Here is a 42696-nt window from a genome sequence, read left to right as displayed (position 1 = left end):
AGCACGCCGCCAGCGTTCGTCCTGAGCCAGGATCAAACTCTCCAAACAATGCTTGAAAAGTAATCCCCAGCAGACACCCCCCGGCTAAGGAAGGATGCCGTCAAAGGAATCCGTCACCGACACCGAAATGCCGCTATGACGGGGTCATGCATGATTCATGCACTGGCTTTTAGCACACTGTTGAGTTCTCAAGAAACGGACGCGACCACCATCACCCGAAACCCTTTAACAGGTCCCGCACTCCGGGGCGTTTCACCGTTTGTTTTTCTTTTGTCCTGCTGGTCTTAATTCTTCCCGACCGGCTCTTCCGTGTCAAATCCGCCCCACCGGGACCCAATTTGACCCGAAACCCGCCAACCGACAGGAATTCGACCACCCCGTTTCCGGGGCAACCCCTCTAACTTACCCGAACCCCCAGCCCGACGCAAAACCACCGAACCAAGAAGATCGAAAAGCACGAGAAGCCACCGGCAACAAGCCCGCACACGCAAGACAACCACCGAAGTGATCGAAGAGAAGTGCGCCGAACCGCGCCGACACCAGAAGATTACCAGGGTCCGGCACCGCCATGACCCGATTGGAGAACAACGCCGCCTCAGTGCGGGCTATTCCCGTGAGGCCGTCCCGGCTCCAGGCGTCTGGCCGTCGGACACACCAGCCCGTGTCCGGTGTTCCCGCAGGTCACGGACCGAAGCCCGCTCAGTCTCCGGTACGCGGCAAAACGGGAGGGCGAGCGGGGACAACCAGATCCGTCTCTCAGGCATCTACTTAGCGCCGCGGCGATCAGCCGGCACGGCGCAGACGATCGGGGAGGAACGACGTGAGGGACGACAGCCGCGCATGGCCGGCGTCCCCGCGCTCCGCGACGGCTCCATATGGCCGTCGTTGTCCCACGCAACCGAACGTCAAGCCGCTCGCAATCGCCCCGCGCTACGAAGACGATGCGGAAGTCCCCTTACGGCGCCAACCCGGCCGCCCGGACTTCCGTCGCTGGAGGTGGCCATCATCATGCGGTCGGAGTTCGACGACATCCGCGCCCACATCACCGCCGAGCCGCCGCGGCCGAGCGAGTTGCTCGAGCTCGCGCACTCACTGCTCGACGACCTGGAGCAGCTGCGAACCCGCGAGGCGATCCTGCGCTCGCACTACCTCGCTCTGCTGACCGCCGCTCGCGCCACCATGGCCGCGGACGCCGCCGGGCACCCGGCACCGCTCACCTTCCTGCAACACGAGCTGGCCGAGCACGGGCAGCTTCCCGACGGTGAGCAGGCGCAGCGGATCCTGTCGGACGCCGTGGCCGCGCAGTCCATGCTGGCCCACCTCGACGAGCCCGCGGGACCCCGGCGGACCCGTGTCGCCCGCGCCCCCCTGTGCGGCGGAGTCAGCCGCAGTCTGCGGGGCTGAGCGGCTCAGCCCGCGGGGATGAGCTCGTGCACGAAGACGACGTTGGGGTAGGCCGGGTTGTCGGTGTACCCCTGGACGTTACCGAGGTAGGCCCGCTGGTAGTTGGACACCCACGGCACCGCCACCACGGCCTCCTCATCGATGAGCCTCTTCTGGAGTTCGACGTACGCCCTCTCCGCGGTGGGACGGTCGTTCGTCAGCAGTGACGGCAGCCGATCGATCTTCGAGTCGACGTCCTTGTCCTTGAGGTAGGTGAGGTTGAAGGACACCGGCTCCGCGCTGTGGAAGACGTTGAGGAACCACGAGTACGCGTCGGCGTAGTCGGGCCACCAGTACATGACGAGGATGTCCTGACGCTTGGCCAGGTCGGCGGACTTGCCCTGGTCCCACTGCTGGGTCCACTGCATCGCCTTCGCGTCGAGCTGCACGTTCAGCTCGGCGAGCGCGCTCCTGAGCTTGCGTACGAGTAGTTCCTCGTCGTCGTCCCCCTGCGCGTACGTCAGTGTCAGGCGCAGGGGCCTGCCGCCCGGACCGTACCCCGCCTCGTTCAGCAGCGCGGTGGCTCCGGTCAGGTCCTGCTTCGGGGTGAGACCGGTCTCGTGCCCGAGCAGGCCCTCGGGCACGAGACCGGAGGCGGGCGCCCCGGCTCCCTTGAGCGCGGTGATCAGGCCGTCGTAGTCGATGGCCTTCTGCACCGCCTTGCGCAGCCGTACGTCCGCCAGCGGGCCCGAGGCGGTGTTGAACAGCACGAGCATGTTCTGGAAGGACGGCACCTGGAGGGTGCGCACGCCCGCGGTCATGCGGGCCCGCCGGAACAGCGCGGGGTTCAGCCGTTGCACGAAGCTCGCCTCGCCGCGCAGCAGCAGCTGGTAGGCCCTGTCGAGGTTGGGCGTCACGCGGAACTCGATGTTCCGGTAGTGCGGGCCCTCCCATCCGCCCCAGTAGCGGTCGAAGGCGCGCAGCACCAGTTCCTTCTCACGGCCCTTCTTCCAGCTCGCCACCGTGTACGGTCCCGAGCCCGCGTCCCGGCCGGCCTGGAACCACTTCTTGAGGTCGCCCGTGCCCGCCGCCTTAGTGTCGTAGATGTACGCGGCGTAGTCGGCGGAGGCGATCAGGTCGAGCGGTGCGGCGTACTTGAGGCGGAACTCCACGGTGAGCGGATCCTTGACCGTGATCTGCTGGACCGAGTCCCAGACGTAGGCCGCGCCGGCGCCCATCCGCTTGGTGCGCTCGATGGACGCCTTGACGGCGGAGCCGTCCACCGGCCGTCCAGTGTGGAAGACCATGCCGGAACGCAGGGTGAACGTCCAGACCTTGCCGTCGGACGAGGCCTGCCAGCGCTCGGCCAGGCGTGGCGCGGCTCTGCGCGTCCGGGGGTTGTACATCGTCAGCGAGTCGTAGATGTTCTGCATCGACATGATCTCGTTGGAATACGAGCTCGCGGGGTCCCAGTCGGTGACGATGTTGAGATTCGACAGGTAGACGAAGGTGGAGTCCTTCGCCGAGGGAAGGTTCGCGGCCGACGTCGACGGAACCTCACCCCCGCCGCAGCCCGCGAGGGCCAGCACGGCCATCACTCCCAGCACGAGTAAACGGCGCATGCGTGCGGGTCCTTTCCGTGTCTACCATGATCGACGCTACTGCAAGATCACGATCAGACACGATATTTCCGGCTAATCGATCACAGGCCCCTCATGCGACCCACCTCGCTGCTACTCTCTATTCCTGTCGCAAAAAGGTTTTATGTGAGGCTTGTCCCTCACTGGGCGAGGTGCCATGAGTCCGCGCAGGCGTGACCGGCCGATCAGGTCCCGGCTCATCGGCCTGCTGCTCGTACCGCTCTTCTCGCTGATCGCCCTGTGGGCGGTCACCGCGGGCGTCGCGATCGGCGACAGCCTGAGCCTGCGCACCTACAACACGCTGTGGTCCACGCTCCGGCGGCCCGCCGACTCCCTCATCGTCGACATGCAGGCCGAACGCCTGACCACGGCCCGATACCTCGCCTCGCAGCGGACGGACGACCGCGACATCATGGTCCTGCAGCGCCAGCGGACCGACAGGACCAGAGACAAGCTCCGCACGCTGGCCCTTTCCGCCGACTCCCGCTCGGCCACCACTCCGGCCATGCGTACGCAGGTCGACGAGATGCTGGCGGGACTCGGCCGGATCGACGAGATCCGGGCGGAGATCGACGAGGGGCTCTCCGAGCGCCTGCGTGCCATCGAGACCTACAACCTGGTCAGCGACTCGATCTACCGCATGCACTACAGCCTGGCGCTGATCGACGACATCCCGATCTACCAGCAGTCCCGCGTGGTGATCTCGCTCGGGTACGCCAAGGAGTTGCTGACCCGGGAGCAGGCGCTGGAGGCCGCCGCCGGCGCGTCCGGCCTCACCGACGAGGAACGCAAGCTGTTCACCCAGCTCGTGGGCAACCGCCGGTTCCTCATCGACCAGGCGCTGCCCGAGCTGGACGCCGGCCTGCGGCAGCTCCACGTCAACCTGATCACCACTCCGCTCTACCAGCGCCTGCGGCTGCAGGAAGAGCAGATCATCGAGGCCCCCAGGCTCTCGGCCCGTACGCAGCGGGTGTGGCAGTCGACCTCCGACGACCTGGCGGAGTCGTTCCAGAAGGCGCAGACCGAGGCGGCGGCGCTGCTCGCCGAGCGCGCGGCGCCGATCGCCGACTCGATCCTGCGCCGGGCCGTGCTGGTCGGGGGCTTCGGTCTCCTCGCGGTCGTCGCCTCGATCCTGATCTCACTGCGCGTCGGCGGACGCCTGGCCCGCGAGCTGGCCGACCTGCGGGAGGCCGCGCTCGACCTCGCGAACAAGCGGCTGCCGGGCGTGCTGGTCAAGCTCAAGAGGGGCGACGACGTCGACCTGGCCACCGAGGCGCCCCCGCTGCAGACCGAGGGCGGAACCGCCGAGATCCAGGACGTGGGCCGCGCCTTCTCGACCGTGCAGGAGACCGCGGTGGAGGCCGCCATCGGGCAGGCCCGCCTGCAGCGGGGGGTCAGCCAGGTCTTCCTCAACCTGGCGCGGCGCAGCCAGACGCTGCTGCACCGGCAGCGGACCCAGTTGCACGGCATGCAGCGCCACGCGACCGACCCGGACATGCTGGAGGAGCTGTTCCGGCTCGACCACCTCACGACCCGCATGCGCCGCCACGCCGAGGGCCTGATCATCCTGTCGGGCAACGCCCCCGGCCGTGCCTGGCGCAAGCCCATCCCGATGTACGACGTCGTACGCGGGGCCGCGGCCGAGGTGGAGGACTACGCGCGGGTGAACGTGCTGCCGATGGAGGACCACGGGCTCGACGGCGCCGCGGTGGCCGACGTCATCCACCTCATCGCCGAACTGATCGAGAACGCCACGGTCTTCTCGCCGCCGCACACCACGGTGTCGGTGCGCGGCGAGATCGTCGGCATGGGGTTCGCGGTCGAGATCGAGGACCGCGGGCTCGGTATGACCAACGAGCGGCTCGCCGAGCTGAACGAGCGTCTGGCCAACCCGCCGGAGTTCGACCTCGCGGACACCGACCGCATGGGGCTGTTCGTCGTCGCGCGCCTGGCCACACGGCGGGACATCCGCGTGACCCTGCGGCCCTCGCCCTACGGAGGAACGACCGCCATCGTGCTGATCCCATCCGTGCTCATGGTTGGCCCAAAGGATCCCGATCTCGCCCGTCTCGCCGCGGGAGAGGTCACCCCGGAGGACATCATCCTCGCCTCGCTGCAACGGGGACCGCAGGAGAACGAGAACACCGGCGAGGAGGACCGAAAGTGACGGAACGCATGCACGACCAGTGGTTGGACGAGGAGGCCGGGCCGGTCGTGCCGGCCTACGCGCTGACCCGCGGACGCGTGCGGCCATCCAGCCAGGACATCGACCTCGTCGCCATCGTCACCGCGACCGGTGGGCCCACGCCGGTGAGCCTCGGTCCCGAGCAGTGGATGATCCTCAGCCTGTGCGCCCGCCCGGCGTCGCTGGCGGACATCGCCGCGGCGATCGACCTGCCGCTCGGCGTCGTACGGGTGCTGGTGGGCGACCTCCACGAGCAGGGTCTCCTGCAGGTGCGCCCACCGGCCAACGTCGCGCGCTTCCCCACCCCCGGCATCCTGACCGAGGTGATCAGCGGCCTTCGCGCGCTGTGACCCTCCTTCGCCTACCGGCGACGGATCACAGCGCGTGCGGGTAGTGCCGTGCGGCGTGCTCGGGCGTGATGTAGCCCTCCCGCAGGTCGGCGCGCACGGCCTCGGGGTCGCGCTCGGCGGCCGGGCCGTACCCGCCTCCCGAGCCGGTGCGCAGGTGCACGACCGCGCCCTTGGGCAGGAAGATCCGCGTCTTCAGCGAGAAGTCCTCGGCGTGCCCGTCGGGATACTCCACCGTGAGCCGGTTGGGCCGTCCGGACAGGCCGCCCTCCAGTCCCCAGGGCTCCAGCGCGGTCCGGGCCAGGCCCGCGGTGAGGTACTGGTCCTCCAGGATGCGGAAGGACAGGTCGAGCCCCAGGCCGCCGCGGTGGCGGCCGGGGCCGCCGGAGTCCTCGGCCAGGGCGAGCCGCTCGATCCTCCAGGGGTTGCGCGCCTCCCACACCTCCGCGGGAGTGAAGCGGGTGGCCGACTCCGAGATGTACATGAGCGCGCTCGCGCCGTCGGCCGACGGTGAGGCGCCCTGGCCCACGGGATGCGGCGCGCCGTCCGCCCACGGCTCTCCGGTCGCCTCGCGGTTGCCCCACCACACCAGGGCGTTGATGTCCCCGCCGCTGGCGGCCGGCACCGATTCCGGCACGGCCTCGGCCAGCGCCCTGATGATCAGCTCGATGGCGTGGTCGGAGGGGATGCCGTACATGAAACAGGGCGCGGGCCGTACCGGGTGGAACAGCGAACCGAGCCGGGTGACCAGCTCCAGCGGGCGGAAGTGGCCCTCGTTGGGCTGCTCGCCGGCTCCGGCGAGGAAGGCCACCGCGATCCGGACGGCCGCCACGGTGGACGGCAGCGGGCAGTTGACAGGCCCGCCGACCTGGTCGGGGCAGCCGGTCAGGTCGACGGTCACCGACGACCCGTCCACGACGACCCGGACGCCGAACGGGATCGGCGTGCCGTTCACGCCGTCGGAGTCGATGACGCTGGAGGCCTCGTAGACGCCGTCGGGCAGGCGCTCGAACCAGCCGCGCACCAGCGCCTCACCGTGGGCGTACATGCGGGCGACGCAGCGGCGGAAGGTGTCCAGGCCGTGCCGACGCACCAGCGCGCCGAGGGCCTCCGCCCCGGTCCGCGCCCCGGCCACCATCGCGTTGATGTCCCCGATGACCATCTCCGGCATCCGGCTGTTGGCCAGGATCATCCGGTAGACGTCGCTGACCAGCCGCCCGGCGTCGTACAGCTTGACCCCGGGGAAGATCGTGCCCTCCTGGTGGACGTCGACCGTGTCCGTGCAGTAGGGGTCCTTGCCGCCGATGTCGAGCCAGTGGGCCTTGATCACCGAGTACGCGACCAGCGTGTCGTCGTGGAAGATCGGCACCACCATCGCCGCGTCCTGGGGGTGGGAGCCGGTGCCGTACGGATCGTTGTAGAGGATGACGTCGCCGGGGCTGAGGGTGGCGGGGCCGCCGACGCCCTCGACGGCCTCCCGCACGCAGAAGCCGAGGGTGCCCATGAACGCCGGCAGCGTCGGGGCCTGCGCCAGCATGCACATGTCGGCGTCGTAGAAGGCGACGGCGAAGTCCAGCGCCTCGTAGATGATCGGTGAGAACGCGGTGCGGATCAGCGACTGCTTCATCTGGTCGGCGGCCGCGTTGAGGCCCTGCCGGATGATCTCAGTGGTGACGGGGTCGGCGCCGTCGCCCAGCCCGGGGTGGACCTCCGCGTATCGGGTGCGGACGATGGTCATGCGCGGTCCTTCCGTGTGATCATGAGACAGCCGCTCTCGTGCGCGTCCACCGCGAATCCGGCGTCCACGTAGGTGGTCGCGGTCGGCTCCACCACCAGCAGCGGGCCCTCGGTCACGCCGTCCAGGTCCTCCCGCCGCACGACCGGGGCCTGGGTCCAGGCGCCCCGGCGGAACGACCACAGCCGCGTCGTCCCCCGCCCGCCCAAACCGGACGGCGGGGCCGGCACCATCGGGCGGTCCGCGTCGAGGACCACCCTGGCGGTCGCCCGTACGGTGACGATCTCAAGGGGGTCGGGCAGGGTGTGGCCGAAGGCCCGGTGGTAGGCCTCGGAGAACCGGGCGGACACGGCCGCCAGGTCGTCCTCCCCGAGCCGCACCGGGATGGTCAGCGTGTGCTCCTGCCCCCGGTGGCGCAGGTCGAGGTCCACCTCGCGTACGGCCCCCGGCTGCGCGAGCCGTTCGAACAGCGTCCGCGTCACCTGGTCGACCAGTGGCAGCGCCTCGTCGTCCAGAGGACGCACCATCGTGCGGGCGGCCGACCGCACGATGTCGGCCTGCACCAGGCCGACGGCGGAGAAGTTGCCCGCGTTGGGCGGCACGACCACGGTGTCCACGTCGAGCTCGTCGGCGAGCAGGCAGCCGAACACCGGCCCGGCGCCGCCGAAGGCGACCACGGCCGTGCCGCGCGGGTCCACGCCCCGCTCCACCGTCACGCCGCGCACGGCCTGGGCCATGTGCGCGGCGGCGATCCTGACCACGCCCACCGCGACCGCGTCCACGCCGTCGATGCCGGTCGGGCCCGCGAGCGGCGCCAGCGCGCGGGACGCCGCGTCCTCGGACAGTTCGATGCCGCCGGAGATGTGGCCGCGGGGGATCATGCCGAGGTGCAGGGCGGCGTCGGTCACCGTGGGCTCGGTCCCGCCGCGCTGGTAGCAGGCGGGCCCGGGGTCGGCGCCCGCGCTGCGCGGGCCGACGCGCAGCAGGCCGCCCGCGTCGGCGTACGCCACGGAGCCGCCGCCCGCGCCCACCGACCGCACGTCCACCCAGGGACTCTGCAGCGGCAGGCCGACGACCTCGCCCTGGTAGAGCAGCGGCAGCCGCCCGTCCTCGATGAGCGCGGTGTCGAAGCTGGTGCCGCCGACGTCGGCGGCGACGGCCGTGCCGATGCCGAGGGAGGGGCCGAGCGAGGCGGCCAGGCGGGCGGTGGCGGCGGCCCCGGCCACCGGGCCGGACAGGATCGTCTCGAACGGCCGGGCCGCGGCCTCGGCCAGCGCCAGCGCGCCACCGCCGGACCGGGTCACGAGCAGCTCGCCGGCGAAACCCCTCGCCCGCAGCTCGCGGTCGAGGTTGTGCAGGTAGGGGCCCATGCGGTGGCGGACGAAGGCGTCCACGACCGTGGTGCAGGTGCGCTCGTACTCCCGGTACTCCCCCGAGACCTCGTGCGACAGCGAGACCGGCCCGGCGAACCCGGCCTGCCTGAGCAGCTCGGCCGCCCGTGCCTCGTGTGCGGGGTTGGCGTAGGAGTTGACGAGCACGATCGCGACGGCGTCCACGCCCTCGGCCGCGAACGCCTCGGCGGCCCGCCGCACGTCCTCCGGCTCCAGGGCACATGCGACCGAGCCGTCTGCGGCCACCCGCTCGGTCACCTCCAGGCGCAGCCGCCGGGGCACGAGCGGTGGCGGCGGGGTCCAGAACAGGTCGTAGGGGTCGTCGCGGTCGCCCCGGCGGATCTCCAGCACGTCGCGGAACCCGGCCGTGGTGATCAGGCCGACGGTCGCGCCCCGCCTTTCGAGCAGCGCGTTCAGCCCCACCGTGGTGCCGTGCACGAAGTGGCGGCAGCGGGCGAGCAGATCCGCCGGCACCGCCGCGTCGACCGCGGCGAGGACCCCGCGTTCCGGCGCGGACGGCGTGGTGGGCTGTTTGGCGACCCTGATCTCGCCGGTCGCGGCGTCGTGCAGGACGAGGTCGGTGAAGGTCCCACCGACGTCCACTCCGATGACCGTTGTCATGCCTGGCAACGTAGATGCGACCGCGCACCGCGTCGATGTGTCCTCACGACGACGAGATCGTCGTTGTTGTCTCCGGGAGACAGTCGTGGTCGAGCACCACGTGACAGGCGAGCTGGAGCGCGAAGCGGGTCTGCGGGTCGGACAGGTCGGCGTCGAGCGCCTCGGCGATGCGCCTGATCCGGTGGGCGACCGCGTTGGGATGCAGGCTGAGCAGCTCGGCCGCCCTGGTGCGAGAGCCCCAGCTGTCCAGGTAGGCCTTCAACGTGGGCACCGCCTGGGCGCTGAGCACCCCGAGGTGTTCCAGCGGGGCGAGCATGTCGCGGGCGGCCACCAGAGCGCTGTCGCTGCCGCTCAGCTCCGCGAGGAGCGCGTGGACCCCGAGCCGGTCGAACCGCACGACCTCCCCGGCCGCGGCGCGTGCGGCGGCCGCCCGCGCCTGCGACGCCGTACGGCGCAGCCCGTCCGGCCCCGCCTGGCAGGTGCCGACCCCTGCCCCCGCGATCGGCGGCCACGACGCTGCCGGTCCCGATGCCGACGGACCCGATGCCGACGGACCCGATGCCGACGGACCCGACGCTGACGGACGCGGTGCCCGCGGCACGTGGGGCACACCGGTGCCGTCGAGCGTCGTCCGCTCGTCGGCGGTGAGGAGCACGAGCACGCCGTCCTGCCACCGGGTGACCAGCGGCGGCGCCGACAGCTCGGCCGCATAGCCGAGCCCCTCGTCGTGAAGCCGCCCGTCGTGATGCCCGTCGTCGCGATGCCCGTCGTCGTGAAGCCGCTCGTCGCGAAGTCCCAGTCCGCTGGGCAGTGCGGCGGCGGTCCCGCGCGCCTCGCGGAGCACCGGATCCGCCGCCCCGGGGGCCGCCCCGCCGCCGGGGTCGCGCAGGAAGACCGCCACGTGCCAGCCGTCCACCGGCACGCCCTCGTGCCGGGCACGGCGGGCGGCGGTCCGGGTGTCCTTGGCGCCGAGCAGGGCCAGCAGCGCGCGCTCGCGCGCCGCCTCCGCCTCCCGCGCGGCCGCCCGCACCCGGCCGAGCGTGGTCGCGACGACCTGGGCCACGATCGCCGCCGCCGGGTCCTCGCCCTCCCAGCACACGTAGCCGTCCGGCCGGCCCCCGACCCGGATCACGGTCGCGTTGGCCGCCGGGTCGGCGAGGTCGGCGACCACGTACGCGACCCCGACAGAGGCGGACGCCGCGCGCAGGATGTCGTCCTCGCCCGCGCCCTCCATCGCTCCGAGGCCGTCGATCGCCTCACGCGTACGGCGCAGCAGCAGCCCGGGATCGGCGCGCACGGCCGCGCTGAGGCCGAGCACGGTGTCCGACAGCGAGTGATCGGAGGCCCCGGCGAGCAGCGCGACCCGCTCCCGTCTGGCCAGCTCCACCGTCTCCGGCGTGGTGCCCGAGGGGCCGGGCAGCACGATCCCGGCCAGGCCGCCGCGTCCGGCCAGCCGCAGCGCGTCGAGCACGTCGCACGACCGCATGGCGTGGCGGGACAGGATCGCCAGCGCGCCCGGGGCCGCCGTGGCCAGTTCGCGCATCTCGTCGACGAGGACGACGCTGCCGACCTCCCGTGCGTCCCAGGGCCCGGCGACGAGCGTCAGCCTGCGGCCCGTGGGCGTCCTGAGCAGGTCACTGACGCGGCGCATCGGGGGTCTCACCTCCGTGGGGGACGCGCGGAGCCGAGGAGGCCGGGGTGTGCAGCACCTCCTCCGCGCGGTGACATGCCACTTTACGCCCCTCGACCTCGCGCGCCTGCGGCGTCGCCTCCCGGCAGCGGTCCACCGCGAGAGGGCAGCGCAGCCGGAACGGGCACCCCGTCGCCGCCGCGGCCGCCTCGGTCCGCCCGGCGGCGCGCGGCGGCTCGCCGCCGAGGCGCGGCACCGCGTCGCGCAGCGCCCGGGTGTACGGGTGGGCCGGCCGGGTGAGCAGTTCCCTGGTCGGGCCGGACTCGACGACCCGCCCGGCGAACAGCACCGACGACGTACGGCACAGCCGGCCCACGACGCCGAGGTTGTGCGTGATGAGCAGGTAGCCGAGCCCGTGTTCGGCGGCCAGCCTCTCCAGCAGGTCGAGGATCCTGGCCTGCACGGTGACGTCGAGCGCGCTGGTGGGCTCGTCGAGCACCAGCAGCCGGGGCTCCACGGCCAGGGCGCGGGCGATGGCCACCCGCTGCCGCTGGCCGCCGGACATCTCGTGCGGCCTGCGGGCGGCGAGCGCGGGGTCGAGCCCCACGTCGGCGAGGAGCGCGGCGACCCGGTCCCGCCGCTCGGCCCCGGACATGCGGTGGTGGGTGGTCAGGGCCTCGGTGATCGACGCCCCGGCCGTCATGCGGGGGTCGAGCGCCTCGCTGCCGTCCTGGAAGACCGGCTGCACGGCCCGGCGGAACTCGGCCCGGCCGGCCCTGCCGAGCCGGGCCAGGTCGCCGGCGCCGTACCGGACGACGCCGGAGCGCGGGCGCATGAGGCCGAGCAGGGCGCGGGCGAGCGTGGTCTTGCCCGAGCCGCTCTCCCCGATCAGGCCCACCCCTCCCTCGTCCACGGCGAGCGTCACGTCGTGGACCACCGCCGTCGCGCCGTACGCGAGGGTGACCCCCTCGGCGGCGAGCAGAGTCATGGGCCCTCCCCCTCGTGGAGATCAGCAGGTTCGGGTGGTGCGGGCACCGCTTCCGGCAGTTCGGGCACGGCGGCGATCAGTTCGCGGGTGTAGGGATCGCTCGGCCGGGCGAACACCTCGGCGGCGGAGCCGCTCTCCACCACGGCGCCGTCGCGCATCACCACGACCCGGTCGGCGATCGTGGAGACCAGCGCGAGGTCGTGGGAGACCAGCAGCACGGCGAGGCCGCGCTCGTCACGCAGCCGGCGCAGCACCGCGACCACCTCGGCCTGCACGGTCACGTCCAGCGCGCTGGTCGGCTCGTCGGCCAGCACGACCTGCGCGCCGAGCGCGAGGGCCAGCGCGATGGCGAACCGCTGGGCCTGGCCGCCGGACACCTGGTGGGGGTAGCGGCGCAGGATCTCGGGGTCGAGCAGCACCGCGCGGACCCCCTCCTCCGCCCGCTCCCGCGCGTCCGCGCCCTTGACGCCGTGCCGGGCGAGCGCGCGGCTCATGAGCGTGCCCAGGCGCATGGTGGGGTTGAGCGCGGCCTGCGGGCTCTGCATCACCAGGGCGGCCCGCGAGCCGCGGATCTCCCGCAGCCGCGCCGGGCTCGCCGTGAGCACGTCCACGTCGCCGACCATGATCCGGCCGCGGACGTCCGCGCCGTGGACGAGGCCGAGCGTGCTGAGCAGCGTGGTCGTCTTGCCCGACCCGCTCTCGCCGACGAGCGCCACGCACTCCCCCGCGGCCACGTCGAGCTCGGGAACCGACGCGATCACCCGGTCGCCGATCCTCACGACGAGGTCTCTCACGCTGATCAAATTCATCGCGACAGCCTCGCCCTCAGCCCCTCGCCGAGCACGTTGAACGAGAACGCGGTGACCAGGATGGCGAGGCCGGGGAAGGTCACCACCCACCAGTCGGTGGTGAACAGCGACTGGCCCTGCTGGACCATCAGCCCCCACTCCGAGGTCGGCTCGTGGGCGCCGAGCCCGAGGTACGACAGCGCGGCCGCGGTGAGGATGACCCCGCCGCCGTCCAGCGACAGCTGGACCAGCACCGGCGTGAGCGAGTTCGGCAGCACGTGCCGCAGCACGATGAGCGGGGCGGGCACGCCCAGGCAGCGCGCGGAGTCGACGAAGCCCCGGGTGGCCACGGACGCGGCGACCGACGCCGTGAGCCGGGCGTACCACGGCCACCACGTCACCGCGATCGCCACGATCACGGTGGTCACGCTCGGCTGCAGCACCACGGCGAGCGCCAGCGACAGCAGCAGCGCGGGGAAGGCGAGGAAGATGTCGGTCACCCGCATGATCACGTCGCGTGCCCAGCCGCCGGCGTATCCGGCGACCACTCCCAGCACGACGCCGGCGACGCCGCTGACGGCCAGCACCGCGACGGCGATCAGCAGCGAGGTGCGGGCGCCGAACAGGACCCGGCTGAACACGTCGCGGCCGACCTGGTCGGTGCCGAACCAGTGGGCGCCGCTCGGCGGCAGCAGCGCCTCCAGGGGGTGCGTGGCCGAACCGCCGTCCCCCGGGTAGGGGGCGATCCACGGCGCGAGCAGCGCCGCCAGCACGACGACGCCCAGCAGCACGGCCCCAGCCACCGCGAGGCGGTCCACCCCGGCCAGGCGCCGCAGCGGCGTACGGCGGAGCGTGGTCAGGGCCGGAGCGGTCATCGGGCCCTCACCCTCGGGTCGACCACGCCCTGGAGGAGGTCCACGGCGAGGTTGGCGACGACGTACAGCACGGCGACCAGCAGCGTGACCCCGGCGATGGCCGGGGTGTCGAGCGAGCGGATCGAGTCGGCGGCGTACCGTCCGAGGCCCGGCCAGTTGAACACTGCCTCCACGAGGAAGCCGTTCACGATCGAGTACGCGAAGACGAGCGCGATCAGCGACAGCACCGGGTTCAGCGCGGGCCGCAGGGCGAACCGGGTGAGCACCGCGGTCTCGCCGAAGCCGAGCGCGCGCTCCAGCCGGGCGTGGTCGCGCGCCGACTCGTCGATGAGGGCGGCCCTGGTCATCTGGGCCACCACCCCGGCCGGGTACGCCGCGATCACCAGGGCGGGGAGCACCAGGTGCGCCAGCGTGCTCGTGAGGATCGGCCAGTTGCCGGTGATCAGCGCGTCCACGGCCGTGATGTTGGTGAAGAGGTGCAGGGGGCTGGTCCGGTCGAGCGACGCGTCGTACTCCCCGGCGACGGGCAGCCAGCCGAGCCCGCTGGCGAAGACCGTCTGCAGGGCCAGCGCCAGCCAGAACACCGGCACCGACACGGCCAGCATCGACGACAGCCGCACCGACAGGTCGGGCAGGCGGCCCTTGTAGCGGGCGGCGGCGATCCCCAGCGGGATGCCCACGACCAGGGCGATGATCAGCGCCGCGCCCACGAGTTCCAGGGAGGCCGGGAACGCCTGCAGGAGGTCGTCGCGCACGGGCTGCCGGGTGTGCAGGCTGGTCCCCCAGTCACCGCCGAGCAGGTCGCGCACGTAGTTCCACAACTGCACCGGCAGCGGGTCGTCCAGGCCGAACCGCTGCCGGGCCTGGGCGAGCTCGGCCGCCGTCGCCTTCGGCCCGGCGTAGGCCACGGCCGGGTCACCCGGCACCAGGCGCATGATGGCGAACGTGAGGACGATCACGCCCGCCACGACCAGGACGGCCTGGCCGAGGCGGCGGATCAGGTACCTCGGCATGATCAGGCGCCGGGCTTCAGGTCGTAGACGAACACCACGTTGGGGTAGGCCGGGTTGTCCACGTACCCCTGGATCGACTTGGCGTAGGCCCGCTGGTAGTTCTGCACGTACGGCACGGCCACCGCCGCCTGCTCATTGATGATCGTGTTCTGGAGGTCGGCGTACGCCTTCTCCGCCGCCGCCTTGTCGGTCGCGGTGAGCGCGGGCAGCTCGTCGATCTCCTTGTCGATCGCCGCGTCCTTCAGGTAGGAGAGGTTGAACTGCACGTCCTTCTCACCGTGGAAGACGTTGATGAACCAGGAGTAGGCGTCGGCGTAGTCGGGGAACCAGTACATAACGAAGATGTCCTGGCGCTTCGACGGGTCCTTCGCCTTGCCCTGGTCCCACTGCGTGGTCCACTGCAGCGGCTTGGCCGACAGCTTCACGTTCAGCTTGTCGAGCGCCGAGGAGAGCAGCGTGACCAGCAGTTCCTGGTCGGCGTCGCCCTGGGCGTAGGTCAGCGTCAGGTCGAGCTGCTTGCCGCCGGGGCCGTACCCGGCCTCCTTGAGCAGCGCCTCGGCGCCCGCGAGGTCCTGCTTGGGCGTGCTGCCGGGGATGTTGCCGAGCAGGCCCTCGGGGACCAGGCCGCTGGCGGCCACGCCCGCACCCTTCATCGCCGCCACGAGGCCGTCGTAGTCGATCGCCTTCTGCAGGGCCTGCCGGAGCTTCACGTCCTCAAGCGGGCCGGCGGCCGTGTTGAACAGCACGAGCAGGTTCTGGAACGACGGCGTCTGCGAGGTCTGCACCGTGTCCGTGCTCCCCGCCTGGGCGAACAGCTGCGCGTTGAGCCGCTGGACGAACGACACCTCGCCGCGCTGCAGCAACTGCCAGGCGGTGGTCAGCTCGGGCGTGACCCGGTAGGCGATCTTCTTGTAGTGCTGGCCGTCCCAGCCGCCCCAGTAGCCGTCGAACGCCTTGAGCGTGAGCTCGGTCTCCTTGCCCTTCTGCCAGCTGTCGATCGTGTACGGGCCGGAACCCGCGTCGTGGCCCTCGCCGAACCACTTCTTCAGATCGCCGGAGGCAGCCGTGGTGTCGTAGACGTACGACGCGTAGCCGGCCGAGGCGATCAGGTCGAGCGGCGCGGGGTACTTGAGCGTGAACTCGAGCGTCGTGGCGTCCTTGGCCTCGATCTTCTTGACCGCGCCCCAGATGTACGCCGCGCCCTGCCCCTCCTTCATCGTGCGCTCGATCGCCGCCTTGGCCGCCGCGGCGTCCACCGGCTTGCCGGTGTGGAACTTCGCGCCCTCGCGCAGTTTGAACGTCCACTGCTTGCCGTCGGACGAGGAGGTCCACGAGGCGGCCAGCCGCGGCTCGGCCTTCTTGGCCTGCGGGTTGTACCGGGTCAGCGACTCGTAGATGTTCTCCATCGCGATGTTCTCGTTGGAATACGAGCTCGCGGGGTCCCAGTCGGTGACGACGTCCAGGTTGGGGACGTACACGAACGTGTTGTCGGCCGTGCCTCCGGCCGAGCCCGCCGAGGAGCCGGGCTGCGGACCGGAGTCGGCGGCGCCGCGGACCTGCCCGCCCGAGCAGGCCGCGGCGGTGACGGTCACGGCGGCCACGGCCCCCGCGGCGAGAAGACGCTTGTGCCAGCGCATGTGAGGGAGTTCCTTTCCTATCCGGCCTGCCGGGCGAGGGGGCCGGCGGCCTTGACGTGCAGGCGCACCGCGGGCTCAGGAAGGTAGCTGAGAGGGATCTCGCTGAGCTCGACGATCTGAACGGTTGCGGGGTCGGCCCCGGCGGCGACGGCCCGTGCGGCCGCCTCCTCCTTGGCGTTGTCGATCAATCTAGCCCTGGAGCTCCCGCTTCCAGAAGCAGGCACGATCGTTTCGAGCCTGCCGCTGGCGAGGGCGATGGCCGCGCCCACGGCATTGGCCACCTCGGCGTGCGCCGGGCGGATCACCTCACGGGCCCCCGGCACCTGATCGGCCAGCAGGAACGCGCCGCCGCCGACCGCCACGAGCGGCCGGTCGGCGCGCCCGAGCGCGACCCGGTCCACCGCGTCCGCGACGGCCTCGTCGGCCGCCCGCACGGCCCGGGCCAGCCGCTCGTGCCACTCCTCGGGGACCGGACGGGTGCCCACCGTTCCCCGCCCGGCCGCCACCGCGGCGTCGGTCATGGTGGGGGTGGAGCCACCGAAGACGAGTGCCTCCGTGCCGATCCGGTAGCCCACCGAACGCGGCTCCGCCCCGATGATCGTGCCGCCGCCGAGCGCGATGGACAGGATGTCGGGCATCCGGAAGTTGGTCACGACCCCGCCGATCTCGACCGCCGCGGCCGACTCCCGGGGGAAGCCGCCGACGAGCACGCCGAGGTCGGTCGAGGTGCCGCCGACGTCGGCCACGATCGCGTCCGTGACGCCCGACAGGTACGCCGCGCCGCGCAGCGAGTTGGCCGGACCCGAGCCGATGGTCAGCACCGGGTAGCGCGCCGCGTAGTCGACGGCCATCAGCGTGCCGTCGTTCTGCGCGAAGTAGGTCTCGACCTCCAGGCCCCGCGCGTCGAGGGCCTCGCGCAGCGCGACGGTGACGTCGCGGGCCACGCCGTACAGGGCGGCGTTGAGCACGGTCGCGTTCTCGCGCTCCAGCAGGCCGAGCGAGCCGATCTCGTGGCTGAGACTCACGGGCACGTCGCCGATCTCAGCGCGGATGATCTCGGCGACCCGGTTCTCCTGATCGGCGCTCGCCGGGCTGAACACCCCGGCGACGGCGATCGCGTCGGCGGGCGTGGTCGCGACGAACTTCCTGACCGCGTCCACGTCGAGAGGCGCGATCTCGCGCCCGTCGACGAAATGCCCGCCCCGCACGATCGCGGTTCCCGCCGCGACGGTGTCGCGCAGGTCGTCGGGCCACTCGCTGAGCGGCGGCACGGAGGTGGTCGCCGGGGCGCCGAGCCGCAGCACGGCCACCCTGCCGAGAGCGCGTCGCTCCAGGATGGCGTTGGTGGCGTGGGTGGTGCCGAGCATCACCCGCTTCACCAGCTTTTCCAGGCCCGGCTCGGGCAGCCCGGCGAGGACCGCGTCGAGCACCGCACGCAGGCCCCCGGTCACGTCGGGGCTGGTGGGCCGCTTGGCTGTGGCGAGGACCCGGTCGTCGTCGTCCAGCACCACCGCGTCGGTGTTGGTCCCGCCCACGTCGATGCCGACCCGAAGCGTCCCACTCATGCGATCTTCTCCACCGGCAGGTAGTCCATGTCGTAGCCGAACGCCCGCGGGCCCGCCGTCTCCAGGCCCTTCGGCGTGCGCCACAGGGGGTCGCAGGGCCAGGCGAGCACGGTCACCCGCTGGCCGTACCGCAGCCCCTCGGTCGGGATCGCCGTCGCCGTCTGGCTGTCGACCACGGTGATCAGGTCGGGCACCATGGCCCTGACGCGCCCGTCCTCGACGGCGACGAGGTTCTCGTTCTGGATCTCCAGGGTCAGCGTCCTGTCCCGGTCGTCGCCGGTGCCCTCGACCGTCGCCGTGCCCCGGACGAACCCGCCGGTGGTCCTGCGCTCCAGGTCGGTCAGCTTGCCGGTGATCAGCCGTACGGCGCCGAGCTCCTCGGTCAGCGCGGCCAGCGGGTCCGCGGCGCCCTCGGTCGCCCGGCCGACCGCGATCGCCCGGCTCACCGTGCCCTCGATCACCGCGCCCGCGCACTCGCGCGCGGTCAGCACGTAGTCGGCCATCAGGGCGCTCGACCCCGCCGCCACGCAGACGGCCCGCGCGATCTGCTCCGCCCACAGGCCGTCGACCGGACGGATCGTCACGACGTTGCCGACGACGTCGGTCATGACCACGAGGTTGGCCGGGATCCCGGCCACGTACATCGAGACCATCTGGACCTCGGGGAAGGCCCGGCCCATCGCGTCGGCGTCGAGCAGCGGCAGCCCGAGCCTGGCCGCCCAGGCCACCGGGGCGACGCCGTTGCCGCCGCCGATCTCCGAGGACATGACCGCGGCGGGCCGGCGGCCGAAGATCCGTTCGATCTCCTCGGCGATCCTGACCGGCTCGTCCGTGCCGTGGACCATCTCGTTGCTGACGGTCGGCGCGCCGATTCCTGACAGGGGCAGCACGAGGGCGTCGTCGGGTAACTCGTCCAGGCTGACCAGCGGCACCTCTCCGTACTCACGTATCGCGCGCCGGGCGGCGATGGCGCCGGGGCGGACGTCCCCGCCGCCGCCGGTGCCGAGCACGGCGCAGCCGCGAGCCAGCGCTGCGACGTCCTCCAGTGTGATGCGAGCCTGCATGCGGGGAGCCTTCACCACCGGACGGTCCGGCCTCAATGTCACTGTGCGACATCTATCGGGCAATTGTTGTCGCCCCACGACAAGGCCGGAAAGGCGGTGCTCAGCGCAGCGGGTCGAACTCCCGCAGGGCGGCGGGCTGCTTGCCGGTGGTGATCTGTTCGGCGAGGAGCCGTCCGGTGGCCGGGCCGTGGGCCAGGCCCCACATGCCGTGCCCTCCGCCCACGTAGACGCCCGGGGCGTCGGTCGCGCCGATCAGGGGTCGCCCGTCCGGCGTGACCGGCCGGGGACCGACCCAGACGTCGGTGCGGTCCTCCCAGCGCACGCCCCGCAGCAGGGGGCGGGCCGAGGCGATGATCGCCTTCAGCCGGGCCTCGACCGCCGGAGCGTCCGGGTCGCGGAACTCCATCGTGCCCGCGACGCGCAGCCCACCCTGGTAGGGCGTGCACGCCACCCGTACGTCCGGCAGGTAGATCGGCCCGGGGACGGGGTGGTCCACCGGCACGGTGAACGAGTAGCCGCGGCCGGCCTGCACGGGGACGCGCACGCCCCAGCGGCCCGCCAGCCGGGACAGCCAGGCGCCGGTGGCCAGCACCACCGCGTCGGCGGTCAGGACGGCGCCGTCCCGGCCCACGACGACGACCTTCCCGGCGCCGGTGCGCACGTCGGCGACCTCGTGCTTCTCGATCGCGGCCCCCCGGGCGACGACGGCCTCGCCCAGCGCGTGGACGAAGCGGCCCGGGTCGACGTAGCGCTGCCCGTCGATCCGCACGCCCGCGGTCAGTGCCTCGGAGGCGAGCGGCATGGCCTCGGCCAGTCGCCGTGCGTCCAGCGCGGTGTGATCGACCGGCTGCCCGGCCTCGGCCATTCTGCGCAGCTCGTGGAGCAGGCCCTGGGCCTGACGCGGCGTCCGGAAGCCCGCGGTGATCGGCGCGTCCTCGACCGGGGCGGCCACGCCGTCGGCGGCGAGCACCTCGTAGGCCTCGATGCACTCGTCGTTGAGCGGCAGGTTGGCGCGCACGGCCCGGGTCCACGACGACCATCGGCAGTTGGCGGCGAAACGGGTGAGGAACGCCCACAGTCCCGGATCGACGGTCGCCGGGACGTGCAGCGGCGCGGCTGGGTTGAACAGCGAGCGCAGGCCGTACCGCAGCACGGAGGGCTCGTTCAGCGGGATGGCCAGGCCGGGCGCGATCCAGCCCGCGTTGCCCCAGGACGCGCCGGCGGCCACGCCCCGGCGGTCGACCACGGTGACCTCCACACCGCGCTCCTGAAGGAACCACGCGGTGGACAGGCCCACGATCCCCGCGCCCACCACGATGACCGACCGCGGCCAGTCGTCAACGCGTCCGGACATGCCCTACCTCCACACCAGGCGACTGTTTACCTGGTCAGCATCGCCCGCGCGGGGCCGCGCAGCGTTGTAGTGGCCGCACAATCGCGGCGCCCCTGTTGTGGATTCCGGACAACCCTTTATTCGTCCTCGGCCGCCAGAGTGATGAGCATGGCGAGGCGCTTGCGCGGATCGTCCAGATCCAGCGGGGTCACCTCGCTCATCCTGCGCAGGCGGTTGCGGACCGTGTTGGCGTGCACGCCGAGCCGTTCGGCGGCGACCGCGAGATCGCCCTGCGCCTCCAGCCACGCCCGCAACGTCGCCACGTAGTGGGTGTCGTGCTGCCCGTCGTGCCGGCGCAGCGCGCTCACCGGGCCACGTGCGGGGACGCGGCCCGCGCGCGCCGCGGCGCGCAGCCGGTGCAGCAGGATGTCGTCCCAGGACTCGTCGTACGCGGGCGGCCCGCCGGCGGGCACGGCGTGGGAGGTCTCGTGCACGGGCACGGCGTTGGAGGTCTCGTGCAGCGCCAGGCACTCCTCCGCCTCCCGGCGGCTCGCCGGCAGCTCCGCCGCCTGGGCCGCCGCACCGATCCCGGCCGCGACGCGCACCCGCGGCGGCAGCCCCGCCCCCAGCGCGGCCACCCATTCCCGTGCCGCCGCCGCCCCCGCGTCCGGCAGGATCGTGTAGAGCGTGTCGCCGAGCAGCGTGCTCCTCCCGGGCCTGGACCAGCCGAAACCGGTGGTGGCCCGCTCGAAGGCCAGCAGGAGCATCGCGTGCGGTTCCTCGGAGGTGTGCGTGCGCACCGCGACGACCCGCATCCGCGCCTCCGCCAGTCCCAGGCGGCTGACCACGGTCGCCGCGTCGGCGGTGCCCTCCAGCAGCCGGACGACCAGGTCGGACTCCACCTGCCGCTCCAGGTCCGCGCTCGCCCGGGAGCGCAGCAGATGCAACGCCACGGCGCGCGCGCCGTTGGCCAGCGCGGTGTGCCGCGTCCCGGTCAGGGGGTTGCCGCACGTCACCCACACCGACCCGAGCAGCTCCCGCCCGGCCCGCACCGCCACGGCCATCCGCCCGGTCATCCCGTGCGACGGGTCCGGCTCGACGAAGACCGGCTCGTCCGTCGCCGCCAGGCGGGCGAACACTCCCCGCGCCCGGAACGTCTCCCGCAGCCGCTCCGGAACCTGCCGCACCAGGATCGTCTCCAGCCGGGCCGGGTCGCCCGCCTGCTGCGAGCGGGAGTACGCCAGCACCCGCGAGAGCGGGTCCTCGATGGTCACGGCGCCGCCGACGGCGTCGGCCAGGTTGTCGGCCAGCGCGAACAGGTCCGTGGGCCCCCGCCCCGACTCGGTCTCCCGCCCTTCCAGCACCAGTCCGTAGACCACGCCGACGAGGTGGCTCCACGAGACGGCGGGGTCGACGAGCATCACCGCCACGTCGTGGCTCTCGCCGGCCACGGTCGCCTCGCGCGCCGTCTCGGCGCCCGCCCGCACCAGGACCACCGTGGCCTGCGCCGCGACCGCCCAGCGCACCGCCTCGGTCACCGACCCGGCGCCCACGGCCACGAGCACGTCACCGGTGACCCGGCCGTCGGTGGCGTCCGGCATCGCCACGCTGCGCAACCGCGCCGAGCGCCTCTCGGGCCGCCCGCACAGCCGTACGCCGTACGCGCCCAGCACGTTGACCAGGCGATCCAACGTGATCATGCGCTACTCCCGCCCGAGGCCGACGGCTGTGCCCGTATCGGCCGCGCTGGACTGGATCTGGGCTGGACTGGATCTGGGCCGGACCGGCCCTGGGAAAGGACGAAGGCCCGGTCTCCGTTTCCGGAGGCCGGGCCTTCGTTTCTTGGTAGCGGGGACAGGATTTGAACCTGCGACCTCTGGGTTATGAGCCCAGCGAGCTACCGAGCTGCTCCACCCCGCGTCGTTGTGTTCACAACCCTACCCGCCCCGCGCACAAGTGCCAAATCGGTTCCGCCCGCGGGCCGGCCGGCGGACGGGCCGCCGGCCACGCCGAGGCATACGACGGCACCACATCCTCGGCCCGGAAGGACTCCTGCCGCACTCCTCGTGATGATCGATCGACGCGGGTGCGCCGCCCCGCGAGCAACAAGATCCAGGCGCCCGTCCGGATCGAGACGCAGGCGCCCCCCAGGAGCACAACCGGCCCAAGGAGCACAACCAGTCAGAATCGCCGTGTCGATTCGAGGGGTCGGCTACCGGCATCACAGCAAAAAGAAACCCCCGGACCTGTGGGTCCGGGGGTTCCCGATGTCCTGCGACATCTTCTGGTAGCGGGGACAGGATTTGAACCTGCGACCTCTGGGTTATGAGCCCAGCGAGCTACCGAGCTGCTCCACCCCGCGTCGGCTCTACGAGACTATCCCGGCACCGGCCGGAAGGCAAACCGGAGCCCCGCGCCGTGGGGCGCGGGGCTCCGGAAGGGCTCAGCCGCTCGGTGCGGGGCTGGGAGTCGCACCGGCCGGTGGACTCCCGCTCGCACTCGGGCCGGCGCTCACACTCGCGCTCGGGGCCGGGGACGCCGTCGAGGCGGGCGTCCCGCCCTTGAGCTTGCCCAGGTCGTCCAGCGCCTTCTTCAGCGAGGTCTGCGCGTCGCCGTACGCCTTCCAGTCGGGCGGGATCGACGACAGCGCCTTCTGCGAAGCGTCGTACGCCTGCTGGGCCCGGTCGAGGGCCGACGTCAGCGCCGAGGAGCTCTCCGGCGGAGTGACCTGACCAGGTGGCTGGTTCGCCGTCTGGTCGGGTGTCTGATCCGGCGGCGTGGCCACGGTGCCGCCGAACACCTGCTCCAGGGCGTTGCTGAGCGTGGGGCCGAAGCCGACCTTCTCGCCGTACAGCACGAGCACCCGGCGGAGGGTCGGATACTTGCCCGAGGTCTCCGCGCGCGGCTGGATGTAGACCGGCTCCACGTACAGCAGGCCGCCGCCGAAGGGCAGCGTGAGCAGGTTGCCGTACAGCACGTCGGTGCCGCCGCCGCGCAGCAGGTTGAGCTCGGTCGACACCGAGGTGTTCGACTCGAACAGGTTCTGCGCCTGTGGCGGACCCTGGATGGCGGTCGTGCTCGGCAACTGGAGGATCTCCAGTGGCGGGTTCGGCGTGGCTGCCGTCGCGTCGACCGCCATGAACGCCGCCATGTTCTGCCGCTGGTTGGGCACGAACGTGGTGGTCAGCGAGAAGCGCTCGGTCTCGCTGCCCGGCATCTTCATGGTCACGTAGTACGGCGGCTGCTTGCTCTTGCCGGTCGCCGGGTCCTCCGGGACCTTCCAGAAGTCCTGGCCGCTGAAGAACGCGTTGGCGTCGGTGACGTGGTAGGAGGTGAGGATCTCCCGCTGCGCCTTGAACAGGTCGGCCGGGTAGCGCAGGTGGGCGCGCAGTCCCTGGCTGATCTGCGAGGCCGGCTTGACGACCCCGCCGAAGGCCTTCTCCCAGGTCCTGAGCACCGGGTCGGCCTCGTCCCAGGCGTACAGGGTCACCGTGCCGTCGTAGGCGTCCACGGTCGCCTTCACCGAGTTGCGGATGTAGTTGACCTCGTCCCTGGGCACCTGCGGCACGCCGAGGCGGCTCGACTGCACGTCGGTGGTCAGCGACTCCAGGCTCTTACGCTCGGAGTAGGGGTAGGAGTCGGAGGTCGTGTACGCGTCCACGATCCACACGATGCGCCCGTCCACCACGGCCGGGTACGGATCGCGGTCCAGCGTGAGGAACGGCGCGACCTGCTGGATGCGCTGCACCGGCTCGCGGTTGTAGAGGATGCGGGACTCGTCGTTGATGCTCGAGTTCAGCAGCAGCTTGGTCTCGCCGTACTTCACCGTGTAGAGCAGGCGGCGGAAGAAGTTCCCGATCGAGACGCCACCCTTGCCCTCGTAGGTGCTGTTCACCTGGCCGGTGGTGTTCTGCTGCTCGGCGCCCGCCTGTCCCTGCTGGGGGTAGTCCAGCTCGATCGGCCTGGCCGACTTCGGCCCTCCGACGATCGAGTAGTCGGGCGAGTTCTCACCGAAGTAGACGCGGGGCTCGTAGTCGCCGAGGTCGCCGACCGGCGGGATGTCGCGCTCGCTGAACTCCGGCAGGCCGCTGCTGTCCACCTTGTTGCCGGGCGCGGCGACGAAGCCGAAACCGTGCGTGTAGACCAGGTGGTCGTTGATCCAGTTGCGCTGCCCGTCCGGCGGGCGGGCGATCTCGCGGACCGCCACCACCGTGTCGCGCGGCTTGCCGTCGACGGGATACCTGTCGATGTCGAGCTGCTCGGGGAACTGGTAGTAGCCGCGGATCTGCTGCTTCTGCTGGAACGTCGGCGACAGCAGGCTCGGGTCGAGCAGGCGCATGCCGGGGATGGCCGACGCCTCGGTCTGCAGCACGGAGGCGTCGGCGTCGGTCTTGGCGCTGTACTCCGTGACCTTCGCCGTATCGACTCCGTAGGCTTTTCGGGTCGCGTCGATGTTGCGCTGGATGTACGCCTGCTCCTTGCTCTGCTGGTTCGGCTTGACCTGGAACTGCTCGACCAGCGAGGGATACACGGTGCCGATCAGTACGGCCGACAGCACGAGCAGCCCGAACGCCACGCCCGGGAACATCCCGCCCGGACGGATGACGCCGGCGAAGAAGATCAGCGCGCAGATGAGGGAGATGACCGCGAGGATCCCCTTGGCCGGGAGCACCGCGTGCACGTCGGTGTACGACGCGCCGAAGGTCTTGCCGCGATCGGAGAAGACCAGGCTGTACCTGTCGAGCCAGTAGGCCGCGGCCTTGAGCAGGACGAACACGCCGAGCAGCACCGACAGGTGCCCCCGGGCGGCCCGGGTGGCGTGCACCCCGCCGGGCGAGGAGATCCGGAACCCGCCGTACAGGTAGTGCACGACCGTGGCCGCGATGATCGACAGCACCACGGCGGTGAACAGGAAGTTCAGCAGCATCCGCAGGAACGGCATCGTGAACACGAAGAACGACAGGTCGAGGCCGAACTGCGCGTCCTTCTCGTTGAAGGGCGTGCGGTTCACGAACTGCAGCCAGGTCCTCCACAACCCCGCTGTGGAGGAGCCGGTGAACAGGCCGAGGACGCCCATGCCGACCAGGAAGACCAGCCTCCGGTGCGGGTCCATCGCGACGCGGTAGCGGTCGGCGCCCTGCGGCGCCCCGAACATCCCCGGCCCGAACATCGGGCGGGTGCGGTGCGCGAGCACCATGTTGCCGCCGACGATGGCGATCATCACGGCGGCGCCCACGATGAACAGCACCGCCTGGGTGAGCAGCATCGTGGAGAACACCGAGGAGAAGTTCACCGAGTCGTACCAGAGGTAGTCGGTGTAGATCCCCGAGAAGACGAGCAGTAATACGACGATCGCCACGACGGCGATCAGCACGGGTATCAGAAGGCGCGGCCGTCGGGGCAAGCGCACCGCCCGTCCGGCTCCGGGGCTCCGGAAGCTCACGCTCAACCCCTTGTCTCAGATTGGCAGGGCCATGATTGTCAGAGGGCAATGGTCCGTGCTAGGAAACCTACACTGCGACCGGCGTGGTCGTGGTAACAGATTTGATCGTTCTCGTGACACCCCGCGTCAAGACGGGCAGGTCACGGCCCCGCGCCCCCGGCGTACGCTCAGCCGGCCGGGCAGGCGGGGGCCTCGCCCTTGTTGTGATCGCGCAGGGCGTCGATCGCCTTGATCGCGCCGTCCAGCGTCTCGACCCGCACCAGGCGCAGCCCGGCGGGCGCGGCCTTGACGGCGTCGGCACAGTTGTCGGCGGGCGTGAGGAAGACCGTCGCGCCCGCCCTGCGGGCGCCGACCATCTTCTGCTCGATGCCGCCGATCGGGCCGACCTGACCGGCCGGGTCGATCGTCCCGGTGCCCGCGACCGACATGCCTCCGGTGAGCGCACCCGGCGTCAGCTTGTCGTAGATGCCCAGCGAGAACATCAGGCCCGCACTCGGCCCGCCGACCTCGCCGACGCTGATGCCGACCGTGAACGGGAACCGGTAACCCGAACGCATCTGCACGCCGACCTTGGCCTTGCCGTCGTTACCCGCCACGGTGCCGACCTGCACCTGCGTCGAGGTGCCGGCGCGCCTGACCGTGAACGTCACCTGCTCGCCGGGCTTGCGGCCCTGCACGGACGCCGCGACGGACTCGAGCTCGCCCACCGTCGTGCCGTCCACCGCCGTGATCTCGTCGCCCGGCTTGAGCTTCCCGTCGGCCGGCGCCCCCTTGTCGGTCTCGGCGACCGTGACCACCTTCTCGATCGGGATCTTGAGGGCGTTCAGCGCGGCGGCGGTGGCCGACTGCTGCGAGTCGGTCATCTCCTGCGTGTTCTGCTCCTCGACCTGCTGCGCCGAGGTGGACTTCGGGAACAGCGTCTCCTCCGGCACCACGGCGACCGTCGGGTCGAGCCAGCCGCGCAGCGCGGTGAGCAGATCGAGACGGTTGTCGGGCCCGCCCTGGTAGGCGACGGTGACCAGGCTCAGCCTGCCCTGCGTGGGATAGCTCTCATGGCCCGAAATCGTGATGACCGGTTTGCCCTTGACGTCCCCGATGGTGTTCTCCGTGGGGCCGGGGCTCAGCACGACGTACGGCACCGGCAGCATGGCGCCGATCACGGCCAACGCGAGCGCGAGGAAACCCGCGACCAGCAGGGTCAGAGCGCGTCGGGACATGGACGAACTCTATGCGTTCCGGGCTCCGGGTATTTCGCGGGTGTTAATCGCAGGCACCGACCCATTCGGCGTCTCCGTCGGCGAACACCTGGTGCTTCCAGATGGGCACCTCGTGCTTGAGGTCGTCGATCAGCCTGCGGCAGGCCTCGAACGCCTCGCCGCGGTGGGGGCAGGCCGCCGCCACGACGACGGCGATCTCCCCCAGGCGCAGGTCGCCCACCCGGTGGACGGCCGCCAGCGCCGTCGCCTGGTGGTCGGCCGCCACCTTCTCCGCGACCCTGCGCAGGTGCTCCTCGGCGGACGGGTGCGCCGAGTACGACAGGAGTGTCACCGGCCTGCCGCCGTCCTGCTCGCGCACGGTGCCGACGAAGACCGCCGTGCCCCCGGCGGCATGGTCCTCCACCGCGCCCAGCACCTCGTCCACGGACAACGAGGTGTCGCGGATGCCCAGCAATCGGATGACGTCCACGTTCCCGAGGGTAATGCCTGAGCCGATCAGGTGCGGCGCTTGCGGCGGGCGGCGCGGACGATCGCGGCCGTGCCGATGACTGCGACGGTCGCGCCGGCGGCGGTGATCGTGGCCTCCTTGCCCGACAGGCGGCGGCCGACGACCGCGTGCCTGCCCTCGCACAGTTCGAGCAGTTCCCGCAGCACGGCCTCGTTGGTCCAGGTCGGCTTCCAGCCCGCCTCCCGCAGCGCCACGCCGTCGACCACCCAGGGATAGACCACGTAGTGCAGGTCGGTCGCCGCGGTCGGCGTGATGCCGAGCCGGTGCAGCCGCTGCGCCGTGCCGAACGTCACACCGGCCGGCAGCTCGAACCGCTTCAGGCCGGAGATCTCCTCCACCTGCTCCATCTCCAGCCAGCCCTCGGAGCCGACCGCCACGACTCCGCCGACCCTGCCCAGGGCGGCGGCCTCCAGCGCGGACACCAGGTCGTCGACGTGGCAGAACTGCCAGCGCGGCAGGCAGCCCTTCACCACGAGCAGCCGGGGCGCCTCGAAGTGGCGGGTGATGACGGTGTCGACGCCCGGCCCGACCAGGGCGGCGGGCCGCAGCACGGTCACCTCCAGGCCGGGATGCGCCCGCAGCGACCGCCGTACCAGCGCCTCGATCTCCAGGTGGTCGCCCACCAGGCCGGTGTCGGGCTCGGCCGCGACCGGGGCGTCCTCGGGCAGGGGCACCGGGTTGTCGGCGGCGGCGCCGTAGACCATCGCGCTCGTCACCAGCACGACCCGCCGCACCCGGGCCGCGGCGCAGGCCGTGAGCACGGTCTGGGCGGCGCGCAGGTTGTAGCGGCGGCGCTCGGTGTGATCGCTGTCGAGCGACTCGTCCGTGCCCAGATGCACCAGGACGTCCACATCTGAGATTCGGTTCGCCAAGAGCGGATCACGAATGTCGAGGACCCGCCAGGTGACGTCCGGGACGTCGCCGCGCTGCTCGTCGATGGCCACCACGCGGCGGAAATCCGCAGACGAGGCCACTTTCGCGAGGAACGCCCGGCCGAGACCGGAGGCGGCGCCGGTGACGGCGACGACGGGGGGACGCAGGCGTTTCGAGGTAGGCACGAGGTCCTCACTTTGCACTGATCCGCCCCACGGCGGATAACGTGGCGGATGTGGACTCCTCCATCCTGCACGAGGTGGCGCGGTGACTGACCTGCCAGGTCGCGAAAACGACCCCAACGACAATCCGTTCGCCATGTTCGGCAGCCCGGAGCAGATCGCCGCGGCCATGCGGCAGTTCGCCGACATGCTGTCCGCCTCACCGGAGGCCGGGCCCGTCAACTGGGACATGGCGAAGAACATCGCACGGCACGCCGTGGTCGCCGAGGGTGATCCGAGCGTCATGGAGGGCGAGCGACGTCAGATCGTCGAGGCCCTCAATCTGGCCGACCTGTGGCTCAACGAGGTGACCACGCTGCCGAGCGGCGTGACCACCCCGCAGGCCTGGAGCCGGTCGGAGTGGATCGAGAAGACGGTCCCGGTCTGGAAACAGTTGTGCGATCCCGTCGCCGCCCAGATGGTGGAGACCATGGGCGGCACCCTCGGCGGGGCGGGACTGCCGCCCGAGGCGCAGGCCATGGCCGGGCCGCTCATGGGCATGCTCAGGCAGATGGGCAGCATGATGGTCGGCCAGCAGATCGGCCAGGCGCTCGGCTCGCTCGCCCGTGAGGTGGTCGGCTCCTCCGACATCGGCCTGCCCCTGTCGGACACCGCCGCTCTGCTGCCCGGAGGCGTCGCCGCCTTCAGCAGCGGCCTGGAGACGCCCTCGGACGAGATCCGTCTCTACCTCGCGCTGCGCGAGGCGGCGCACCACCGGCTCTTCCAGCACGTGCCGTGGCTGCGGGCGCACCTGCTCGGCACGGTCGAGGAGTACGCCCAGGGGATCACGGTGGACGTGACGGCCTTGCAGGACAAGCTCCAGGGGCTCGACCTCAGCGACCCCGAGCGCATCCAGGAGGTCCTGGGCGGCGGCGAGCTGCTCAAGCCCGAGGAGACCGAGCGGCAGAAGGCCGCGCTCACCCGGCTGGAGACCGCGCTCGCGCTGGTCGAAGGCTGGGTGGCCACGGTGGTCGACTCCGCCGCCGAGGGCAAGCTCCCGTCCGCCGCGGCGCTGGCCGAGACCGTGCGGCGCCGCCGCGCCACGGGCGGCCCGGCCGAGCGGACCTTCGCCACACTGGTCGGCCTTGAGCTGCGCCCGAGACGGCTGCGTGAGGCGGCCGCCCTGTGGCGGGCCCTGGGCGACGAGCGCGGAGTCGAGGGCAGGGACGCCGTCTGGGGACACCCGGACCTGATGCCCACCGCGGACGACCTGGACAACCCCGAGACGTTCGTGAAGGGCGAGGCCGAGTTCGACCTGTCGGCGCTGGAAGAGCCCAAGGAGCCCGGCTCCGACGGGGAGAGCGGCGAGTAGCACCGGCCGCAGGACTCCGGCCGCGAGGCTCGCCGGCTGTCGGTAGGCTGCGCCGGTGAGTCTGCATCGTGACGCGCAAGCCGTACTGGCCGGATGGGTCGCGCCCACCCCCGAGGAGGAGCGGCTCCGCGAGGAGTTCCTGACGCACCTGCACGGCCACGAGGACGCGATGTGGCGCGAGTGCGCTCCCGGCCATCTCACGGCGACGACGGCCGTCCTGTCGCACGACGGCGAGCGGGTGCTGCTGACCCTGCACCCCAAGGCCGGGATGTGGCTGCCCATGGGCGGGCACTGCGAGACGTCCGACACCACGCTCGCGCAGGTCGCCCTGCGCGAGGCCGCCGAGGAGTCGGGCATCCCCGGGCTCACCCTGCTGGGCGGGCCGCTCGCCCTCGACCGGCACAAGGTCTGGTGCCACCCCCCGCACAGCTGGCATCTCGACGTCGAGTACGGCGCGGTCGCGCCGCCGGGGGCCGAGGCGGTGATCAGCGACGAGTCCCTCGACCTGCGCTGGTTCCCGGTGGAGGAGATCCCGGAGCTGAGCGACGAGGCCACCCGGCGGCTCGCCCGCCGCGCCCGGTCGCTCTGCCGCGCCTGACTCCCCGTACGGCCGGGCCCGGCCGCGACGGGTCTCCCCGCTCGGACATCCCGCATGCGCCGGGACCTCAAGCTCTGCCGCCCGGGACTCGGGGCGATCGACCATGTGAGCGACAACGACACGGTCACGCCCCACGTCCAACAGGAGACAGACCATGGACATCCGCGCCACCTCCCGCGTCGCCGCCGCGGTCTCACTGATCGTCGGGCCATTGGCCCTCGCCATCCCGATCGGGTTCACCGACGAGGACGCCCCGATCGCGGCCCAGCTCCAGGACTACGCGAACCACCCCACTCTCGCGATGCTGTCGAACATCGTCATCCTCCCCTTGATGGCGATAATTCCCGCGGTTGTCTATGCCGCCCGGCTGGCACGCCGTGGTGCGCCGAACCTGGCCTTCGTCGGCGGTGGACTGGCGGCGCTCGGCTGGCTCGCCGGCTTCACGACCATCGGCGCGACACAGATCGCGCTCTATCAGGGCTCCAGGCTCGCCGACCAGGCGGGCGCGGCGGCACTGATCGACAAGGTGAACGGCGATCCGATTTACGGCACGCTCGTGGGCGTCTTCGTCCTCGGACACGCGATCGGCATGATCGTCCTTGGCATCGGGCTGTGGCGCTCACGTTCGGTCGCGCTCTGGGTCGCCGCGCTGTTCATCGCCTATCCGGTCGGACACCTCGTCGGACACGCGATCAGCCCGGTCATCGACACGCTCTCCGGCGTTCTCCTGCTGATCAGCGGCGTGGCGATCGCAGCGAAGATCCTGCGCACCTCGAACCAGCAGTGGGACCTGCCGGCGGGCGAAGGCGTCGCCCCGGCCGAGTCCGTCGCCGAGGTGGCGGCGTAGCCCGCGCGGTGGCGTGATGATCTCCCCCGAAGCCACCCCCACCGAGGCGCACGGCGCTCGCGATCAGGCCGGCCTGATCGCGAGTCGTGCCACCGCTTCACTCAGCGGTAGGCCAACGCCCCGGGACACTTTTCGACGGTCCGCCTCCGGCGCACAATCAACGCTGATGCCTTCGAAGCTCAGATTTGCCGTCTCGGCCGCGGTGACGCTGGCCGTGCTCTTCGCCGCCATGGGCGTGTCGTTGATCGGAACCGGTCACCTGAGCTGGCTGTCCAGCCTGATTTCGGTAACCGCGGTGGTGTACCTGGCGGTCGCTTTCGTCGGCGCGGCGATACTGCGGACGCAGCCGCGCAGCCGGACCGGCTGGATCTTCCTCATCTCCGGCACGGCGGCGCCGATCGGCACCGGGCTCAATGCCGCCGCCGATGCCGGGGCGCACATCGGCAGGATCGACGCCGCATCGTGGATTCACCTGGTGCAGACTCCGTTCGCCGTTCTCAGCGTGCCCTTGATGGCGACCTTCGGCATCCTGCTCTTCCCCGACCGCCGCCTGGACACGCGGCGTCGACGAGTGCTCGGGCGGGTCTACGCCGTCGAGCTTCTCGTGCTTCTGGTGTGGGGGCTGCTCTCGCCGGACCCGATCGACCTGCCAGGGATCTACAACCCCATCGCAGTGCCGGGCGCCGACGCGCTGGTGATCAGCATCCTTCTCCTCGGACCGCTCAGCCTGCCGGCGTGTATGTCGCTGTTACGCTTCGCCCGGCGCGACACCGGCCCGTACACACCTGCCCTGCGTACGGCCGCTCGGGTTTCGTTCGTCGTGCCTGCCTCGTATATCGCGTGTGTCATCGCGGGATTCACCTCCGGAGACACGGCGCCCATCGCAGTCCTGGAGAACTGCGCGGCGATCGCGGTCGGAGTCGAGGCCTGGATCGGCATCGTCAGGCACGGACTGTTGAATACCCGCGTGGTGCTCAATCGGGCACTGGTGTATGGGTTTGTGAGCTTGGCGCTCGTCGCGGTCTACCTCATCGTGGTCGTTTCACTCGGCCTGTTCTTCGGCGGTCTCATGCCGCAGATCGTTGCCGCGATCATGGCCGCCCTGGTGGTGTTGCCACTGCGTGACCTGGTGCAACGCCGGATAAATCAGCTTGTTTACGGGCTTCGAGACAATCCGGCGGCCGCGTTCGCCCGGCTCGGCGACCGGCTGGACGCGGCCGGGGCGCCCGAAGAAATCCTCCCGGCCGCCGTTCGCACGGTGGCCGAGGCTCTTCGGCTCCCGTACGTGGCGATCGAAGTAGGCGGCGAGGTTCTGTGCCGTCACGGCCGGGCGCTGCCCGGCGAGACGGAGGCGTTGCCACTGCCCTTCGCCGGCGAGACGATCGGACATCTGGTGTTGCAGACCCGCAGCACCGGCGACTTCTCGGCGGACGAACGACGGCTGCTGTCGGACCTGACGAAGCAGGTGGCCGTCGCGGCCCGAGCGGTGGTGCTGACCCACGCGCTGCAGTCCTCGCGGCAGCGGCTGGTGACGACACGTGAAGAGGAGAGGCGGCGGCTGCGCCGCGACCTGCACGACGGCCTCGGTCCCACGCTCGCCGGCATCGCGCTGGGCATCGACACAGTGCGCCGGGCGACGCCACCGGACGGGTCGGTCGCGAAGCCACCGAGTCGGCGGTCGACGACATCCGCCGCCTCGTCTATGACCTACGCCCTCCGATCCTCGACGAGCTGGGCCTTGCCGGAGCCGTACGGGAACAGGCGGTGCGGCTGAGCGTGGCGAGCATCGATATTCCCGAGACACTTCCGTCGCTGCCCGCCGCGGTGGAGGTGGCGGCGTACCGCATCGCCGTCGAGGCCCTGACCAACGCGGCGCGCCACGCGCCGGGAGCGCCGGTGTCGGTCCAGCTCGCGGTGAACAGCCGCCTTGAGCTGTCGATCGCGGACGGCGGCGCCGGTCTGCCGGACGGATATCGCGCCGGCGTCGGACTCAACTCCATGCGGGAACGGGCCGCGGAGCTCGGCGGCTTGTGTGTGGTGAGCCGGCGCGAGCCGTGCGGAACGATCGTGCGCGCCGAGTTCCCGCTGTTCGAGGAGGTGCTGTGACGCTGCGAGTCGTCGTAGCGGATGACCATCCGCTGTTCCGGGAGGGGCTGCGGTCGCTCATCTCCGACTCGGCCGAGACCGAGCTGGCCGGGGTTGCCGCCGACGGGGAGGAGGCCGTCGCCGTCACGCTCGAGCAGCGCCCCGACGTGGTCGTCATGGACCTGCGGATGCCCGGTCTCAACGGTGTCGACGCGACCCGCAAGATAGTCGCCGCGCTGCCCGATGTCGCCGTGCTCGTGTTGACCATGGTGGAAGAGGACGCGTCGATATTCGCGGCGATGCGCGCGGGCGCACGGGGCTATGTCCTCAAGGGCGCCGAACCCGAGACCATCCTGCGCTCGATCCTCGTCGTCGCGGCAGGTGAGGTGATCTTCGGTTCCGCGATCGCGTCGCGCCTGACCCAGTTCTTCGCGGTCGGCGGCGGCACCGCCATGACGCCGTTCCCCAACCTCACCAGCCGTGAGCGCGACATCCTCACGCTCATGGCGACAGGCGCGAACAACAGGACGATCGCGGTGCGCGTCGGAGTGACCGAGAAAACGGTGCGCAACAATGTGTCGAACATCTTCGCCAAACTGCAGGTCGCCGACCGGGCGGCGGCGGTGGCCCGGGCGCGCGACGCCGGGTTGGGTTCGTTGCCGCGGTAGCGCGGGTCCCCGGCCCCTTCCGGCCTGGTCGCACGGCGGGTTCGGCCGGCTCGGCTACGGTCGAGTTCATGACCGAGGTCGACGTGGGTGGCGAGATCGTCTCTCCCCCGCGCCGCCGGCTCCGGGTCTCCCCGCTTTCGGCGTGGATCGCGGCGGCGCCGTTCGCGCTCTGGGCGGCGGCCCGGCTCGCCGGGGCCGACGGCGCCGCTCACCTCTGGGGAGTGGGCGTCGCGCTGATGACGGCCACGCCGTACGTCGCGGCCGCGTCGCTTCTGGCGGTGCTGATCGCGCTGGCCGCCCGCCGCGCGGCCGTGATCGCGGTGGCGGTGGCCGCGTCGGCCATCCTGGCGGCGGTGGTGCTGCCCCGCGCGGCCGGCTCGGCCCCCACGGCCACCGGGCCGTCGCTGCGGATCCTCACGGTCAACCTCCGCTTCGGCGCGGGCGACGCCGCGACCGTGGTGGACCTCGTACGCAGGCTGGAACCGGACGTGCTCAGCACCCAGGAGCTCACCCCCGAGGCCGTCGGGGCGCTGGACGCGGCGGGCGTGGCGAGACTGCTGCCGTACCGGCACCTGGAGGACGGGCCCGGCCCCTCGGGCAGCGGGATCTACGCCCGTCATCCCCTGATCGGGGCGCCCGACTTCGCGCCCGAGGGCGGCCACAACATGCCGAGGGCCCGGCTCACCCTGCCGTCCGGGCCGCCCGTGGAGATCGTCGACGTGCACACCCTCGCCCCGCGGAACGGTCATGACGTGGTCCAGTGGGCCGCTGAGCTGGCGGCGCTCCCGGCCGCGTCGCCCGGCGTCGTACGCGTTCTGGCCGGCGACTTCAACGCGAACCTCGATCACGCGGACCTGCGCGCGGTGCTCGGGCGGGGCTACGCGGACGCGGCCGACGCGACCGGCGACGGTCTCACCACCACCTGGCCGGCCAACAGGCGCTACCCGCCGCTGATCACCATCGATCACGTGCTGTACGACCGGCGGGCGGCGGCGGTGAGCACAAGCGTTCATAACGTCCCGGGTAGCGACCACCGGGCGTTGTTCGCCGAGCTTCGCCTGCCCCGGAGCCGGGGACCCCTGCGCCCGTGACCCCTGCGCCGTGTGACCCTGCGAGCAGGGCTCAGGTCAGCAGAGCGCGGGTGTTGTCCCAGCCCTCAAGGCCGGGGTCGAGGCGGGCCACGTCCTGCGGTTTCCTGAGCCGGTGCCAGCCGGGACCGGTGGCGACCATGCGGGGACCCGGCGCCCTGCGGCGCAGCGCCGCGACGACGTCGGGCTCGTCGAAGTCGGGCGCGGCCCACTCGGGGACCGGCAGGCGCGCCGCCACGGCGACGGCGCCGCCGCCCTCGGCCGGGCAGACCGCGAGGTGCGCCCGCCCGAGCTCCCGGAAGAGCTTCCCGATCAGCAGCGGCGGCAGATCGGGGGCGTCGGCGCTGACGATCACGCCCTCCTCCTCCGGAGGCAGCGCGGCGAAGGCGTCGGCGGGCGAGGCGATCGACAGGACGGGCGTGCCCGGCCAGGCGATGTCCTCGAGCCCCGGCACGCCGGCCGACAGGATCACCGGGCGCACGAGTTCGAGCCCTGCGACCATCTCGTAGGTGTCCTCGGCCATCGCCGTCAGGAACTCGGCCCGGTCCACGCCGGGCGGAGCCGCCTGCGCCATATCAGGCGTGACCAGCACCGCGGCGATCCGGGTCAACACTCCTCCGGGGAGCCGTTGGCGGCCATCGAGAAGCCCTCCAGGAAGCCCCTGGCACGTTCCGCCCGAGGGTAGCGCTCCACGAGGGCCCAGAACCGCGGGCCGTGACTCGGCACGAGCAGGTGGACGAGCTCGTGCATGATGACATAGTCGACGACCCAGGCCGGCATGCCCCGCAGGCGGGCCGACAGCCTGATCGTGCCCTGGTCGGGGGTGCACGAGCCCCACCTGTGGAGCTGGTTCTCCACCCAGCGCACACTGGCCGGCTCGGCCTTTCCGTCCAGGTAGCGCGCCGACAGCTCCGCCGCCCGCTCGAGCAGGTCGTCGTCGCTCGGGCGTCTTCGCTGCTCCTTGGCCGCAAGGCGGTCAAGCATGCGGCGTACCCATTGCTCCTCGTCGGTCGTGCTCAAACCAGCCGGAAGCAACACGATGGTCTTGTCTCCATCGCGGTACGCGGAAACGGTTCGCCGCCGTCGTGCGCTCCGACGAACCTCGACTGTCTCGGGGGGCACATATGAAAGGTAGCCGACACGCGCCGAATTCCACAGGGGGTGGTACACGTTCTCCCTGGTCAATCGGGCGAACGTGACCTTGCGGGCGTGAAAACTACGGGGTTGCGGATATTCACCGACCACGATCACCCCGGTAATTATCCACAGCCCCGCTGGTTCCGACGCCGGGCATTCCCTGCGTATGGCAAGGTCTGGCCATTATGAGACCTCGCCTCAAGCCCGTGCTGCGCCGGGTCGAACGAGACGGCCGCACGCTGCAGTTCGGCGTCCATCCGCTGCGGGCCGTCGTGCTCACCGGCGTCGAGCCGCCCGTACGCCGCCTGATCTACGGCCTGGACGGCACCCGCACCCTCGGGCAGGCGGTGGCCGGCAGCGGTCTCGACGAGGCCTCCGCCCGGGAGGTGGTCGCCCGGCTCGCCGCGCACGGCCTCATCGAGGACGCCGCGGTCCGGCCGGAACCCCTCGCCGATCTGCCGATGGCCGAGCGCGACCGCCTCCGCCCCGATCTGGACAGGCTGTCGCTGACCTCCGCCGACGGCGGCATGGGCGCCCTATCGGCGCGCAGGGCCGCCCGGGTCCGCGTGTACGGCGCCGGCCGGGTCGGCGCCCGGATAGTCACCCTGCTCGCCGCGGCCGGAGTGGGCCACATCTGCGTGGTCGATCCCGGCACGGCCACCGCGGGCGACGTGGCCCCCGGCGGGCTCGGCCGCGCGGAGGCCGGGATGACCCGCGAGGAGGCCGCCGTGCTCGCGGCCCGGCGGATCTTCCCCGCCGTCAACGCCTGGCCCGGACGGGCCGCCTCCCGCCTGTCCGACGGCGGGCTGCGCCCCGACCTCGTGATCCTCGCGCCCGCCGACCCCCTCGACGCAACGCTGGTCCACGAGATCGTCGCCGAGGGTGTGGCGCACCTGCTGGTCTGCGCCTTCGAGGGACACGGCTCGGTGGGGCCCTTCGTCGTCCCGGGGTTCACCCCCTGCCTGCACTGCCTCGATCTCACCCGGCGCGACCGGGACCCTTCCTGGCCGCTCGTGGGCGCCCGGCTCGGGGGTTATCCGGCGGGCGAGATCGCCTGCGACGTGGTGCTGTCCTGCCTGGTCGCCGCGCAGGCGGCCGGTCAGGCTCTGGACTATCTCGACGAGGGACGCGTGCCCGACGGCCTGCTGGAAGTGTCGCCCGGATGGCGCTGGCGGCACCGGGCCTGCGCGCCGCATCCCGACTGCGGCTGCATCCGGAGCGACCCGATCGGCGCCTCGGTCGCGCCGCGCGCTCCCGGCCAGGCGGCGTGACCCTGCCTCGCGAACGGCGCGCCGGCACCGGCCGGCCCCGGCCGACACCGGCCGACACAGGGAGGTCGCCGATCACCGCGGCGGGACGCGCTCCGCTCCGGGCGGCGCCGATCGCCTGCCTGTCACGCCTCTCAGCGGCGACGCTCCCGTCTCAGCGGTGGCCGTGTGACCAATCTCATAGACGGCCTATTCCCCCGGAGGGCTCGCCACCGCCGGAGCCCGAGCGGTCACTCGATCGGAAATTGTGGTCGAAAGCACCCTTCATCGCCGACAATGGGTGATGTGAGTGACCTTCCCCACCGTGCCGTGACCCGCTCGGCAAAGCTCGCGACACTCCCTCTCGGGTTCGCCGGCCGCACCGCGCTCGGACTGGGCAGGCGAATCGGTGGCGCCTCCGCGGAGCTCGTCGCCCAGGAGATCCAGCAGCGCACGGCCGACCAGGTCTTCAAGGTGCTCGGCGAGCTCAAGGGCGGGGCCATGAAGCTCGGGCAGGCCCTGTCGATCTTCGAAGCCGCGCTGCCGCCCGAGATCGCCGGGCCGTACCGGGCGACGCTGACCCGCCTGCAGGACGCCGCGCCGCCGCTTCCGGCCGCCACCGTCCACCGGGTCCTGACCGAGCAGCTGGGCGACGACTGGCGGGAGAACTTCCTGGAGTTCGACGACCGGCCGAGCGCCGCGGCGTCCATCGGGCAGGTGCACCGCGCCGTGTGGCACGACGGCCGCCCGGTCGCCGTGAAGATCCAGTATCCGGGGGCGGGCAAGGCCCTGATCTCCGACTTCAACCAGCTCGCCCGGCTCGGCAAGCTCTTCGGCGCGCTGCTGCCCGGTCTGGACATCAAGTCAGTGCTGGCGGAGCTGAAGGAGCGGGTGTCCGAGGAGCTCGACTACCTCAAGGAGGCCGAGGCCCAGCACGCGTTCGCCGAGGAGTTCCGCGACGACCCGGACTTCCACGTGCCCGCCGTGATCGCGGCCAACGAGCAGATCCTCGTCTCCGAGTGGATGACGGGCACCCCGCTCTCCAGGATCATCGCCGACGGCACACAGGAGGAGCGCAACCACGCCGGCCTGCTGCTCGTCCGCTTCCTGTTCTGCTCCCCGGCCCGGGTCGGGATGCTGCACGCCGACCCCCACCCCGGCAACTTCTGGCTGACGGAGGACGGGCGGCTCGGCGTGCTGGACTTCGGGGCGGTCAACCGCATGCCCGACGGCTACCCCGTCGCCTTCGGCAGGCTCACACGCATCTTCAACCAGGGCGACATGGACGCGGTCGTACGCGGGCTGCGCGCGGAGGGGTTCATCCGCCCGCACATCGAGGTCGACGTCGACGCCCTGCGGGCCTTCCTCGCGCCGTACGTCGAGCCGACCCGGGTCGAGGAGTTCGCCTTCAGCAGGGAGTGGCTGCGGGAGCAGGCGGCGACCGTGGCCGATCTGCGGCCGAACAACGTGGTCCGCCAGCTCAACCTGCCCGCGTCGTACGTGCTGGTCCACCGCGTGCACGCGGCCGGCGTCGGCGTGCTGTGCCAGCTCGGCGCCACCGCCCGCTTCCGCGACGAGGCGGTGCGCTGGGTTCCCGGCTTCGCCGACGAGACGGGCGAGTCGGAAGACAGCGCGCTCGCCCTGACCTGAGCCGGCCCGCCGCGAACTGCCGGCGGACTATCGGCGCGGGCTACCGGCCGCCGCCCCTGCTCTCGACCGTCCGGAGATTCTGGTTGATGACGCAGCGGTTGATCCCTCTCTTGCAGTTGCCGTTGAGGGTGTTGGTGAAGACGCTGACGCTCGACACCTGCTGGACGCCCACGAACGTGACGGCGCTGTTGGCCGCGGGGGCGTTCACGTTGCGCCGGCCCGCCGATATCTGCTTCGGCGGGCTTTTGATCGTGGGCGAGTTCGAGGTGTTGGTGCCCCCGGTGACCTGGGTCGCTCCACCGCCGTGCCCGTTGCCGTGACCGCTGCCATGGCGGGCCACCCGGAACGCCCCGGGAATCGCCGCGGCCTCGGCCCCCGGCACGACCGAACCCCACAGTCCGATGACGAGCGCGGCGACGGCGAGCCGTCGCACAGCCGCCACGAGATCAAGCGCGCCTGACGCCCGGTCGCCCATCCAAGTCCCACCCACCGCTCGCGCATCGCTTCAGCGCCGCCCGTGGCCCGCAAACCCCGGCGGCGCCCGGCTCATACCCCGTGATCCTCTCCGGCTCCCGCGACAGGCGATCTTCTGTGCGTTCGGTGATCTCCTTTTTACGAGCACAGCCATACGAGACCGGCCACACGAGAACGGCCTTCACGAGAACGCCCACACGAGAACGGCCGAAGGCCCGGGCCGTTCACCGGGCCCGGGCCTTCGTCATCGGATCACACCATTGGTGGCGCGTCAGGCTCGCGTCACATTCGCGCCAGCGCGGAAGACAGCCGCCGGGACGCGCGCTCGGCCTGCCGGCGTGCCCTCTGCACGCTCCTGATCCGGCCGGCCAGCCGCTCCTCAGCCGCCTCTCGGTGGAGGGTTCGTATTCGCTCATGCGCCAGTTCTTGATGCAGATACAGGGCGGTGATCGGGGAGATGCTCATCTGGATCGGTTCCTTCCGGAATTGCTGTGGTTGCTGGTCAGGCAGCGACGGGGGACTTGCGCGGGCGCCCGCGGGGGCGCTTGCGGGGCACGACGACCCCCCGCAGGATGAGCTCCCCGCCCCAGACGCCCCACGGCTCCTCGCGCTCCAGCGCGCGGGCCAGGCAGGCCTTCTGGATCGGGCAGCCGCCGCAGAGCGCCTTGGCGAACTCCACGTCCTCGGGGGACTCGGCGAACCACAGGTCGGGCTCGGTACGGCAGGGGATCTCGGCTTCGATCAGGTCCATGACCGGGGCCGCCATCTGCGTCACCTCTTCGAATGGATTGGTCTGGGTGTCCTCGTTGCGGGGTGTGGATTCGTGGCCGACAAACAAGAAGGCCGCGGATCCTGGTGTGGATCCGCGGCCTGGAGGTGGAGACCGGTCAGGGTATGACTGGTTCTCTCCAGGCGTGGTGCGGACCCTGCGCACCGCCGCGAGCGGCGGTGCGGATCTGCTCATCACTCATCGGCCGGTTCACATAAACCGGGCGGTGAGCGGGGTTGCCGTGGCGGGCCGTACGGGCGAGCACGCCGAAGGCGGCCGAGCCCGCGACTCCGGTGACCAGAGCCTGGGCAGGAGCGGCCTCGTCACGCCGCAGTTTGCGCGTCGGCGTGACAGTGGCGGCCGGGCATGCGGAGGCGAGCCACAGCGTGCGGGACGTCGTCATGTTCCTCACTGGACTCACCTCCATCTCAATTCGCTCGCGCCGGACCCGAGCGTCCGGCTGACTTGTCCAAGACCCTAAACCGCCGCAGCAGGGCGGGCAACCTATTTTCTACCTGCGATTTTCACGACTTCGTGACATCGGGATGCAACGCGGGCGACACCCGGATGAGGCACTCCTGGACCACGGAAACGACGAGTTCGCCGGCGGCGGTGAACATCTGCCCGCGGGCGAGCCCGCGCGCCTCCCCCGACCAGGGCGACTCCTGGGCGTACAGCAGCCATTCGTCGGCCCGGAAGGGCCGGTGGAACCACATCGCGTGGTCCAGTGACGCGCCGGACACCGCCGAGGACCCCCAGGCGAGCCCGTGGGCCAGCAGCACGGTGTCCACCAGCGTGAAGTCGCTGGCGTAGGCCGCGAGCACGACGTGCAGCAGCGGGTCGTCGGGCAGGTCGGCGTCGTACCGGAACCAGACGTTGTTCTCGGGGGTGACCAGGGCGGGGTCGTGGGCGGCCTCCCACGTCAGCGCGTTCACATATCGCGCGTCCACCGGGCGCGGCTTGGCCAGCAGCTCGCGCCAGCCCGGCTCCTCGCCCACGACGTCGAACATCCGCTCCTGGAAGGTCGGCAGGGTCTCGGGGTCCGGCACCCGCGGCATGCGCGCGGCCTGGTGGCTCACCCCCGGCTCCTGGACGTGGAACGACGCCGACATCGAGAAGATCGCCTTGCCGTGCTGGATGGCCGTGATGCGCCGGGTGGTGAACGACCGCCCGTCGCGCACCCGATCGACGTTGTAGACGATCGGGACGGCCGGGTCCCCCGGCCGGATGAAGTAGGCGTGCAGCGAGTGGACCATGCGGTCGGACGGCACCGTACGGCCGGCCGCCACGAGCGCCTGCGCCGCCACCTGGCCGCCGAAGACCCGCTGGAAGCGCTCCTCCGGGCTGCGCCCCCGGAAGATGTCGAGCTCGATCGGTTCGAGGTCGAGCAGGTCCAGCAGCTCCTTCAGGGCCGAGTTCACGGGGGCCTCCAGCGCACGCGGATATTACTCGTCGGTAACACTATCGGCGCCGCGGCAGAGCTCGATGACCACGTCGCCGTACCGCTCAAGTTTGACGCGTCCGATTCCCGCGATCGCGAGCAGGGCCTCCTCGGAGGTGGGCACCCGCTCGGCGATGGCCTGGAGGGTGACGTCCGTGAAGACGACGTACGCCGGCACCTTGGCCTCCTTCGCCGCCGTCGTCCGCCACGCCTTGAGCCGTTCGAGCAGGGCCTCGTCGTAGTCCGCCGGGCAGGTCGCGCAGCGGCCCAGCTTCTGCTCGGCCGCGGCCGAGAGCGTCTTGCCGCAGATCCGGCAGTGCAGCGGCACCGCCGACCGCTTCGCCCGCCCTCCCACGCCTCCCGGCCGCTCGGCCCGGGCCGCGCTCGCCGTACGCGGAGACAGCCCGTCGAGGAAGCGCGACGGCCTGCGGGCGCGGCGGCCTCCCGGCGAGCGGGCGAGCGCCCACGACATGTGCAGGTGCTCGCGGGCCCGGGTGATCCCGACGTACAGCAGCCGCCGCTCCTCCTCGACCTGGTCCGGCGTCTCCGCGTAGACGATCGGGACCATGCCGTCGGTGAGGCCGACGAGGAAGACGGCGTCCCATTCCAGGCCCTTGGCGGCGTGCAGGGAGGCGAGCGTCACGCCCTCGACCGGCGGCGCGTGCTGCTCCATCGCCCTGCGCTCCAGCTCGCCGACGAACCTCGGCAGGTCGGCGCCCTCGGTCGCCATGTCCTCGGCCAGATCGGCGAGCGCCTTGAGCGACTCCCACTTCTCCCTGGCCTTGCCGCCTCCGGGCGGCTCCGCGGTCAGCCCGATGCCCGAGAGGATCGCGTGCACGGCGGGCGCGAGCGGCTCGTCGGCCGACGACCGGGCCGCGCCGCGCAGCAGCACCACGGCCTGGCGCACCTCGGGGCGCTCGAAG

At 71.7% G+C, this 42696-nt stretch carries 36 protein-coding genes and 2 tRNA genes (1 of these 38 running past the window's edge); 12 read left to right on the top strand and 26 right to left on the bottom strand.

The genetic code is table 11. The features are described 5' to 3' along the window. The first annotated feature begins 1008 nt into the window (after window positions 1–1008). A complete protein-coding gene (locus FLX07_RS15215; protein WP_223853179.1) occupies window positions 1009–1404 on the top strand; it encodes a hypothetical protein in 396 nt (131 codons plus the stop codon). 5 nt (window positions 1405–1409) lie between these two features. Here FLX07_RS15215 and FLX07_RS15210 read toward each other — a convergent pair whose 3' ends face one another. After that, window positions 1410–3005 (bottom strand): ABC transporter substrate-binding protein, encoded by a 1596-nt coding sequence (locus FLX07_RS15210; protein ID WP_142571415.1) that lies wholly within the window; start codon window positions 3003–3005, stop codon window positions 1410–1412. A 175-nt stretch (window positions 3006–3180) separates the two neighbouring features. Between FLX07_RS15210 and FLX07_RS15205 the strand changes: the two genes are divergently transcribed. After that, on the top strand, window positions 3181–5190 hold the full coding sequence (locus FLX07_RS15205; RefSeq protein WP_142571414.1) for a sensor histidine kinase: 2010 nt from the start codon (window positions 3181–3183) through the stop codon (window positions 5188–5190). Next, window positions 5187–5558: a DUF742 domain-containing protein gene (locus FLX07_RS15200; protein WP_229689741.1), complete on the top strand. Its 372-nt coding sequence runs from the start codon at window positions 5187–5189 to the stop codon at window positions 5556–5558. The genes FLX07_RS15205 and FLX07_RS15200 overlap by 4 nt, the downstream gene beginning before the upstream one ends. Before the next feature lie 25 nt (window positions 5559–5583). On the opposite strand, the gene FLX07_RS15195 is transcribed toward FLX07_RS15200, so the two are convergent. The 18 genes from FLX07_RS15195 to FLX07_RS15110 all read right to left on the bottom strand — a co-directional run bounded on the left by FLX07_RS15195 (window position 5584) and on the right by FLX07_RS15110 (window position 28421). Next, the gene (locus FLX07_RS15195; RefSeq protein WP_142571413.1) at window positions 5584–7293 is read right to left on the bottom strand and encodes a hydantoinase B/oxoprolinase family protein; all 1710 of its coding nucleotides are present in this window, start codon (window positions 7291–7293) and stop codon (window positions 5584–5586) included. Continuing rightward, entirely contained in the window at window positions 7290–9302 is a 2013-nt protein-coding gene (locus FLX07_RS15190) for a hydantoinase/oxoprolinase family protein (protein ID WP_142571412.1), read from the bottom strand. Before FLX07_RS15190 ends, FLX07_RS15195 begins: the two co-directional genes overlap by 4 nt. 43 nt (window positions 9303–9345) lie before the next feature. Next, complete coding sequence (locus FLX07_RS38405) at window positions 9346–10953, bottom strand: helix-turn-helix domain-containing protein (protein WP_142571411.1); 1608 nt, start codon at window positions 10951–10953, stop codon at window positions 9346–9348. Then, on the bottom strand, window positions 10937–11920 hold the full coding sequence (locus tag FLX07_RS15180; protein WP_142571410.1) for an ABC transporter ATP-binding protein: 984 nt from the start codon (window positions 11918–11920) through the stop codon (window positions 10937–10939). Before FLX07_RS15180 ends, FLX07_RS38405 begins: the two co-directional genes overlap by 17 nt. After that, complete coding sequence (locus FLX07_RS15175; RefSeq protein ID WP_229689742.1) at window positions 11917–12714, bottom strand: ATP-binding cassette domain-containing protein; 798 nt, start codon at window positions 12712–12714, stop codon at window positions 11917–11919. The genes FLX07_RS15180 and FLX07_RS15175 overlap by 4 nt, the downstream gene beginning before the upstream one ends. 11 nt (window positions 12715–12725) lie before the next feature. Then, a complete protein-coding gene (locus FLX07_RS15170; RefSeq protein ID WP_142571408.1) occupies window positions 12726–13583 on the bottom strand; it encodes an ABC transporter permease in 858 nt (285 codons plus the stop codon). Further along, the gene (locus tag FLX07_RS15165) at window positions 13580–14596 is read right to left on the bottom strand and encodes an ABC transporter permease (RefSeq protein ID WP_142571407.1); all 1017 of its coding nucleotides are present in this window, start codon (window positions 14594–14596) and stop codon (window positions 13580–13582) included. Before FLX07_RS15165 ends, FLX07_RS15170 begins: the two co-directional genes overlap by 4 nt. Before the next feature lie 2 nt (window positions 14597–14598). Next, the gene (locus tag FLX07_RS15160; RefSeq protein WP_142571406.1) at window positions 14599–16233 is read right to left on the bottom strand and encodes an ABC transporter substrate-binding protein; all 1635 of its coding nucleotides are present in this window, start codon (window positions 16231–16233) and stop codon (window positions 14599–14601) included. A 17-nt stretch (window positions 16234–16250) separates the two neighbouring features. Next, on the bottom strand, window positions 16251–17798 hold the full coding sequence (locus tag FLX07_RS15155; RefSeq protein ID WP_142571405.1) for a hydantoinase/oxoprolinase N-terminal domain-containing protein: 1548 nt from the start codon (window positions 17796–17798) through the stop codon (window positions 16251–16253). Further along, window positions 17795–18862: a DUF917 domain-containing protein gene (locus tag FLX07_RS15150; RefSeq protein ID WP_142571404.1), complete on the bottom strand. Its 1068-nt coding sequence runs from the start codon at window positions 18860–18862 to the stop codon at window positions 17795–17797. Before FLX07_RS15150 ends, FLX07_RS15155 begins: the two co-directional genes overlap by 4 nt. A gap of 100 nt (window positions 18863–18962) precedes the next feature. Then, window positions 18963–20216, bottom strand: a complete 1254-nt coding sequence (locus tag FLX07_RS15145; RefSeq protein ID WP_142571403.1) for an NAD(P)/FAD-dependent oxidoreductase — start codon at window positions 20214–20216, stop codon at window positions 18963–18965. 116 nt (window positions 20217–20332) lie between these two features. Next, the gene (locus FLX07_RS15140; protein ID WP_142571402.1) at window positions 20333–21895 is read right to left on the bottom strand and encodes a PucR family transcriptional regulator; all 1563 of its coding nucleotides are present in this window, start codon (window positions 21893–21895) and stop codon (window positions 20333–20335) included. Window positions 21896–22038: 143 nt separating this feature from the next. Then, window positions 22039–22115, bottom strand: a tRNA-Met gene (locus tag FLX07_RS15135). Window positions 22116–22480: 365 nt separating this feature from the next. Beyond that, window positions 22481–22557: transfer RNA gene (locus tag FLX07_RS15130), tRNA-Met, on the bottom strand. Between the two features lie 81 nt (window positions 22558–22638). Further along, on the bottom strand, window positions 22639–25569 hold the full coding sequence (locus FLX07_RS15125) for a UPF0182 family membrane protein (RefSeq protein WP_308424417.1): 2931 nt from the start codon (window positions 25567–25569) through the stop codon (window positions 22639–22641). A gap of 236 nt (window positions 25570–25805) precedes the next feature. Further along, window positions 25806–26855, bottom strand: a complete 1050-nt coding sequence (locus FLX07_RS15120) for a YlbL family protein (protein WP_142571400.1) — start codon at window positions 26853–26855, stop codon at window positions 25806–25808. A 43-nt stretch (window positions 26856–26898) separates the two neighbouring features. Continuing rightward, a complete protein-coding gene (locus tag FLX07_RS15115) occupies window positions 26899–27324 on the bottom strand; it encodes a molybdenum cofactor biosynthesis protein MoaE (RefSeq protein ID WP_142571399.1) in 426 nt (141 codons plus the stop codon). Between the two features lie 26 nt (window positions 27325–27350). Further along, window positions 27351–28421, bottom strand: coding sequence for an NAD-dependent epimerase/dehydratase family protein (locus FLX07_RS15110; RefSeq protein WP_229689743.1), 1071 nt, complete (start codon window positions 28419–28421; stop codon window positions 27351–27353). Window positions 28422–28503: 82 nt separating this feature from the next. Between FLX07_RS15110 and FLX07_RS15105 the strand changes: the two genes are divergently transcribed. The 7 genes from FLX07_RS15105 to FLX07_RS15075 all read left to right on the top strand — a co-directional run bounded on the left by FLX07_RS15105 (window position 28504) and on the right by FLX07_RS15075 (window position 35058). Then, window positions 28504–29769: a zinc-dependent metalloprotease gene (locus FLX07_RS15105; protein WP_373292549.1), complete on the top strand. Its 1266-nt coding sequence runs from the start codon at window positions 28504–28506 to the stop codon at window positions 29767–29769. A 55-nt stretch (window positions 29770–29824) separates the two neighbouring features. Further along, window positions 29825–30367, top strand: coding sequence for an NUDIX hydrolase (locus FLX07_RS15100; protein ID WP_142571397.1), 543 nt, complete (start codon window positions 29825–29827; stop codon window positions 30365–30367). A 154-nt stretch (window positions 30368–30521) separates the two neighbouring features. Continuing rightward, window positions 30522–31214, top strand: a complete 693-nt coding sequence (locus tag FLX07_RS15095) for a hypothetical protein (protein ID WP_142571396.1) — start codon at window positions 30522–30524, stop codon at window positions 31212–31214. Between the two features lie 166 nt (window positions 31215–31380). After that, entirely contained in the window at window positions 31381–32988 is a 1608-nt protein-coding gene (locus FLX07_RS15090; RefSeq protein ID WP_167748246.1) for a DUF4229 domain-containing protein, read from the top strand. Window positions 32989–32990: 2 nt separating this feature from the next. Then, on the top strand, window positions 32991–33320 hold the full coding sequence (locus FLX07_RS15085) for a sensor histidine kinase (RefSeq protein WP_142571394.1): 330 nt from the start codon (window positions 32991–32993) through the stop codon (window positions 33318–33320). Further along, a complete protein-coding gene (locus tag FLX07_RS15080; RefSeq protein WP_208762219.1) occupies window positions 33317–33967 on the top strand; it encodes a response regulator transcription factor in 651 nt (216 codons plus the stop codon). Before FLX07_RS15085 ends, FLX07_RS15080 begins: the two co-directional genes overlap by 4 nt. Window positions 33968–34035: 68 nt before the next feature. Further along, window positions 34036–35058 carry an endonuclease/exonuclease/phosphatase family protein gene (locus FLX07_RS15075; RefSeq protein WP_142571393.1) on the top strand — a complete coding sequence of 341 codons (1023 nt, stop codon included), beginning with the start codon at window positions 34036–34038 and terminating at the stop codon, window positions 35056–35058. Between the two features lie 31 nt (window positions 35059–35089). Here the strand turns inward: FLX07_RS15075 and FLX07_RS15070 are convergent, their stop codons facing one another. Both FLX07_RS15070 and FLX07_RS15065 read right to left on the bottom strand, forming a co-directional pair. Beyond that, window positions 35090–35665, bottom strand: a complete 576-nt coding sequence (locus tag FLX07_RS15070) for a glycosyltransferase family protein (RefSeq protein ID WP_142571392.1) — start codon at window positions 35663–35665, stop codon at window positions 35090–35092. Further along, entirely contained in the window at window positions 35662–36177 is a 516-nt protein-coding gene (locus tag FLX07_RS15065; protein ID WP_142571391.1) for a M48 metallopeptidase family protein, read from the bottom strand. The genes FLX07_RS15070 and FLX07_RS15065 overlap by 4 nt, the downstream gene beginning before the upstream one ends. Window positions 36178–36377: 200 nt before the next feature. Here FLX07_RS15065 and FLX07_RS15060 point away from each other — a divergent pair, with 200 nt between their 5' ends. After that, window positions 36378–37463, top strand: coding sequence for a ThiF family adenylyltransferase (locus tag FLX07_RS15060; RefSeq protein WP_142571390.1), 1086 nt, complete (start codon window positions 36378–36380; stop codon window positions 37461–37463). A 282-nt stretch (window positions 37464–37745) separates the two neighbouring features. Next, a complete protein-coding gene (locus FLX07_RS15055) occupies window positions 37746–39089 on the top strand; it encodes an ABC1 kinase family protein (protein ID WP_142571389.1) in 1344 nt (447 codons plus the stop codon). A 40-nt stretch (window positions 39090–39129) separates the two neighbouring features. Here FLX07_RS15055 and FLX07_RS15050 read toward each other — a convergent pair whose 3' ends face one another. From FLX07_RS15050 to FLX07_RS15025, 5 genes are all read right to left on the bottom strand, one after another. After that, on the bottom strand, window positions 39130–39522 hold the full coding sequence (locus FLX07_RS15050) for a hypothetical protein (protein WP_142571388.1): 393 nt from the start codon (window positions 39520–39522) through the stop codon (window positions 39130–39132). 543 nt (window positions 39523–40065) lie between these two features. Continuing rightward, on the bottom strand, window positions 40066–40329 hold the full coding sequence (locus FLX07_RS15040; RefSeq protein WP_030507395.1) for a WhiB family transcriptional regulator: 264 nt from the start codon (window positions 40327–40329) through the stop codon (window positions 40066–40068). A 121-nt stretch (window positions 40330–40450) separates the two neighbouring features. Continuing rightward, window positions 40451–40735, bottom strand: coding sequence for a hypothetical protein (locus tag FLX07_RS15035; RefSeq protein WP_142571387.1), 285 nt, complete (start codon window positions 40733–40735; stop codon window positions 40451–40453). 121 nt (window positions 40736–40856) lie between these two features. Continuing rightward, window positions 40857–41753, bottom strand: coding sequence for an acyl-CoA thioesterase (locus tag FLX07_RS15030; RefSeq protein WP_142571386.1), 897 nt, complete (start codon window positions 41751–41753; stop codon window positions 40857–40859). A gap of 24 nt (window positions 41754–41777) precedes the next feature. Further along, window positions 41778–42696 carry the 3' portion of an ATP-dependent DNA helicase UvrD2 gene (locus FLX07_RS15025; protein ID WP_142571385.1) on the bottom strand. It continues 1178 nt past the right edge of the window, so only the last 919 of its 2097 coding nucleotides appear in the window; its start codon lies off the right edge, out of view — the gene reads right to left on this strand; its stop codon occupies window positions 41778–41780.

The sequence above is a fragment of the Microbispora bryophytorum genome, from assembly GCF_006874465.1.
Lineage (GTDB): Bacteria > Actinomycetota > Actinomycetes > Streptosporangiales > Streptosporangiaceae > Microbispora > Microbispora bryophytorum.
Note: the sequence above shows the minus strand (reverse complement) of the source record. Positions and strands in the feature narration are given on the sequence as shown.

Coding starts and splice junctions, on each gene's coding strand:
- FLX07_RS15215 (WP_223853179.1), top strand. CDS start 1,009: ATGCGGTCGGAGTTCGACGACATCCGCGCCCACATCACCGCCGAGCCG.
- FLX07_RS15210 (WP_142571415.1), bottom strand. CDS start 3,005: ATGCGCCGTTTACTCGTGCTGGGAGTGATGGCCGTGCTGGCCCTCGCG.
- FLX07_RS15205 (WP_142571414.1), top strand. CDS start 3,181: ATGAGTCCGCGCAGGCGTGACCGGCCGATCAGGTCCCGGCTCATCGGC.
- FLX07_RS15195 (WP_142571413.1), bottom strand. CDS start 7,293: ATGACCATCGTCCGCACCCGATACGCGGAGGTCCACCCCGGGCTGGGC.
- FLX07_RS15190 (WP_142571412.1), bottom strand. CDS start 9,302: ATGACAACGGTCATCGGAGTGGACGTCGGTGGGACCTTCACCGACCTC.
- FLX07_RS38405 (WP_142571411.1), bottom strand. CDS start 10,953: ATGCGCCGCGTCAGTGACCTGCTCAGGACGCCCACGGGCCGCAGGCTG.
- FLX07_RS15180 (WP_142571410.1), bottom strand. CDS start 11,920: ATGACTCTGCTCGCCGCCGAGGGGGTCACCCTCGCGTACGGCGCGACG.
- FLX07_RS15170 (WP_142571408.1), bottom strand. CDS start 13,583: ATGACCGCTCCGGCCCTGACCACGCTCCGCCGTACGCCGCTGCGGCGC.
- FLX07_RS15165 (WP_142571407.1), bottom strand. CDS start 14,596: ATGCCGAGGTACCTGATCCGCCGCCTCGGCCAGGCCGTCCTGGTCGTG.
- FLX07_RS15160 (WP_142571406.1), bottom strand. CDS start 16,233: ATGCGCTGGCACAAGCGTCTTCTCGCCGCGGGGGCCGTGGCCGCCGTG.
- FLX07_RS15155 (WP_142571405.1), bottom strand. CDS start 17,798: ATGAGTGGGACGCTTCGGGTCGGCATCGACGTGGGCGGGACCAACACC.
- FLX07_RS15150 (WP_142571404.1), bottom strand. CDS start 18,862: ATGCAGGCTCGCATCACACTGGAGGACGTCGCAGCGCTGGCTCGCGGC.
- FLX07_RS15145 (WP_142571403.1), bottom strand. CDS start 20,216: ATGTCCGGACGCGTTGACGACTGGCCGCGGTCGGTCATCGTGGTGGGC.
- FLX07_RS15140 (WP_142571402.1), bottom strand. CDS start 21,895: ATGATCACGTTGGATCGCCTGGTCAACGTGCTGGGCGCGTACGGCGTA.
- FLX07_RS15120 (WP_142571400.1), bottom strand. CDS start 26,855: ATGTCCCGACGCGCTCTGACCCTGCTGGTCGCGGGTTTCCTCGCGCTC.
- FLX07_RS15095 (WP_142571396.1), top strand. CDS start 30,522: ATGGACATCCGCGCCACCTCCCGCGTCGCCGCCGCGGTCTCACTGATC.
- FLX07_RS15090 (WP_167748246.1), top strand. CDS start 31,381: ATGCCTTCGAAGCTCAGATTTGCCGTCTCGGCCGCGGTGACGCTGGCC.
- FLX07_RS15075 (WP_142571393.1), top strand. CDS start 34,036: ATGACCGAGGTCGACGTGGGTGGCGAGATCGTCTCTCCCCCGCGCCGC.
- FLX07_RS15060 (WP_142571390.1), top strand. CDS start 36,378: ATGAGACCTCGCCTCAAGCCCGTGCTGCGCCGGGTCGAACGAGACGGC.
- FLX07_RS15040 (WP_030507395.1), bottom strand. CDS start 40,329: ATGGCGGCCCCGGTCATGGACCTGATCGAAGCCGAGATCCCCTGCCGT.
- FLX07_RS15035 (WP_142571387.1), bottom strand. CDS start 40,735: ATGACGACGTCCCGCACGCTGTGGCTCGCCTCCGCATGCCCGGCCGCC.